The organism is Ruegeria sp. R8_1 (genome assembly GCF_017743815.1).
Taxonomy (GTDB): domain Bacteria; phylum Pseudomonadota; class Alphaproteobacteria; order Rhodobacterales; family Rhodobacteraceae; genus Ruegeria; species Ruegeria lacuscaerulensis_A.
In genome coordinates this window covers 1-55,698 of sequence record NZ_JAGHRL010000004.1, presented here as the reverse complement: position 1 = coordinate 55,698, position 55,698 = coordinate 1, and the positions used below count along the sequence as shown (strand labels likewise).

Here is a 55,698-nt window from a genome sequence, read left to right as displayed (position 1 = left end):
GCGGTTGGCGCGGTCACCGTCCTGTGTCTGGACATAGTTGGTCAGGCCATAAGGCGTGTCATTGGCAATCTCGACAGCTTCTTCTTCGGTGTCGAAGGGGATCATGGTCAGGACCGGGCCAAAGATTTCCTCGCGCGCGATGGTCATCTGGTTGGTGGCGTCGGCAAAGACGGTGGGGCGCACGTAGTAGCCCTTGTTCAGACCCTCGGGCCGCCCGGTGCCACCGGCGACCAAACGCGCACCTTCGTCGATGCCCTTCTGGATCAGGTCTTGTATCTTAGTCCACTGCAGTTCGTTCACCACGGGGCCGATATGGCGACCTTCTTCCAGCGCGGGGCCGACAGCGACTTTGCCGGCCACCTCGGCTGCGGTTTCAACGGCTTGGTCATAGATCGGGCGCTGCACCAACATACGGCTTGGCGCATTACAGCTTTGGCCGGTGTTGTTCATCATGTGCAATACGCCACGTTTGACCGCTTTTTCATCGGCGTCCGCAAAGACAACGTTTGCGCCTTTGCCGCCCAGTTCCAGATGTACTTTCTTCAGTGTATCTGCCGCATTCTTGGAAATCGCAGTTCCCGCGCGGGTCGAACCTGTAAAGCTGATCATATCCACGTCCGGGTGCGCCGACAGCTGAGACCCCACACCCACACCATCGCCGTTCACCAAATTGAACACGCCTGCAGGAAAGCCTGCCGCGTCCATCATCTCGGCGAAGATCATCGCGTTCAGGGGGCTTTGCTCGGACGGTTTCAGCACCATCGTACAGCCTGCAATCGCCGCCGCGCCAACTTTCAGGGTAATCTGGTTCATCGGCCAGTTCCATGGCGTGATCAATGCGGCAACACCCACCGCCTCGTAGATGATCCGGTCATTGGGCGCATGATCGCCCAGCGGGCGTTCAAATTGGAATGCTTTTGCGGCGCGAATAAAGTTCTTAAGATGGTAAACCCCTGCGCCTGATTGCTGCGTACGGGCCATGTCGATTGGCGCGCCCATTTCCATAGACATCGCCTGCGCGAGGTCTTCAGCACGTGATGCGTAGATCTCGACCAGTTTCTCGACCAGAGCGATGCGGTCTTCTACCGGGGTTGCCATCCAGCCCGGCAGGGCCGCCTTTGCCGCCGCTACAGCAGCGTCCGTATCCGGTTGTGATCCAAGGGAAATGACCGCACAGGGCTCTTCGGTCGAGGGGTTGATGACTTCGAAATCACTGGTCGCCGCAGGAGATACCCATTCGCCATTGATGTAGAAGTTACGCTTTTCGATCATGCTGCAACCCTTTTGCAATTGGCCCGACCGGTTGGTCGGTTTTTCGCCGCAACCTTGTCACCATGGTAGACGCCGGGCAAGTGACAATTCCGTTCGGGCTTCAAATCGAAATGCGTGAATTTAAACTCGATCCGGAAACAGCAGTTTAACTTATGGGCAAATTGATTAAGTTCTCATCAGGCTTACCAGTATCAGAAGGAGAGGCCCCATGGGTTTGCGTATCAATGACACCGTCCCGAATTTCACTGCAGAAACGGATCAGGGCACCATTCAGTTTCATGACTGGATTGGCGATAGCTGGGCGATTCTGTTCTCGCACCCCAAGGATTTTACCCCTGTCTGCACCACCGAGTTTTCCGCCGTTGCGCAGTTGAATGACGAATGGGCGGCGCGAAACACCAAGGTTCTCGGCGTCTCGGTCGATGGCGTAGAAGACCACAAGAAATGGAAAAAGGACATCGAGGCTTACGGTAACGCCAATCCCGGTTTCCCGATCATCGCCGATGACGGCCTTGCGGTTTCAAAAGCCTTCGACATGCTGCCCGCCGAAGCGTATCTGCCCGACGGTCGTACCCCTGCAGACAGCGCCACGGTGCGCTCTGTCTTTATCATTGGCCCCGACAAGCAATTGAAGCTGTCGATGACCTATCCGATGACAGTGGGCCGAAACTTTGCGGAAATCCTGCGCGCGCTGGACGGTCTGCAAATGAGCAGCAAGGGCGTTGCAACCCCGGCCAACTGGGTACCGGGCGAAGATGTGATTATCCCGCCTGCAGTTTCCAACGAAGAAGCCAAAGAGAAATTCGGCGAGTTCGAAACGATCTTCCCCTATCTGCGCAAAACCAAAGCGCCAAGCTAATACAAAGCGCCAAGCGAATACACAGAGCGGGGCGTAACGCCCCGCTTTTTTAAACTGCGCGTGTCAGGCGCTAACCCGCTGAGGGTGTTGCATCAGTTTTGCCCTGTAAGCCGCGCGTTTGAACTCGCGTGTCAGCTTATCGCTGACCGGGGGTCGGAACTGAATAGTCGAGCCGCCAATCTCACCGGCGATTTCCTGATTGCCGCTGCCTTGTAACGAATGGATCGGCTGCCCTGTCAGCCAATGCATCTGTAGAAAGGTATCAACCGGGCGGTCGATTTGATGTGTCACCGCAAGCAAACGTTCCGCAGCCCGACGCCCGACCAGTTGGCAGACGCATTGCAAGCCAATGACTTTGGGCAAAATAAGCCTTAGATCGTTTCGTCTTGCCAGCACCTGCGTCGCAGTTTCCCGTTGTTTGACGGGGATACGTATATAATGGTCCGGAGTCGCAATCGGTTTGACCAGCTCTAGCGCCTGTTGCATGCGTTTTGGGTCGATGCGCAGGTCGTCCTCGGTCGTGATCGCCATGTCTATTTTTTCGTCCACCATCTTCTGCCAAATCCGTCGATGGCTTTGAAACACTCCGATTTCAGCAGGGCGCAGGCGAAACGGGTATTCGGGGCGGAACAGGTTGCCGGGGAACAGCTGGACATCGCTGATTTGTTGCGGATCGCGACCATCCACAGCCTCGATCAATTCAGCATTTGGAAGATCTTCACACAGCTTCTTGGCGTTGGCCTGCCGGGCGGTGCTGGAGGACATATGAATGACAAATGAACGCATGCTCCCGTGCATAGAGCACAGGAACATGCGGGGGAAGAGAAACCGGAGAGAAACTCTTCCCCTATGCTATCAAAACTGCTGACGGACGCCGAAATTTACGCTGAACGCATCGATATCGTCTTCGACTGTTCCGGTCAGGGCACCGTTTGGCGCGAAACGGTCGGACGAGACGTCGAAGGCGCGCGAATAGCGGGTATCCAGCGTCAGCGCAGTGTTCGCACTGACGTCATAAGATACACCTGCGATGATTTGGGCTGCAAAGGTCGTGTCGCTGTCGTCCAGCTCAACACCCGGACCATAGGCGAAATCCAGGTCGGTATAGGTCGCACCCAGGCCCAGGCCAACGTACGGGGTGAAGGCCCCGGCCTGCTTGAAGTCGACCAGAACGTTCGCAAACAAAGAAGTCTGGGTCACATCGCCCGAAACATTGCCTTCGGCGGCCGGGCCGTTGCCAGAGAAGTTCACGCCATCCACATCGTTGTCACGATAAGACAGTTCCAGTTCGATCCGGGTGCCGATGGTGTCGTTGCTCCATTGCGGGATCTCTTTGCCGACGGCCACACCCAGGCCGAAACCACCGTCGAAATCGGTGTCGACATTTTCTGGGCCGCCATTGACGGTGCCGCTGAAGTCGCTGTCCTGCAGTTGGCTGTAACCAGCGAAGCCCTGAATATACAGGCCGTCTGCCAGACTCTGTGCCGACAATGCCGATGCGCTGATCGTCAGTGCCGCCGAGGCGAGAAGAATACGCTTAACCATGTCCATGTCCTTTGTTCCAAATGGTTATGAGCGCACATGTGGGCGAACGCTTCGGCAATAGGAAGGCATGGAGGCTTCACTTCGATTCACAGGTATTTGGGGCTGTGTGAGCGAATAATCGCAACCCGTGTTGTCATACGTTTTGCGGGGCTGATAATTCCACCGGTTGCATTGCTGCTTTCTGAATTGCGCGTACAGGTTGAACGGGCCGCAGTCGGTCATAAACGATGTGAAATACATAGGTATAGACGGAGTATGTGATCGTCAGGCCGAGGTTGAAGGCCAGCGCGGTTTTTAACGAATGCCCTCCGACATACATCATCAACGGGCACGTGATGATCACCGCTGTTACCTCGTGCAGCACGGCGTGAATAATGCGCATCCGATGCGGCCGGGCGCAGGCCAAACGGCAGGTTTGGTTCCTTTCCAGCAGGTCGAACAAGGTGTTGAAGACCGGAGACCATATCAGAATGACGATGGACAGCAGCGTGATCAACGCAAATCCATGCGCCATAGAAGATCCCGCGATATAAGCGTAAACCGGTGAGACAAAGGCAATGCCTATAAGCTCAAAACTGCCGGTTTGAATGACGCGCTCTTTGAACGTCCTCAGTGTCATGACCCATCCCTTCACACACGTGATGACCTTGCTAATTCGGTCTTTTGTCCGAACCTGTCTTGTAGGTCGGCAGGAAATTGTTTCCCTAGGGTAAACTGTCATGCTGAGAGCTCTTTGACTGTGAACTTGGACACAGATCTTTGAGGCGTTCCAGATGATTAGCACCTTGGTTCGGAGTTCTGGGGCAAATGTGCTAGGATACCGGCGTCGGGGCAGATGAAGACAGGTATCGGGCTTTCATTTCAGGAGGGTCACGATGGCATTTACAGATTGGTACGTTGAGGGCGCGGCATTCGGAAACTGCAATTGCGGTTACGCCTGTCCCTGCCAGTTCGAAGAACTACCCACCCATGGGAATTGCCGAGGGTTCGAAGTGCTCGAGGTGTCCAAAGGGCATTTCGGCGAGATCGACCTGACGGGCACCAAGGCGGCACTGATCTATGCCTGGCCCGGCCCGATTTTCGAGGGAGGCGGGGAAATGCAGGTGATCATCGATCCGAGTGCGACAGATGCACAGCGGAATGCTCTGGAAAAGGTGTTCCACGGGGAAGAAACCGACGAAATGGCCACCCATTGGTTCGTGTTCCGTGCTATGTGCAAAACCGTGCATGATACCCTGTATCTGCCGATAGACTTTGATATCGACATCGAAGGGCGCAAGGCCAATGTCACAGTAGGCGACGTGTTGCGATCAACCGGGCGCCCGATTCAGGCCCCGCATGGTGGCGGAGAGCACCGGGTGCGCATTGATATTCCCGGTGGGATCGAATTCACCATCGCCGAGATCGGCAGCGCCTCGACCACGGCGAATGCTGCGATCACGCTGGACCTGAAAGATAGCTTTGGCCAGTGGCATGTGCTGAAACACGGGCCGTCCGGGGTCGCCCACTAGGACATTCCGACCGTTTCCGCCCCCTGTTTCACTGAGCCGTTAACGCGCTGCTTCAATGCGGTAAAAGCGTTTCGCCGTGTTGTGAAAGACATCGGTATGACTGGCGACCGGGACGATGGCCTCATGCCGGGATACGGTCTCGTGATATGTCGCGCTTAGGCTGTCGACCGGGAAATTCGACCCGAACATGCAGCGGTCAGATCCGAATTGGGACAGGCAGGTCTTTATGATGGGCGAAACGCTGTTGGCGCTCCAGCTGTGATCAAACATCCCCAAACCGGACAGCTTGCAATAAACCTGCGGCAAACAGGACAACGACGTCATGGCATCGGACCACTGGCGCAAGCCTTCATCCGTTCGATCATGCGGTGATCCGGCATGGCACAAGGCCACCTGCGTCTCGGGGGATTGGGCAAGAACTGCAGCGGTCTGTTGCATCAATTCGGGCAGAAGTTGCAGGTCAAAGGACAGGCCACGCGCCCCCAATTGTTGAAGGCCGGATAGGAATTTGGGGTCCTCAAGCAGCGCATTGGTGCCGGTGACTGCGTCCTCGCCGGGCGCGCGGCCTATGATCTGCCGAACACCACGCAGGGACGGCAAGGTTTGAAGACGATCGAGTTGTTCACTCAGATCATCAGCCGTCAGATCGCAGAAGGCCACCTGTACCAGAGGCCAGTCCGGAAACTGGTCGGCCACGGTTTGAACCCAACGCGCTTCGGCCCACGGGTCTGCTGCTCCTACCTGGATATGTACCGACGCGCCAAAGCCCTGTGCTTCGGCATCCGCGCGGAATTCTGGCAGCAGATAATCCCGTTGGATGGACGCGGGGTCACCGAAAAATCGAACAACGCCTTTTTCGGCCAGCCACGGATATGTCACAGCAGACAGGTCCCAAAGGTGGTGATGTGCATCTATCTTCATGGCGTTTCTATCCCTGTGCTGCGTTCCAGAATGTCGACGCCTTGCCCTTTCCAGAAATGCAGCAGGTCAATGAAAATCCAGTTCTCAGCCAACTTGTCACCATCACGGCGATAAATATCGATCACCCGAAATTCGCTGGTCTGGCCGGTGGCCGGCATCCCCATGAAACCGCCGGTTGGAATGGCCGTAAAGTTGGGCCAGCCAAAAAAGCCGCCGTAATGTCCCTCGGCCAGCCGGCAAATATGATTGGTCTTGGAGCGATTCGTGAAAGCGGCGCGGAACGGGCCGGAGTGCTGCTTGGCATAGCGTTCGATCGTATAGGTCGCACCGATACCTTCGGGGCCCCACCAGAGCATATCGTCGTGCCAGCTTTGGGCCAGTTCATCCTCAAGCGGCAGCCCGCTGTTCCATTGGCCCAGATCTGCAATCATCGCATTGATCACGGCCAGAGTTTTCCGCCCCTCTTCGATGGGCTGTTCAGTCATCAGCAGCCCGTCATGCGTTCTTGGACCTGGCTGCACCACATGCATGGCGGTCTGCGGTGGGAAGGGGTTCTGCCCGGCCTGCACCATCAGATGCGGAATGTCGAAATACATAGCTGTTTCGACAATCTGCCCCTCGGCGATCCGATAAAAGGCACAATATCGCAGGAAAGTCAGCTTGCCTGTCGGGCGGATGCCCAACCACGGGTGGTCAAACAACCCCATAAGATGCCCCATTGAGACGACCCAGATATCGGCCTCGTCCCGCAATGAGTTCTGTCCGGCAAACAGAATGTCCTCGCGTATTTGAAGATGGGCTAAACTGTGTTTGAGCGGCTGCCAGAATCGGTCCCCTACTTGCGCGGGACCGCTAAGCTGATTGAATGGATGAAAGCCACGCCACAGCAGATCTGGTGCGCAAAATTGGCCCAGAACCTGCGCAATTTGATCCTCACCTGCGCCTTCCAACTCCTTGTGAAAGGCAATGATTAATTTTTTTGCTGTCTGGAAGTGTTCGGAATTTACCATGTTTCTCAGCGTTTTATCAGGTTCATCCGCCAGGGATGAGTCGGGTTTCAGCTTCATTTTTGCATACGTATGCAAAAAAGTCTTGCCCGATTTGATACATGCGAATTACAGTTTTGCAAACGTATGCAAAGCGAATCCTTGTTGGGGGCACCATGGCGGAAATCAAATTGCGCAACGTCGGCAAACGCTGGGGTACCTTCGTGGGGGTCCACAATTTTGACCTGACGATCGCAGATCGCGAGTTTCTGGTGCTGTTAGGCCCGTCGGGCTGCGGCAAGACCACCACGATGCGCATGATCGCCGGGCTTGAGGATGTGACCGAGGGCGAGATTCTGATCGACGGCAAGGTCGTCAACGATCTGGAGCCCAAGGACCGTGATGTTGCGATGGTGTTCCAAAGCTATGCGCTTTATCCCAACATGAACGTCTATGAAAACATCCGCTTTCCGCTGAAGGTGCGCGGCATCGATCCCGATACGCATGATGACAAGGTACGCCGCGCCAGCGCGATGGTCGAACTGGACGATTTCCTGCATCGCAAACCCGCCGAATTGTCCGGCGGTCAGCGGCAGCGTGTGGCGCTGGCCCGCGCCATTGTGCGCGAGCCCAACGTGTTTCTGATGGACGAGCCGCTGTCGAACCTCGATGCCAAGCTGCGGGTTTCGACCCGAGCGCAGATCAAGAACCTCAGCCACGAACTGGCGGTGACGACGATCTATGTGACCCATGACCAGATCGAAGCGATGACACTGGCCGACCGCGTTGTGGTGATGAAACAGGGCGTGGTGCAGCAGGTCGGCAGCCCGACCGAGATTTACGACCGTCCGGCCAATACCTTTGTGGCCAGCTTTATCGGCTCACCGGCCATGAACCTGATGGACGGCGAGGTCGCGGGCGGGGTGTTCCGCGCGGAACATGTGGAGATACCGGTGGACGCGCCGGACGGCCCTATGACGCTGGGCTTCCGGGCCGAGGATGCCAGCCTTTCCGAAGGCTCGGGTCAGATTACCGCGCCGATCTACACGCTCGAATTGCTGGGCGACGCGACCATGATTTCGGTCCGGGTTGGCGGGGCTTTGGTGTCGGTCAAGGCCGATAAATCTTTCCGCGCCGAGATTGGGGACAACGTCTCATTCTCAGTGCCAACGGAAATCTGTCACCTCTTCGAAGCTGGAAGCGGTGCGCGGATCGGGGGCTAACCCCAAAAACAGCCCATACGGGCATAACAGCGGTCCGGACGTCGACGACGGACCCATCCTGACAGGGAGAAACGCATGAAACTCAAGACGATCCTAATGGCAGGCGCCATGGCCATCGCGGCAAGCGGTGCATCTGCGGCCTGTTCTTACGAAAACGAAGTACCGTTAAAATCGCTGACGGCAGGGTTTGAGGCCTGGAAAGCCGTCACCGATGCGATGGCCGAATGCGGCAATTTCAGCGCGTCGTTGGATCAGGAATTTCGCGAGAAGCAGCCCGAAGCTTTTGCGGCCAACCCGTCGCTGTATCAGATCGGCGGCGTGGCGAATGAAACCATGATCCCGCTGCTGAACGCGGGTTCCATCCGTCCGCTGGATGATCTGGTTGCAAAATACGGTCAGGACTTGCTGCCCAACCAGTTGATCAAGGTGGATGGCAAGGTGATGGCGATCGCCATGATGGTGAACGCGCAGCACCTTATGTACCGCAATGACGTTCTGGCCGATCTGGGCATCGAAGAGCCCGCCACCTATGACGACGTTCTCGCCGCCGCTGCCAAGATCAAAGAGGCCGGCGTGATGGAATACCCCATCGGTGGCACGTTCAAGACAGGTTGGAACCTCGCCCAGGAATTCGTCAACATGTATATGGGCGAAGGCGGCACGTTCATCGGCGAAGGCAACATGCCCTCGATCAACAATGAAAAGGGTGTCAAAGCGCTTGAGACGATGAAGGCCATGACCGAGTTCATGGATCCCGAATACCTCGTGTCCGATTCCACCTATGTTCAGCAGCAGTTCCAACAGGGCAAGATCGCCATGGCGAACCTGTGGGCCAGCCGTGCCGCTGCGATGAATGACGAGGCCGAGAGCCAAGTGGTGGGCAAGGTCACTATGGCGTCGGCCCCAATGGGGTCCGAGCGTCCCTCGACCACGATTTGGTGGGACGGCATCGTTCTGGCTTCGAACATGAGCGATGAGGAGGCCGATGCGGCCTTCCGTCTGGTCATGGAAGGCATCGACGGTGACATGGTCAGCGCCAACAATGACACCGCCGTGTGGCTGAATCCGGCCTACAAGCCCGGTGATCTGGCCGCAGGGGCCGCAGCCTCGGCGCAAAACGGTGCGGGGGCCTACCCGGCCAGCGCCGCAATGGGTGTTCTGCACAGCGCATTGGGCAATGGTCTGGCCGATTACCTGACCGGTGCCAAGGATGCGCAGACCGCGCTTGCCGATATCGAGGCGGATTACATCACCGCAGCGAAAGAGGCTGGTCTGATCAGCAACTGATCCTCCCCGGGGAGGGCCCTGTGCCCTCCCTAAATCCCAACTCGAGAACCATGAGAAAGGCAGAGCCATGAATTTCCGGACATTTGCCGCCTTTGTTGGCCCCTCTGTCTTTATGATGCTTCTCTTTATCGCTTTCCCGTTGGTCAGCGTGTTCAAGCAGAGCTTTTACATTACCCAACCGGTCTATGAGACGGTCGAGGTCGAAACCTGCACCCCCGGTTTCCTGACCCAGACCTGCGTGACCGAGCAGAAATCGCAGCCCAAGCTTGACGAGCATGGCGAGGTGATCATCCAGACCGAATATGTCGGCCTGCAAAGCTATCGCAATGTGCTGGAGCCGGAACGCGCGTGGCGCGCGATCACCGAGGGCAACTGGTCGGTCCTGTCCACCATCAACTTCTGGAAGGCGCTGCGGTTCACGCTGACGTTCACGCTGATCACGCTGCCGCTGGTCATCGGGTTCGGGCTGGGCATTGCGGTTCTGATCAACGGGGCGGCGCGGTCGATCCGCGGGCCGGTGATCTTTATCTCGCTCTTGCCGTTCATCATCACGCCGGTGATCGGGGCGCTGTCGATCAACTGGCTGTTCCGTGGGGACGGCATCCTGACGGCGCTGCTGGAATGGTGGCTGAATCGCGACATAGCTCTGTTTGCGCAGGCGTGGTCGATAGAAATCCTGATGATGTTCTACCGCGTCTGGCACGTGGCCCCGTTTGCGGCCGTGGTGTTCTATGCCGGGCTGCAGACCGTCAATCAGGACAGTCTGGAAAGCGCCGTGATCGACGGGGCAACCCGCTGGCAGCGCATGAAGTACATCGTCATTCCGCATCTGATGCCGCTGATTATCTTCGTGTCGATGATCCACCTGATGGACGCCTACCGCGTGTTCGAAGAGATCGTCGGTTTCTCAAGCCAAGCCTACGTCATCTCGCTGCAATGGCTGACCTTCGACTTCCTCGTGCCGGATCAGGCGGGCAACCGGTCGATCAGCCGGGCCTCGGCCAGCGCGATGCTGACCATGATCGGGATCGTCATCCTTCTGATCCTGCCGCTGCGCCGCACCTGGCGCGACCATAAAGGAGGCCACTGATATGTCCTCGCGCGCGCTTCGCCAACCTCTCAGCCTGCGGCTGACCTCGAACATTTTCCTGGCCTTCTGGTGCCTTGTCGCCGCTTTCCCGATCGTCTGGATCGCGATCATGAGCGTCAAATCCCCCGTTGACGCCTATGACAGCAATGCGCTGAACGTGATCTTTGGCCCCGCGACACTGGCCACCGGAAACGGGCTGTCGGTTCTGGATATCATCCTTGGCATCGCGGTGATCTGGGGCGCGGCCATGGTCGTGACCAAAGTGCTGCCCGCCAAGGTCAAGGAATACACCGCGCCGGGTCAGGCGTGGTTCGGCTGGGTGGTCGGCGTTCTGGCCACGCTGATTGCCTTTTTGCTGGTGTTCTTTGTGGTCCTGCCGGCGGTTCTGAATGTGCTGAACCCGCTGTTCGGCCCCTTGGGTCGCGACGTGCTGGGCGTGACAACCGAACATTACAAGACCGTTTGGGTCGATCGGGGCTTTTCCAACAACTTCAAGAACTCGCTGATCGTGACCGCCGGGGTGGTGACCGTCTCGCTGACCGTTGGCACGCTAGCGGGTTATGGGCTGGCGCGGTCGGGATCAACGCTGGCCTTCTGGATCCTGCTGATCGCGCTGATCTTCCGCGCGCTGCCGCATTCCGTTCTGGTGGCGGGCTATCTGCCGGTCTTCATCAACTCGGCCGAATGGCTGGCGCCCATTCTGGGTGAGAACGCGCCGACGCTTTATGGCAAGCCTTTCGCGGTGATTGCGGTTCTGGTGGCGATCAATCAGCCCTTCACCATCTGGATGCTGCGCTCGTTCTTTCAGAACATCCCCGCCGAACTGGACGAGGCCGCGCGGGTTGACGGCTGCAACCACTTTCAGGCCTTCCGCCGGGTGATCATGCCGGTGATGTGGCCGGGGGTGATCACGACCGGTCTGTTCAGCTTCCTTCTGGCCTATAACGACTTTCTGGTGACCTCGCTGCTGCTGGATGCACAGAATCAGACGATGGTCCCTGCCATTGCGGGCATGTTCAACCGCGAAACAACGACGACCGATCAGGTGGTCGCCGTGGCCGCTGCGGTGTCGATCATCGCCCCGCTGTTCTTCCTTGTGATGATCTTCCAACGCCAAATCGTCAGCGGCCTGACCGCCGGCGCAGTAAAAGGATAAAGAAATGAAGGGTTCCCGCCCGGAACAAGCCGTTCTGACCCGTGATACGGACATGTCCAAAACGGATGAAACGCGCCGTGTGATCGAGACGATGGTCGATGGTCTGAACGACCACCGCATCGACGATATCGGCGAGTTCTTTTCCCAAGGCTTCCGCTGGATGGGCAATCAGGGCTGCGGCACCAAAACCGGCCTGAAAGAGTTTCAGGACAACTGGCAGCGCCCGTTTCAGGCGGCGTTTTCCGACAAGACCTGCATTGATGAGGCGCGTCTTTACATGGGCGAATGGGCCGCCGCCTTTGGCCGGCAAGAGGCCACCCATTCCGGCGAATTCCTGGGCATCGCCCCCACCGGCAAGCGGGTTGAAATCCGCTACATGGATTTCTGGAAAGTGGTCGATGGCAAGATCGTCGACAACTGGGTGAATGTGGATTTCGCCCATGTGGCCGCGCAGCTGGGGGTCGATCTGTTCAACGGCGAGGGCTGGGAAGCCTACGACCGGGGTGAGAAAACCGCCCCGCGCCCCGACAAGTAAGGATCAGGATTATGGCAATCGAGTATCTCAAACGCGGCAAATCCGACGCTGACCGGGCCGAGGATGACGCCAAGACCCGCGCCGTGGTCGAGGCCACGCTGAAAGACATCGAAACCCGTGGTGACGCCGCCGTGCGTGACCTGAGCGAGAAGTTCGACAATTATTCGCCCGCCTCGTTCCGCCTGTCGCCAGATCAGATCGACGAGCTGATCGGCCAACTGACCGAGCGCGAGCTGGACGATATCAAATTCGCGCAGGAACAGGTGCGCAACTTTGCGCAGGCGCAGCGGGACTCGATGCTGGATATCGAGGTCGAGACCCTGCCCGGCGTCATTCTGGGCCACAAGAACATCCCGGTGCAATCGGTTGGCTGTTATGTGCCCGGCGGCAAGTTCCCGATGGTGGCCTCGGCCCATATGTCGGTGGCGACGGCCAGCGTGGCGGGCGTGCCGCGCATCATCGCCTGCACGCCTCCGTTTCAGGGCAAGCCCAACCCGGCGGTGATCGCCGCGATGCATCTGGGCGGGGCGCATGAGATTTACGTGATGGGCGGCATTCAGGCCATCGGCGCGATGGCGCTGGGGACGGAAACCATTGACCCGGTTCACATGCTGGTCGGCCCCGGCAACGCCTTTGTGGCCGAAGCCAAGCGTCAGCTGTTTGGCCGTGTCGGCATCGACCTCTTCGCCGGTCCGACCGAGACCATGGTGATCGCAGATGAGACCGCCGCAGATGCCGAGCTTTGCGCCACCGACCTGCTGGGTCAGGCCGAGCATGGCTATAACAGCCCCTGCGTGTTGCTGACCAATTCGCGCAAACTGGCCGAGGATACTCTGGCCGAGGTCGACCGCTTGCTGGGTATCCTGCCCACCGCCGACACCGCCAAAGTATCCTGGGAAGAATATGGCGAGGTGATCGTCTGTGACACCTATGATGAGATGCTGCAGGTCGCCGATGACATTGCCTCGGAACATGTGCAAGTGATGACCGACCGCGACGACTGGTTCCTTGAGAACATGACCTGCTATGGCGCGTTGTTCCTTGGACCGCGCACCAATGTGTCGAACGGCGACAAGGTGATTGGCACCAACCACACGCTGCCGACGAAAAAGGCGGGCCGCTATACCGGTGGGCTCTGGGTGGGTAAATACTTGAAAACCCACAGCTATCAGAAGGTTCTGACCGATGAGGCGGCGACGCTGATCGGTGAATACGGCTCGCGCCTGTGTATGCTCGAAGGCTTTGTGGGCCATGCCGAGCAATGCAACGTCCGCGTCCGCCGCTATGGCGGGATCAACGTTCCTTATGGCGAGGCGGCCCCCTATCGGGACGCCGCCGAATGAGCGACCCCCATACACAGCACAAGACCCTGATCGCGCCGATCAGGGCGGCTATGTATGATTTTACCGAAACGGGTGTGCGGCAGGCGCTGGCCAAGGTCAGCGCCCCGGATACCCTGTTCCGCCTGTGCCACCCGTTTGGCGACAGCACCGGCAGCGATGCATTTTACGAGACCGCCTATAAGGCCCTGCTGGACGCATGGCCTGACTTGGAGCGGCGCGATTATATCGTCATGGCCGGACCGGATGAACACGGCGCCGATTGGGTCGGTTGCGGCGGCTACTATACCGGCACGTTCACCGGGCCGTGGTTGGATATCCCGCCGACCGGTCATCAGGTGACGATGCGGTTCCATGAATTCTATCGCATCAGCGACGGCCAGATCGTCGAGATGCAGGCGCTGTGGGACATCCCAGAAGTGATGATGCAGGCCAACGCCTGGCCCATGGCCCCCAGTCTTGGCCGCGAATGGCATGTGCCGGGCCCCGCGACGCAGGATGGTCTGGTGCCGGGGCCCTATGATGCCGCCAAAGGCCAGCAAACCTGCCAGCACATCATCGACATGCTGGATCACCTCAAGAAACACCCATCAGAAGGTGGGCCAGAGGTGATGGAGATGGAGAAATTCTGGCACCCCCGCATGAACTGGTACGGGCCCTCGGGCATCGGCACCGGGCGCGGCATGGCCGGGTTTCGCAACTGGCACCAGATTCCGTTTTTGAATGGGATGCCGGATCGCGGGCAATATGTGGATGACATCACCTATCACTTCTTTGGAGATGGCGATTACGCCGCCGTCACCGGCTGGCCGAACATGATCCAGACGGTGACCCATGACGGCTGGATGGGGATTGCGCCCTCGGGCAAACGGATCACCATGCGCAGCCTTGATTTCTGGCGGGTCGAGAAGGGTAAGATCCGGGAAAACTGGGTTCTTGTCGATCTTCTGGACGCCTATCGCCAGCTGGGTGTTGACGTGTTCGCCCGTCTGCGGGAATTCAACAAGGCCCGGAACATGGGCCGCATTGCAATACCGGATGGAATGAATTGATGACTGACCTGCCCCGCACCCCCTCGTTTTCCCTGACCGGCAAAACCGCGCTGGTCACCGGTGCCTCGTCAGGCATTGGGCAGGGCTGCGCCGTGGCACTGGCCGAGGCCGGGGCGCATGTGGTCTGTGCCGCGCGCGGGGCGGATCGGCTGGCTGAGACAGTCGCGGCACTGCAGGCGCAGGGCTGGTCGGCCGAGGCTGCCGTGGTGGATCAGGGCGACTTGCAGGCGCTGAAACAGCTGTTCGAAGGCCGTGCTTTTGACGTGGTGGTCAATTCCGCCGGAACCGCCCGCCACAGCCCGGCTGTCGAGACCACGCCGGAAGATTTCGACGCAGTTACCAGCGTCAATCTGCGCTCGGCCTATTTTCTGTCGTCCTATGCGGCCAAGGCGCTGCTGGCGGCGAACAGGCCGGGGTCGATCATCCATATCTCAAGCCAGATGGGCCATGTGGGCGGCGTGGACCGGGCGCTCTATTGCGCCACCAAACACGGGCTTGAGGGCATGGTCAAAGCGATGGCGATCGAATGGGGCAAACAGCGTATCCGCATCAACACGGTCTGCCCAACCTTCATCCGCACGCCGCTGACACAATCCACCTTCGACAACCCCGAACGCGCCGCGTGGATTATGGACAAGATCAAGCTGGATCGCGTGGGCGAGGTCGAAGACATCATGGGTGCCGTAACCTATCTGGCCTCGGACGCTTCGGCGCTGGTGACGGGCACCTCGATGTTAATTGACGGGGGGTGGACGGCGGACTGATGCGCTATGACGACAAGGATATCAGCATTCAACGCCGTCTACGGGATGCGATCCTTGATGCTATCGTCGAAGAAGGCAAAACGATGATCTATCGACCCTCTGCCGGGATGGCGAATGAAGAACCGCATCACTTTTGGGGGCGTTTTGGCCCGATCTTGGACGAATACGGATTGAAACAGATCGACAAAGACTCTGTTCGGGATGATGCGCAGCAACGGATCGGTAAACTGAACGAACCCGATGCCGATACGGTGCATCAGCTATTTGTTCAGTTTCTGGGCGAGCGCCCCGGAAGCCAACTGCCGGACACCCGGGGTGACTTTCAAGTACCGGACAGTCTGCGTGGGGTCATGGATGCCTGTTGCGATTTGACCTTTGCGGTTCCTACGATCTCGCGCGGTTTTCGTTGGACCGAGCGGGTTGCCCCCGTCATGCGTGACGCAAAACGTTGGGACCATGAAGGTGTGTCCAAGCAGGACGAAAGCCAGGCTATGGTTTCCGAATTTCGTGCGCAACGTGAACAGCGCGGTCGTGAGTTTGAAAAAACGGCACCGATCCATGCCATAGACGGTCTGCGGGACATAGCAAAAGCCGAAGGCCCAATGGCAGCATTGCAATCCCTGAATCAATACCACGATGGCAATGCATGGCTGAGCATTCACGACCCGACCGTACCGCGTGGTGTGCCGACGATGGGGCTAGATGCTGGGATGATATTGCTGGCTGCATTGTTGAGAGAGAAACCTGATGGCTGAAAAGGTCACATCCCTGCAGGTTGCGCAACTGGCCGGTGTCAGCCAGTCAGCGGTCAGCCGGGTTTTCACACCCGGTGCATCCGTCAGCAAAAAGACCGAAGACAAGGTGCGCAAGGCAGCTGCTGAGCTGGGTTACAGGCCCAATGTTCTGGCCCGCGCCATGGTCTCGGGCAAAAGCCGCATCATCGGTCTGGTGGTGGGGTATCTCGAGAATTACTTCTACCCCGAGGCGCTTGAGAAGCTCTCCAACGCTTTGCAGGAACAGGGCTATCACGTGCTGATCTTTATGGCCTCACGCTCGGCCGGGAATATTGACGACGTGATGGAGGAAATTCTGGATTATCAGGTGGATGGGGTCGTTCTTGCCTCGGTTCCAATGTCGTCGGATATCGCTATGCGTTGTCAGCAGGCCGGCGTTCCGGTGGTGCTGTTCAACCGCACGCAGGATCTTGACGGGATCACCACGGTGGCCTCGGACAACTATGCGGGCGGGCGCAAAGTGGCCGAGTTTCTGCTGGCCGGAGGGCATAAGCGCATTGCTTATGTTGCGGGCTGGCAGGGCGCCTCGACCCAGCGCGACCGCGAGGCAGGGTTCCGCGCGGCCTTGACCGAAGGTGGGCAGGATGTTTTTGCCCATGAGGTCGGAGATTTCCATACGGAAAACGCCCGTGCCGCCGCCCGCCGGATGTTTGATGTTGCCCCCGAAAAACGACCCGACGCGGTATTTGTAGCCAATGATCACATGGCTTTGGCGGTGATGGACGTGATCCGCTTTGAACTGGGCCTGCGCGTGCCCGAGGATGTCTCGGTCATCGGTTACGACGACGTGCCGCCCGCCGGGTGGCCGGCCTATAACCTGACGACAATCCGCCAGCGCGCCAATCTTATGGTGGCTGAAACCGTCACCGCACTGCTTGACCATATCGATACCCCGGCCACGGCCAAACCGCGGAAAGTGGCCATTGACGGGCCGCTGATCGTGCGGACCTCGGCGCGGTTGCCGAAGGGGTGGGAACCACAAAGGACTGAGACATGAAGGGTTTTGATCCGAAATTCCGGGATTTCCCGGACTACATCATCGGCATCACCAAAGAGATCTGGGAGGATCGCGGCATCGCGACCCTGCACGAGTATTACGGCAAGGATATCGTGGTGCGGATGCCGGGCAGTGTCTCGACCGGCAATCAGGGTGTCATCGGCGCGACCATGGCGACACTGGCCGAATTCCCCGACCGTACCCTTCTGGGCGAGGATGTGATCTGGTCCGGCACGCCCGAGGATGGGATGCTGTCGAGCCACCGCATCATGTCCACCGCCACGCATCTGGGCGATGGCGCGTTCGGCAAGGCGACCGGGTCCAAGCTGCGCTATCGCATCCTGGCTGACTGCCACGCGCGCAACAATGCCATCGATGATGAGTGGCTGATCCGCGACAATGGCGCGATCGTCCGGCAAATGGGGTGGGAGCCCAAGGCGTTTGCCCGCGACCTGATCGCGCGCGAAGGCGGGGCGGAGGCATGCGTCAAACCCCTGTCCCCGGACAATGATCTGCCGGGCCCCTATTCGGGGCGCGGCAATAACAATGAATGGGGCCAGCGCCATGCTGACCTGCTGACCCGGATGATGGGCGCGGATATGGGGGCGGTTGAACGCGACTATGATCGTGCCGTGCAAAGTGAATATCCCGGCGGAGCCACCGGCCATGGGCGCGACGCGGTGGACCGGTTCTGGATGTCTCTGCGTGCCGCGCTGCCCAATGCGACGTTTACCATTCATCACCAGATCGGACGCGAGGATGCCAACATGCCGCCCCGCTCGGCCATCCGTTGGAGCTTGCATGGGAAACATGATGGCTGGGGGGCGTTTGGCTCTCCCACCGGGGCGGACCTTTATGTGATGGGCATCAGCCACGCCGAATGGGGCGAACTGATCGGCGGCGATATCCGCCTGCGCCGCGAATGGACCCTGTTCGATGAAACGGCGATCTGGAAGCAGCTTCTTCTGGCGACCGGAGACCTGTGATGCCAACCTGCCTCAAACCCAGCGAACAGGCGCGGCGGTATCACTGCCACCGCGCTGCGCTGCGGGCGCGCCGGCTGAACAATCACCCTCCTGGGGCGACGGGCTAAACCCCATCGCAACACACCCCCCACTAGGAGATCACCATGAGCACCATCCAAGACCGCATCGTCCGCTATGGCGAACTGCAGCCCTGCAAAACCGCCTTTATCGACGCCCATACGCCGGGTAGTGACCAGAAAGAGAACTTTACCATCATAGGCGGCGGCGTCTCTGAAAGCCCCGATCAGCATGTCCATATCACCGACAAGATCGGCTTTAATATCGGTGCGGCAGGCCAGCCTCCGAAATGCCGCAACTCACTGCACAGCCACACTACGGCGGAGGTGTTCTTTGTCGCCAAAGGCCGCTGGCGGTTCTTCTGGGGACGCTATGGCACGGCGGGAGAGTTCATCGCCGAGGAGGGCGACATCTTCAACATTCCCACCGGTATCTTTCGCGGATTCGAAAATGTGGGTCAGGATTACGGGATGATCATGTCCATCCTGGGCGGCGACGATGCCGGAGGCGGTGTCACTTGGGCCCCGCAAGTGATCGAGGATGCGCAGGCTCATGGTTTGATGCTGGGTGACAATGGCGTGCTGTACGACAGCAAGAAAGGGCAAGAGCTGCCCCACAACGTGCGCCCTATGCCTTTGCTGACCGAGGAAGAGCTGAAGGCCTATCCCGAGGTGCCGGTCGAAGATGTGGTCGGCAAATACGTTGCGCGGTATTGGGACTTGATGGCCCTGTCGGCCAACAAACCGGCAGTGGTGATAGGCGAGAACGGATGGATCAAGGACAAACCCGGTTTCGAAGTCGATTTTCTGGGCCGAGGATCGTGTGTGCCGGACGCGGTCACAAGCGACAAACCCGTGGTTCTGATGCCGGCCAGTGGGCATTGGCGGATTGCTGTAGATGACCATGAGACGACATTGTCCGTGGGCGACACCGCTCTGGTTCTGCCGGGCGAATCCTATAGTGTTGTGCCATCCATGACCGGGCAGGCTGGCCTGTACCGGATTACCGCAACCAATGATCCGGCCGGAGCAACCTGGACAGGATGACCGCAGACCCGCAGGATACCCATGCTGTCTACGAGCGGCAGGCGACAGAGTATGACAAACGTCGCTCCAAAGCTCTGTTCGAAGCGCGCTGGTTGGCGCGCTTCACGGCCAGTCTTAAACCGGGTGATCACGTGTTGGATCTGGGGTGCGGAACAGGTGACCCAATCGCCCGTTGGTTCATGGCCGAAGGGTTTGACGTCACGGGCGTCGACTTTTCCAAGGCCATGCTGGCCATCGCCCGCGACCGGTGGCCAGACGGAGACTGGCTGCATTCCGATATGCGGGATTTCGATCTGGGTCGTCAGTTCGATGGTATTATCGCATGGAACAGCTTTTTTCATCTGACGGCCGCAGAGCAAAAAGCCTGTATCGCCCGCATGGCGCGCCACTTGCGATCTGGTGGGATGCTGATGTTGACGGTCGGTCCGCGCGCGGGCGAGGCAAGCGGTACAGTTGGCGCAGAAATGGTCTACCACGCGTCTCTTTCGCCTGCCGGATATGCCGGGTGCCTTGAGGACAACGGGCTTCAGATGACCGGATTTCTGGCCGAGGACCCGGAAACGCAAAGCCACACAGTGTTGATGGCGCGTAAACTATAAGGAGGCCAAAGATGCCTGTAAAAACCACGCATGTCGGGTCTTTGCCACGTAAGCAAGAGGTCGTGGACTTTATCTTTGCCCGTGAAAATGGCGAACCCTACGACGCAGCAGCCTTTGATGCTTGCATGGCAGGCGCCGTCGACGAGACCGTCCGCCTACAAGCCGACGCTGGTATAGACGTTGTAAGCGACGGAGAGACGTCGAAGATTTCCTATGCGACTTATGTCAAAGATCGCTATACTGGGTTTTCCGGAGACAGTCCGCGCAATGCGCCGGCGGATCTCAAGATGTTCCCAAGCTTTCTGCAGCGGCTGGCCGATGATGGCGGTACCCCGAAATATGCGCGACCCATGTGCACGGGCGAGGTCCGCTCGAAGGGGCAAGGTGAATTGCAGAAAGACATCGCCAACCTCAAGGCGGCCATGGCGCGGCACGATGTTGGTCAGGGTTTCATGAATGCTGCGTCACCGGGTGTGATCTCGCTGTTTCTGCAAAATGATTTCTACCCAACGCGCGAGGCTTATCTGGCCGCATTGGCAGATTCCATGAAAGAGGAATACGAAACCATTGTCGCGGCGGGTTTGGACATTCAGCTGGATTGCCCCGACCTTGCCCTGTCGCGCCACATGTTGTTCACGGACCTGTCGGATGACGAATTTCTCAGGATCGCGGATATGCATGTCGAGGCCCTGAACCATGCGCTGCAAAACGTGCCGCAGGACCGGGTGCGGGTGCATATCTGCTGGGGTAACTACGAAGGCCCGCATTGTTGCGATATCGCGATGGACAAGGTGTTCAGCACCCTGATGGCAACAAAATCGCGCTATGTCCTATTCGAGACGTCGAACCCGCGCCATGCGCATGAGTGGACTGTGTTCCGTGATCGTAAAGCCGAGATCCCCGACGACAAGGTTCTGGTCCCCGGAGTGGTCGACACCACCACCAATTTCATTGAACACCCCGAGCTTGTGGCGCAACGGATTGAACGCTTTACCGGTATTGTCGGCGAGGATCGGGTTATCGCAGGCAGCGATTGCGGCTTTGGAACTTTTGCGGGATTCGGCGCGATTGATCCGCAGATCGCCTATGCCAAGCTAGAGGCGCTGGCCCAGGGGGCAGAGCTGGCCCGCGCATGACACCGTTGATTCTGTTACCGGGCATGATGTGCGATGCGCGGCTTTTCGGCCCGCAGATTGACGCGCTGTCCGGCAAGGTACCGATGATGACCTTTCCCCTGTGTCAGCACGACAGCGTGCAGGAACTGGCAGCGGATATCCTGCGCAACGCGCCACCCGTATTTGCATTGGCGGGTTTGTCGATGGGCGGGATTGTTGCCATGGAGGTTCTGCGTCAGGCCCCCGAGCGTATTGAACGCCTGGCCTTGCTGGACACGAACCCGATGGCCGAGCTTCCCGATGTCAAAGCCCGCCGTGCTCCGCAGATGGACGCGGTGCGCGAAGGGCGGCTGTGGCATGTGATGCGTGACGAAATGAAACCCAACTATCTAGCAGACGGGCCGCGTCAGGGGGCTGTTCTGGATTTGTGCATGGAGATGGCAACTGACCTGGGCCCTCAAGTCTTTCTGCGTCAATCTCAAGCCTTGATGGACCGTCCCGATCAACGTGCAACCTTGGCTGCCTATACCGGACCCGCTCTGGTTCTTTGCGGTCGAGAGGACGGGCTGTGCCCGGTCGAGCGCCACCAGTTGATGCACGATCTACTGCCAAACAGCGTACTGCACGTCATTGATGGGGCTGGTCACCTGCCCACATTGGAGAAACCAAACGAAACAACGGCGGCTTTGGCGCGCTGGTTGGAGGACATATGACACCATCTCTTTTGTCGCTGTTGCGCAAAGTGGATACACCCACTGTCTGCAACGCCATAGAAGTCGCTCAGGGCAAGCGAGGGTTTGACAGATTTACGCGCGGCACCATGATGTGTTCGGCCCCGAATGAACCTGCAATCGTGGGCTATGCGCGCACGGCCAAAATTGCAGCAGTTGCTCCCCCGACCGAGGAGCCCGACGTTATCCGTGCCAGACGCATGGACTATTACAAATACATGGCTGAAGGCCCCGCGCCCTCGGTCGCTGTGATAGAAGATGTGGATTACCCCAACTGCATCGGCGCCTATTGGGGCGAGATTAACACCACCATTCACAAAGGGTTTGGCATGTCAGGGGCGCTGACCAACGGCGTAATGCGCGATCTTGGTGATCTGCCAGACGGATTCCCGGTTGTTGCAGGCTCAGTTGGTCCAAGCCATGGTTTCGTCCATGTACGCGATCTGGACACGCCGGTCTCGGTATTTGGCATGACGGTAGATCCGGGTGATTTGATCCACGCGGATCGACACGGTGCGTTGGTCATTCCCGAGAATATCGTCGATCAGCTGGAAGGAGCGATCCAAAAGCTGCTGACGACAGAGCGTATCATTCTGGACGCCGCCACCCAGCCGGGTTTTGATTTCGACGCGTTCGAAGCCGCATGGACGGCCTTCGAAAAAGCAAGGGTCTGAACCCGGACTGCCGTGTTCTAAAGCTGCGAACCGATCGGTAAAATGGCCAGAACGCCCGAGACTATGTGATCCCATGCCGAACCTGTCGGCTCGGCGTCAAATCGCAGGACAGTGCCGTCCTGTTGCCGGGTTGTCCAAACCAGTTTGCCTGCCTCTTCAAGCGTCACGTTGTACGTGTACGCGGGCAGCGCCTCGTCCAGCGCGCCCATTGTCCGAACCGCCAAGTCGGGCGAATCGATCAGGATGCCCATCTCGGTGTTGATGTTGACGGATCTGGGATCCCAATTGAACGACCCGACGAACACATAGCGATCATCGATAGTGAACGCCTTGGAATGCAGACCCGAACGGGATTGTGCCCAGTTAACGCCTCGTTGTTGAACCTCATAGGCATCCGGGCGCAGCTCGTACAGCTCGACGCCGGCGCGCAACAGGGCGCGGCGCTTTTTGGCGTAATGGGCATAGACCGGCGCCACGTCGTTCGACGCCAGCGAATTGGTGACGACCTTGATGTCGACGCCGCGATTTTCCAGCTCGGACATCCATGCAACCCCTTTGTTTCGAGGTACAAAATACGCCGAGATGATGTTGACCTCGTTTTGAGCGGTCTCAAAATAGGGCAGCAATTGCGAAGCAAGAACCTGTTCGGGATCATCCGCGCCGGCTGCTTTGGATGGAGGGTCGGCGTATAGCCGGGCCTGAACCCAATCAACAGACAATGCGTTGTCGGCAAAGGTCTCTTGCGCTGACCTGCGCAGGGCGTTGCCATAAGGCGTATCGCGCGCCTCGTCGACAAGGTCATTCAGCCGGTCGCGTGCCTCGTCCAGTGAAACGCCCTTGGGTTCATCAATCACCACAGCGGCTGGAACGGCGAATTCACTGTTCCAGTAGGTATCGAAACTGTCCGAGACCTGACGGACCACTGGGCCAGTGGCCAGCACATCCAGATCCGCATAGTTCATTTCCTCGCGGGCCAGAAAATACTCGGCACCGATATTGCGCCCACCTACAATGGTGAATGTATTGTCTGCGGTCATCGACTTGTTATGCATCCGTCGGTTGATGCGTTTAAAGTCGGTCAGACCGGCGATCAGCAGGCTTTGATCTCGCCAGAACGGGTTGAACAGCCTGATCTCGATATTCTCATGCAGATCAAGGGCGGCAGTCATCGCATCGTATCCGGACGTGTCCATATCGTCCAACAACAGGCGCACGCGGACACCCCTGTCCGCAGCCCGCAACAGGCTTGCAGCAAACAGATGCCCGGTCGGATCGTCGTGTAGAAGATAGTATTGCGCATCAATCGTTTGCTCTGCCGCCGCCGCCATCAGCAGCCGAATGACCAGCGCCTGTTCCCCATCGCTGACAAGTCGTACGCCCGATCGCCCGTCGCCGGGATCGCCCAACCTGCTGGCCGCGCGGTAAAGCTGGCTTGTCGGTTCGGCGGCGACGGATCGCGTCACCGTCTTTTCATAGGTCCGGGACGTGGGCGCGCATGCAGCAAGGGCCAGCATGCAGCAGACATGAACCGTGACGATCCATGACTTCATGAGTTTTTTCCGATCTTCATACTGATAGTGACACTCTAAACGGGCCGGTTTTCAAGGTTGTTGTTTTGAATCCCTGCAAATTGCCTGCGGCTGCGGTTCGATTGCAGATGCCGTTAGGTCCGTTCCTCAGGGATCTTTGTCATATTTGTGATTGTTGAACTCATCGGGTTCTGATCATCTGCGATCTGAAAAAACCTATGCTCAGCCGATGGAAAGACGCGGATATGAAATTGGAATTCCACCATATCAACTTTGTCTCGCAAGATGTGGATCGCCTCCACGATTTTTACACGGGCGTTCTTGGGTTGGATGACATCCCGATCCAGAATTTCCCACGATCCGAGGATACGAAGGACCGTGGCTATAGCGGCAAGATCCGCTTTGCGACCGATGGGCAGATGCAGATGCACCTGGCCGAGAAAGACCTCGGTGTCGCCTTTAAGCATGGCGAAACGATAAACCCGGTCGAACGCGGCCACATCGCTTTTAGAACCGATGATATTGCGGCCTTCATGCAGCTGCTGGACGACAACGGCATTCCCTATTCGGATTATGGAACTGCCTTTGCCAAAGAATGGCATCAGGTGTTCTTTCACGACCCCGAAGGCAACGTCATCGAAGTCCATCAGGCGGTCTGAGTTTGGGTCTTAGGATGTGGCCTCCTCGAACCGGTGCCGAGTGGCGTCGAGATGGGATTGCATCGCTGCGCGGGCTTTACGGTGGTCGCGCTCCAGAACCGCCTGAATGATCTGCAGGTGATCTGAGGTCGCGGTCAGGTGGTGGTGCATCTGATCTTCCAGCGGCCAAAGGTAGTGGTGGTTGAAGATCATCGAGATCGCGTCCTGAAACCCCACGATCAGCCTGTTGTCGGCATGCGCGTTCAGAAACCGATGAAACTTGGTGTCCAGGGCGGGGAAATCCAAGTCAGCGAAATCGGAATGCGCCGAAATCTCGAGATGATCCTGTTTCAACCTGATGAGCCCGCCCCAGAACGGGTCATTCTCGGGGATCTGGCAGAGCTTCTCGACTGCTCTGCTTTCGAACATCACGCGGACCTCATGCAGCTCTAGCGCGTATTTTCTGGTGACGCCTTCCAAAACCCATCGGCGGTGGTGGTCCTTGCGGACGAACCCGAACCGGCTGAGCCCGATCAGAAATTCGCGCATGGTCTGGACCGAAACGTTGAGCTGTCGCGCCAGAAGCCTCTCGTTCAGCAGTGCGCCCGGACCGATATCCTCGCTTCGGATCATCTGCATGAACGTGGCCTCCAAGGCATCGCGCATGTCCATGGTTTCGCTGGCGGCGAAATAATCCCGCCGCTGAGGGACCCGAAGCAGTTGCCGGTCTGGCCCGGCCTGCGTCAATATCCCGACTTTTTCCAACCTGTTCAGTATTGCGCGTGCGGTTGTTCTGCTGACATCCAATTGTCGCGCGATCGCCGAGATGTTCTGGATGCTGGGATTGGCGACCAAAGCGTCCAGCATGGCATTATAGGCGGCTTTGAAAACGCGATCCGGGCGTGCCATGGCCATGTTCCTGATGTTTAATAAGATGTTTTTAATAGGGTTAAAGACATTTGAGCGCAAGTTGCCGACGGAATATGATCCGGGCAACCTGCGCTGAACATCAGCCACGCATTTGGTGCGGTGGCGAGCGCGGGGCGCAATGACATCACTGATTCAGGACACCCGAAAATGACGTCGAACACTTATGTGCCCAGCGCGACACGCTATGCGGAGATGACCTATAATTATTGCGGCAACAGCGGTCTGAAACTGCCCGCGATCTCGCTGGGGCTGTGGCATAATTTTGGTGCTGACCGGCCTCATCAGTTGAAACAACAACTTTGTCGAACGGCATTTGATCTGGGGATCACGCATTTTGATCTGGCCAACAATTATGGCCCGCCTGCGGGCAGCGCTGAAGAGGCGTTTGGTAAAATCCTGAAAAATGATTTTGCCGGTTACAGGGATGAATTGGTGATCTCGTCCAAAGCCGGATATGACATGTGGCCAGGCCCTTACGGCGAATGGGGTAGCCGGAAATACCTGATTGCGTCCTGTGACCAAAGTCTTCGGCGGATGGGTCTTGATTATGTGGATATCTTCTATTCACATCGGTTTGATCCGAATACGCCGCTCGAGGAAACCATGGGCGCGCTGGATCAGATCGTGCGCTCTGGCAAGGCGCTTTATGTGGGGATTTCGTCCTATAATTCCCAACGCACGCGCGAGGCTGCGGCGATCCTGAAGGACCTTGGCACGCCCTGCATCATTCATCAGCCCAGCTACAACATGATCAACCGGTGGGTTGAGACGGACGGGCTGAAGGCCACGCTGCAAGAGCTGGGGATCGGGTCGATCGCATTCACCCCTCTGGCGCAGGGGATGTTGACCGGCAAGTATCTGAGCGGCGTGCCCGAAGGCAGCCGAGCAACCGAAGACAAATCACTGAACCCCGATCTGCTGACCGAAAGCACGATCGAGAACCTGCGCAATCTGGATGCGATTGCCAAAAGGCGCGGTCAGACGTTGGCGCAGATGGCAATTGCCTGGGTGTTGCGCGATGGCGGGATCACCACGGCGTTGATCGGTGCATCCCGCAGTGAACAGATCGTCGACTGTGTCGGGGCGCTGAAAAATATCGACTTCACGGCCGATGAACTGGCTGAAATCGACCGCTATTCGCAGAATGGCGAGGTCAACCTTTGGGCTCAATCCTCGGACAGCTAAGTCCAAACGCCGGATCAGAAAAGGACTGAACATGGACAAACCCGTTATCGGATTCATTGGCGTTGGGCTGATGGGTCATGGCATGGCCAAAAACATCGTGGAAAAAGGATACCCCCTTGTGGTGATGGGGCATCGCAACCGACAACCCGTCGAGGATCTTGTGCAGCGTGGTGCGACCGAAGTCGCCTCGGCGCGTGAAATGGCCGAGGCCTGCGACATCATCCATTTGTGCGTCTCGGGCAGCCCGCAGGTCGAACAGCTGATCCGCGGCGAAAACGGTATCCTGGCCTCGGGCAAACAAGGGTTGGTGGTTGTTGATTGTTCGACATCGGATCCCGTGTCGACCTTGCAACTTGTGCAAGAGCTGCGGGCTGGGGGCATGGATCTTGCAGACGCACCTTTGGGTCGAACTCCGAAAGAGGCCGAGGCCGGAACGCTGGATACAATGGTCGGCGCATCGCCCGAAACCTTGGCGCGCATCAAACCGGTACTGGAATGCTGGGCCGGTCTGGTTGTGCATATGGGTGAGGTCGGGATGGGTCACAAGATGAAGCTGGTCAACAACTTCGTCGCTATGGGCTATGCTGTTCTGTATTCCGAGGCGCTGGCCGTTGCCCGTAAGGCCGGGCTGACCGTAGAACAGGTGGATTCTGTTCTGCGTCCAAGCCGCCTGTCCAACGGGTTCTACGATACATTCATGAAATGGACGCTCGAGGGGGATGAAAACGCCCATCGCTTTGCCATCACGAACGCGCATAAAGACATGCGATATGTCGCGAACCTGGCCAATAGTATCGGCGCGGTCACGCCGGTACAGGCAACTTTGCGTAACGCGTTTGCGGCGATGGAGGCTGCAGGTCGCGGTGACGACTATGTACCCATGCTGGCTGATTTTATTGCGGAAACCAATGGTCTGACCACGGACAAGTCCAAAGCTTAGGACTGCACGCGCGGTTGTGGCGCATTCCACCTGTCAGGCAACGCCCTTATCCCGGTTCTCAACGGGATAGGGGACAAATATGGACAGCAACCCCCAACAGGAAGATGGATCACTGAAGCGGCCTCTGGCTGTTGCATTTGTGATTGGCATCGCTTTGGCGATCATTCTGTCTGTTTTTCTGTATATGTCCCGCGAAACCGGGAACCGGATAGGTGACATGCGAATGGCATGGCAGGACTATTCGGTCGAGACCACACCGCGTGGCTACTGGATATCGGACATTCGCGAAGACTTTGGCTATGGCGGATTGATCCACAACTTCAAGAACTATGTGCTGCGCAATGACCCCGATTTGGGTCCACGCCTGCGACGGCAGTCCCAAAGCCTGCTGGATACCATCGCGGCCTATCGCGCCTCGGACCCATCCCCCACTGAATTGGAAGCGTTAGCGCAGATCGAAGCCGTGGCCCTGGAATACACTGGCAATATCCCTTTGATCGAGGAGGGTATCGCCGCAGGCCTGAGCGCAGAGCAGATCGATGCGTTGGTGCGTGTGGATGACCGTGACGCCCTGGCGGCATTGGCGACCCTCGAAACCTTGTGGGTGCAAGAACGCGACCGCAGTCTGTCCAGTATGGTGCGCGCGTTCTCGGACGGAGAACGTCTGGTCCGAAACTTCTCGTTTCTGCTGGTGGGGTTGATCGTTTTGGTTGGCGTGATCGCGATCCTGACCACTTTGCTGATCGCCAATATCTTGCGCACCAACCGTCGCCTGAAGGCCGAACTTGCCTTGCGTGAACAAGTGGAACTGGCCGAGCGCAAACTGGCGCGGGCGGTTGAACAAAGCCCGGCCTCGATCATCATCACCGACACCGACCTGAGGATTGAATACGCCAACCGCAAGTTCTTTGACCTCAGTGGCTATGGCCCGGACGAGGTCTATGGTCATTCGCCCAAAATGCTGCAATCGGGGCATTCAGGGCAGGGGGTCTATAGCGACCTGAAGGCCAAGCTGAAAAACGGCCAAAGCTGGTACGGTGTGTTTCGCAACTTGCGCAAAGACGGGACGCATTACTGGGTTTCGACCGCGATTTTCCCGCTGGTCGATCAGAATGGTAGCATCACCCATTATATTGGTATCGGCGAGGACATGACCGAATCCCGCCGTACGCGCGAGCAATTCGCGCAGGTCCAGAAGATGGAGGCTGTGGGCATTCTCGCCGGTTCGGTCGCGCACGACTTCAACAACGTGCTGATGAGCGTGATCGGAAATGCCGATCTGATCGAGTTGGACGCCGAGGATAACAAGGACATTCAGACCTCGGTCAACCATATTCGTATCGCGGCACGTCGCGCCCAGGCGCTGGTGCGCAAGATGCTGACCTTTGCCCGCCAGCGGCCTCGAAATCCGCAACGCGGTGACATGGTCAAAGCCACGCAAGAGGCGCTGGACCTGATCAAGGTCGCCGCGCCTCCCAGCGTCAAGACCCGCTTTGACATCGACATTGAACAGGCTTTTGCTGAATTTGACGGCACCTTGTTTTTTCAGACCCTGCTGAACTTGTGCCACAACGCGTTCGAAGCAATCGGCGATCACCCGGGCGAGGTTGTGTTGCGCATCAGTCAGGCCGAGGATGAATCCCTTGACGATCTGCCGGACGATGCGATTGGGGTGATCCGACTGGATGTGACCGATGACGGGCCGGGGATGACGCCCGAGGTGCAAGAGAAGATATTCGAACCCTTCTTTTCTACCAAACCGGTCGGGAAAGGCACCGGTCTGGGTATGGCGATCGTCCGCAACAGCGTCGAGGAATGCCGCGGGCGGGTCGAACTTTCCTCGACGCCGGGCAAGGGGACCCTGTTCAGCCTGTTCTATCCCATGATGCCGATTCTGAGTGCGCAACAGCAGCAAGAGGCCCGCGCCGTCACCGGGGACGAACACATCCTGCTGGTCGATGACGACGAGAATATTCTCTATGTCACGCGCCGGTTGCTCACGCGCTATGGCTACCGGGTCGAGGCCTATTCCGAGCCGATGCGCGCGCTGGATGCCTTTAGGGCGGCCCCGGGCAGCTATGACGTGATCGTGTCGGATTTGATGATGCCGGGGTTGATGGGAACGGATCTTATCGCCTCTGCTCGTGCTGTCCGGCCGAATGTTCCGACGATTCTGGTCAGCAGTTATTTCGATGACGCAGAAAGCCCGGCCGAAGGCGATACAACGGTCCGGGTGCAGAAACCCTTTGATGTTCAAAGTCTTGCGCGGATTATCCGATCTCTTGTCCCCTGACGCCTGTTACATTTCTTAACATCTTTTCACGTCTTTTTACTGCGTTCAAATCAGCACGACACAACTGCCCCCTAAGGTTCGCCGTGCCGGTCCTCGGCCAAACCGAGTGATCGGAATAGCGATAAAGGGGCTTTTAGATGATGACCAAAGCCAGAACATGGTTCTCGGCGCTGTCGACAGTTTCGCTGCTGACGATGAGCGCTGCGTTCCCGGTTCACCAGGCCCAGGCGGATGAGCCGGGCCCGGTAGAAGCCATAGAGTTCGACCCAGCCAAGGCGGCCCTTGGCAAACGACTTTTCTTTGATCCGCGACTGTCCGGCGACGCTGCGCTGTCCTGTTCCAGTTGCCACCAGCCGGAAAACGGGTTCACCGACGGGCAGGCCCTGTCGGACGCCTATACGGGCAACCTGCATTTCCGCAACGTGCCCACGCTGATCAACAGCGCCAAGCGCGAGGCATGGTTCCATGACGGGCGCATAGGCACCAACCTGAATGACGTGACCCGCGAAAGCATCACCGAGACCTATTCCATGAACATGGACATGCGTCTGATGCAGGAACGCATCAAGCAGGACCCGGTCTATGTCGAGATGTTCGAAGCCGCCGGATTTGGTGAGCCTTCGAACGGTGGCGTTCGCAACGCGATCCCGGAATATCTGAAAACGCTGATCTCGCGCGGCGCGCCATTTGACACCGGAGAGATGTCGGACGAAGCCAAGGCGGGCTATGAGCTGTTCAACGCCAGCGGCTGTAATTCGTGCCACTCGGGCGAACGGTTCACCGATGACCTGCCGCACAATATCGGTGTTGGCGACAACCCCGACATTTGGGCGGATCCGACCCGACACATCACCTTCGTGACGATGATGAAATTCCTCGGCGTCGAGAACTACATGAACCTGCGCGCCGATCCCGGTGCCTATATCCGCACCCACACTGCCAACACGTTCGGCACCTTCATGACCCCCACACTGCGCGAGCTGACCTATACCGCGCCGTATATGCACAACGGCACGATGGAAACGCTCGAAGATGTGGTGGCCTTCTACAATGCCGGTGGCGGTGACGATGAAAACAAGGATCCGCGCATCAAACCGCTGAACCTTTCCGAGACCGAGCAAGCACAGCTGGTGGCCTTCCTCAAGGCGCTGTCCGGTGAGCCTCTGACCGGCCCCGACTTCGTCGCCGAGGAAATCGATACGGACTATGCGCCGATCGAAAACTGGCGTGAAACGACAAACTGAGGAGTGGACCCATGAAAGACCTTAAGTCTTACCTTTCAGGCACAATCGCCACCGCTGCCTTGTTTGCCGCCATCGGTTCGCAAGCGTTCGCTGCGGACAGTATCGCGATTGAGGCCGGTATCGGCGGCGCAGACCCCGACCCGGACGCGCCGCTGGTGGCGCTGGGCGAGCCGCCCATCCCGCTGGATAACCCACAGACCGAGGCCAAGATCGAACTGGGCAAAATGCTGTTCTTCGATCCGCGTCTGGGCGGGAACGAGACAACGCCCTGTTCGGCCTGTCACCTGCCCGATGTGGGCTGGGACGTCGAAGCGCCGATCTCGTTCGGTTATCCCGGCACGACTCACTGGCGCAACAGCCAGACCATCGTGAACTCGGCTTACTACGGCAAACTGTTCTGGGCGGGATCAAGTAAAAGCCTTGAAAGCCAGGCCAAATCCGCTGCAGGCGGTGCAGTCGCCGGCAACGGCGAAGCCGACATGATGGAAGCGCGTCTGGCCTTTGTGCCCGAATATGTCGAACGCTTTAACGACGTCTTCGGCGATCAGTGGCCGCGTATCAGCAACGCATGGCGCGCCATCGCCGCGTTTGAACGCACCATCGTTCAGACCGACACACCCTTCGACAATTATCTGCGCGGGGATGATGCGGCGCTAACCGACGAACAGAAACGCGGGCTGGAGCTGTTCACTGGCAAGGCGCAGTGTTCCGAATGCCACAACGGCGCGCTGCTGTCGGACGAGAAATACTACAACACCGGCGTTCCGCCCTATAGCGGCTGGGAAGATGACGGTCTGGCGCAAGTGACCTTCCGGTATGAGCTCTATTCCAAAGGCTCGACCGAGGATTTCTATCGCCACACCAAAGACGACCCCGGCTTCTATTTCCGCACCAAGGAAAAGGCCGATCTGGGCAAGTTCCGCACGCCGAGCCTGCGCTACACTCTCTACACCGAACCCTACATGCATAACGGCATGTTGGAGACGCTTGAGGACGTAGTTGAATTCTACAACCAGGGCGGCGGCGAGAATGAATTCGCAGCAACCAAATCCGATCTGATCCAGCCGCTTGGCCTGAACGATCAGGAAAAGGCGGATCTGGTGGCCTTCCTGAAATCCCTGTCCGGTGACGAGATCTTGGTCGAAGAACCTGATCTGCCGGATTACCAGCCGCTTTCTGCGGTTGCAGCAGAGGAGTAAGCGTCATGAAAGATCATAACGCAACCGGATGCAGCTGTTCGGGCGAGGCCAAAAAGGCCTGCACCGTGAACCGCCGCCAGTTCCTGTTCGCCTCGGGTGCCACAACCTTTGCCGTGATGGTGGCCATGCCCACCCGCCACGGTCAGGCAGAACAGGTGCCCGCATTGGTATCCACCTATCCGCGTAAGCTGATCGGCAAGCTCTCTGAGTTAGAGCAGGATGTCCCGGTCGAGTTCTACTACCCGGATGAGGGCGACTATTCGGACTCGATTCTGGTCAAGACCGGCGTGGAAAGCGGCGGCGGCATTGGTCCGCAAAAGGATGTTGTGGCCTTCAACCTCACCTGCACCCATCAGGGCGGGTCGATGTATGACAGCTACAAGCCGGAACATAAGGTGCTGGGCCCATGTCCGCTGCACCTGTCCACCTATGACGTGACACGGCACGGCATCCTCGTCTCGGGGCAAGCCTATCAGTCGCTGCCGCAGGTTCTTTTGGAACTGGACGGCGATGACATCTACGCCGTTGGCATGTTCGGCCTGATCTACGGCCGCTACGACAACCTCATTGCATAAGGGAAACGGAATCATGGCAACCCCGTATTACGTACCCGAAACCAACGTCCCGCTGCCGCCCAAAGGCGCAGAGGTCATCTCGACCGCCTGCGACTACTGCATCGTGGCCTGTGGTTACAAAGTCTACCGCTGGCCCGTGACGGCCAAACCCGGTGGCCCCACCGCAGACGAAAACGCATTTGGCGAGGATTTCCCTGTTGCACCCTTGGGTGCCTGGGTCGCGCCGAACCAGCACAATATCGTTCTGCACAAAGGTCAGCCGCACCACGTGGTGATCATTCCTGACAAGGACACGCAATACGTCAACACCGACGGCGACAGCTCCTTGCGGGGCGGATGTATTGCGCAGAAATGCTATAACCCGCAGACACCGACACGCGACCGTCTGAAGACACCGCTGATGCGGATCTATGGCACGCTGATGCCGGTTCCGTGGGATCTGGCGCTGGATGTGGCGGCTGAAGTGGGTAACCACGTCATCGCCAAGCACGGCACCAATGCCTATGGCGTGAAAACCTTCAGCTATCAGTATATCGAGAACACCTATGCGATCTCGAAATACGCGCTGCGCCATATCAACACCGCCAATTTCACCTTCCACGACACGCCGTCCGACGTGACCTCGACCCCCGGTTTCCGGGATGCGGGTTTCGACAATTTCGGCCCGTCGTATGAGGATTGGCGCGATGCGGAAACCCTTCTGGTCTGCGGCACCGACCCGTATGAGACTAAGACCATCCTCTATACCCAGTGGATGATGAAGGGGATGCAGAACGGTCAGAAGGAAATCTATCTGATCCCGCGCCGGTCTGCCGGTGTGGCCCATGCTGAGAAAATGGGTGGCCTGCATATCGACGTTCTGCCCGGTACCGACCTGCTGGTTGTCAACGCCATCGCCCGCGTCATCGTGGAAAATGGCTGGGAAGACAGCGACTGGATCAAGAAATGGGTCAACAACAAGTGGGAAAGCTCGTCCGGCTTCGGTCAGGGTACTCGGAACACGCCATGGCAGTGGCGCACGACCTGGGGCAAGTTCCAGACCAAAGGCTTTGAAGACTGGAAAGAGTGGCTGCTGTCGCAAGACGAGTTCTCGCCCGAGAACGCGGCCGCAATGGCCGAAATCGACGTGCAGAAAATCTATACTGCCGCCGAATGGCTGGCCAAACCCAAGGCGGATGGCACCCGGCCCAAAACCTCGGTCATGATCGAGAAAGGGTTTTACTGGTCCAACAACACCGGCAACACACAGGCGATTTCCGCGCTGGGCATCATCTGTGGCTGTGGCGGTCGTCCGGGTCAGGTCATTGGCCGGGCCGGTGGTCACCAGCGGGGCGGCGTGAAGGGCGGGAAATATCCGCGCAACAAATCGCCCGAGAAGCTGCCCGGTCGCCGTCGCCGCGCCATGGATACCGACCGGTATCTGATCGCAGGTCATACCCGTATGGCCCACGTGATCGGCACCACATGGATCCAGTCCATGTGCGGCAGCCAGCAACTGGCCGACAAGTTCGAGGAACTGACCGTCCGCAACCCGCACCAGATTGCCTCTTTCGACAAGCAAGAGATGATCGATACGCTGAAGGCCCGCGCCGACAGCGGCGGTATGGTGGTGATCAACCAGGACATCTATCTGCAAGACCCGATCGGCAACCGCTACGCCGACATCGTGTTCCCCGCAGCGACCTGGGGTGAAGAGGACTTCCTGCGCGCCAACGGCGAACGCCGTCTGCGTCTGTATCAGAAGTTCTATGATGCGCCGGGCGCGGCCAAGCCCGACTGGTGGATCATCGCGCAGCTGGCACAGCGGATGGGCTTTGACGGGTTCGACTGGCAGAACTCGAACGAGGTCGCGGAAGAGGCCGTGCGCTTTACCCGCGGGTCGCGCAAGGACTTCCACGCGGTGCATCGTCTGGCCAAAGCTGAGGGCAAAACCCTTCACCAGAAGGTCCGTGAGTTTGGCACTGATGGCGTTCAATGCCCGGTCATGCTGGATGCCGATGGGGTCACGCTGATTGAAACCAAGCGTCTGCACGACACAACCCGCGAACTGCCCGATACCGGTGCAGCTGGTGCGGATGTGTTCAACAAGAAGCTGACGCATTTCAACAGCCAGACCGGCAAGTGCAACATCCAGAAGTCTCCGTGGGGTCTGTTCTCGGACTATTGGGAATGGCTCAGCCCGAACAAGGAAGAAGGCGAGTTGTGGGCGACCTCCGGTCGGATCAACGAACGCTGGCAGTCTGGCTTTGACGACCGTCGCCGCCCGTATATCGTGCAGCGCTGGCCGGAAAACTGGGTTGAGATTCACCCCGACGATGCAGCCGAGCGTGGCATCGAAAGCGGCGACTATGTGATGGTCTATTCGGAACGTGTTCCGGGCAACAAGACCACGCTGCTGGGTGTGGAAGGCGACGACTTCCAGTTCTCGAAACTGATGGAGAACGGGCATATCGAACTGACCAAAGCGGCGATCACCGCCGTGGCCATGGTCACGCCCGCCATCAAGAAAAGCGTGGTTTACATGGACTTCCTGCACATGCAGCAGCCTGCGAACGCGCTTGAGGGCCGGATCGTCGACTGGATCAGTGGCAACTACAACTACAAGATGGGCGTTGCCAAGCTGCGGAAACTGGGGCCGAGCCCCTACAAGACCTCGTTCCGTACGATGTCCTTCGCGCCGCGCGACATCGCCTGACGGCTTTCCGAGGGGCGGTCGCCATGCCGCCCCTCGGGTCTGGTCCCACTGCAGAAGGGACCATGGGCCGGGCGTCCCCGGCCCAACTGGAAGGCAGGCTTCGGTTGGGAAACCTGCCTTCCACTTTCACCCAACCCCGCCCAACCGCAAAACATGGCAGACCCGATATGAACATGCATTCCGATACCGCCCTGCGTGATGAGGCCACCAGCCTGTTCTCTGACTACGCAAAATCCGAATATGACGTGATCCGCCTGCGCGCCATTCAGGCCCTGAGTGCCATTGGCGCCGCCAATAGCCCGGCCTTGGTCGAAGCGCTGTTGGATGACGACGAAGACGTCCGGCAGGACGCCGCCCAAGCGCTGGGCGCGCTGGGCGTTCAGGACGCAGCACCGCAACTGCTGGAAAACCTGATCCACGATCCGTGTGGCGAGGTCAAACTGGCCTGCGTCACGGCTCTGGCCGAGTTGAAATCCGAAGACGCTGCCCCCTATCTGCGCACCCTCGTCACCGGGCGCGGCGAGGACATCACATGGGACGAGGACGAGCTGCACCAGGACGAATGGGACGATTGGCTGGACACCCAGATCGCCTCGATCAAAGCGCTGGGCCGGATGGGCGATGTGGCGGCGATTGAACCCATCGTCATGGCCCTGATGGACGAAGACGGGCAGGAGCTGGGCGATGTGGCTTGCGAGGCGCTGGGCCGGATTGGTGAGGCTTCGGTGCCGACGCTGGGCGTTTTCACCCAATCCTCGAACCGCCGCTTGCGCCACCGCGCGTTACGTACCTTGGCTTCAATTGGTGGAGCGGAGGCCGAAGCCATCCTGCGCAAAGCCACCACCGACAAGGACGGGGCCGTGCGCTTGATTGCATATGAAGCACTGATGCCGGGTGATGCTGCGCTGGTCGAGCAGGCGCTGACGGACGCGGTCGAAGACATCCGCATCGCGGCGCTGAACCAGGCCGGGTTCTCGGAACCCGAACTGCTGGATCGTATGATGCGCGATCCCGGTGCCAAAGTGCAACTGGCGCTGTTGGATCGCCTGGATCGCACCACGCCGATTGCCGATCAGGACGATCTGCGCTGGCAAGTGCTGGATTTCCTCGCCACCGGTCAACAGCCCGAAGTGTCCGCGCAGGCGCTGGGCCTGCTGGCGGCGCTGGCTCCGGAATTGGTGGCGGATCGGCTCAATGCGCTTTTCTCGGTCGATGCCGATGATCTGAAGGCCGAGCGCCTGCAATGGGCAATCGTCGATGCACTGGCGACCTCGCCCCTGCGTGAGGCGGCAGAATGGCTGCAACGCGCCTGCCGCGCGCCGTTCCGGTCAGTGCGGTTGAAGGCCGTTGCGTCGCTGGCGATGATCGTCACGGATGCCGACCGTCCGCATGTGAACCAGCAACAAGGGCGCGAGTTGCTGTTGTCCTTTGCTCTGGCCCCGATGCCTGTGGCCGCAGACGAGGAACCTGAAGAGACCCCGCAAACCGACATCGCCGCGCTGGAAGAGGCCGGGTTGGACGTCTCCGAGGGCGGCGAGAATGGCCCCACCTCAAGCCTCGGAGCAATTCTTGGCCATGACGCCATTGCCGCCGAGATGACACAGGAAGCGCAAGAGGATGAGGTCCAACCCCTCACCCCCCGCGAACAGGCGCTGCTGGCCAAGGCAACCCGTCATCCTAAGCGCCGCCGCGTCGCACTGGACGACGATGCCGATGCGCTGCAGCGTGAAACCCGCATGTCCGCCATCCGCCTGTTGGGCGAGGTCAAGGGAATGCAGGTCATGCTGGCGCAGATTGCGCAAGACCCGGAAACCGAAATCGCGCAGCAGGCGTTTGCCGCGCTGGGTGTGGCCGTCGCGCGCCATGGTGCGGAGTTGGATCAAGAGCAGCTGGTCGATTTGATCACCAAGGGGTTGTCGCACACGGACTCCGCGCTTTCTCTGCAAGCATTGAAGCTGCTGCAACAGGCGGATCTGCCACCGCAGGACGCGCTGCGGGGTAAGCTGCGTGCGATGGTGAAAACCGGCGATACGCCGTTCCGCATCGACGCCATGCATATCCTGACCCGATGGGACGGCACGCCTGACGTGGCGCGCAGCCTGTTGGATGATGTCTCGGCCCCTGTCCGTCAGGCAGCCATGCGGCTGCTGTCGGAAACCGCGCCGGATCAGGCAGGGGCGGCCATCGTACCCTTCCTGCTGGCCAACCCCGAACAGCGGATAGTGACCTATGTCAAGGACAGCGCCCCCGCGATCGTGTCCATTGGCCGCGAACTGCTGGCCGAACTGCGCGACGAAGACCGCCGCGCGCAATGGCCGGTGATGATAAACGCATTGGCTGACCTGTTGGGGGAACCTGCACGGGCAGCCTGACTGCCCGGAGGGACAGATGAGCATTTCGCTGAAACTGGCTGCAGCGATACTGGCGGGCGCAATGACTATTGCTCCCGCCCTTTATGCCGATGACCTTCCCGAGGTTGCCGTCGTTCACCAGATCATTGACCTGAATGCAGACACCCCGGCTCATGCGTTTCGATTCGAACCCAAGTTCCTGCAAGTGCCCGCTGGTTCCACGGTGCGGTTCAAGGGCTCGACCGGGCGGCACACGGTGACATCCATCCGTCCGATGACCCCCGAGGACGCACGCAGTTTCGAAATTCGCGGCAAGCCCGAGCTGGATCTGACCTTCGAGCATGAGGGTGTCTATGGCATTCGCTGCCGCGTTCATGGCCGGCACGGCATGGTTATGCTGCTGGTGGTGGGCGACCCCAACGCAAATCTCGAAGACGCCCGCGCCCACCTGCCCAATCTGGGTGAGGCGGAACGCGCGGAGTTTGAGGAACTCTTTACATATCTGGAGGCTCAAAATGGCTGATGGCTGCGCCTGCGATCGGCAGGCTCATATGTTTCTGACGGTTTCCCAGGCCCTGACCAAGGGCCTGTCGGTGGCCGACCCGATCACCGAAACGGAAACCCTGCCGCTGATTGACGCTATTGGGCGGGTGCTGGCCGAGGATTGCACCAGCAAGGTGGATATGCCCGCTTTTGATAACTCGGCCATGGATGGCTATGCTGTGCGCACTGCCGATTTGGGCGATGGTCCGCTGTTTGAACTGCCCGTCGCGGGACGGATCGCTGCCGGGGATAGCGGCGCGCATGACGCCCCTGCGGGCAGTGCGCTGCGGATATTCACCGGCGCGCCGGTCCCGCCGGATTTCGACGCCATTTTGATGCAGGAAGATTGTGATGCCACCGCCCAAGGCATTCGGTTCTCGCGCCGCCCCAAGCCAGGCCAGCACATCCGCCGTGTGGGCGAAGACCTGAAGGCTGGCGCCCCGATCCTGCGCCGTGGTTGTGAGATCACCGCGCGCGAGGCCGCCGCGCTGGCATCGTCCGGCTATGGCGAGGTCACGGTTTATCGCAAGCTGAAAGTCACGATCTTTTCCACCGGTAGCGAGCTGCAACAACCCGGCGAGGCGTTGGGACCGGGACAGATCTACAACTCGAACCGCTATATGCTGCGGGCGCTGCTGGACAAGCCGTGGATCGCCCTGACCGACAAAGGCCCGGTCGAGGACAACCCCGCCAAGCTGGAACAGGTGCTGCGAGAGGCTTGCGACAGCTCTGATCTGATCATTACCACGGGCGGCGTATCGGTCGGAGATGAAGACCACATGCCGCGTCTGTTCGAGGCCATCGGCGGCAAGCCGGATGTGATGAAAGTGGCGATGAAACCGGGCAAGCCGATAATGTTCGGGCGGCGTGGGGATGCGCTTTATGTTGGGCTGCCGGGCAATCCGGTTTCGGCCTATGTCACATGGCAGATTGTCGGATCGCACATGATGGCGCGGCGCGCCGGTTTGCATCACGCGGCTCAGACCCCGGAACAGGCGGTTCTGGCCGAGCCACTGAGCCGCCGGGCCGGTCGTCAGGAATACCGCCCCGTTGTGATCGAGGGGGCAGAGCCTGACGGAACACCGCGTCTGCGCCTGATGGCGGCGTCCTACAGCGGACGTGTTGCGCTGTTGGCCCAGTCGGATGGGCTGGCGGTGATCCCTGCGGAAACCGAAGCCTTGCCGCAGGGCCATAGCTTGTCTTTCCTGCGGTTCTGATGTCGGGGCAGAGCTCGTTCTTGCAAGTGTCGGGGGGCTGCGGCTACAACAGTTCCGCGCCAGCCCACTACGCCCGCCCGGACTCGAATATGGTTCAAGAACATATCCTTGTGGTCGACGACGACCCGCAGATCACGTCTTTTCTGCAGCGCTACCTTGAAAAGCAGGGCTGCGCAGTCACGTGCGTGGCCGATGGCGATGCGATGGATGCTGTTCTGGCGCGGGCCGAAGTTGATCTGATCCTGCTGGATATCGGGTTGCCCGGCCGCAGCGGGTTCGACATCACGCGCGAGTTGCGGATGAACTCGAACATTCCAATTATTGTGGTCTCCGGCCGGGATGAGATTTTCGACCGGGTCGTCGGGCTGGAATTTGGGGCGGATGACTATATCACCAAACCGTTCGAGGCGCGCGAGGTTCTGGCCCGCATCCGTACCGTGCTGCGTCGGTCAAAACCCGACGACAAACCCACCAGCGGGGCCGAGTCCCAAACGATCACCTTCGGGGACTGGGTGCTGAACGTGAACGAGCGGACCCTGACCGCGTCCGGCGCGCCCGAGGTCACACCACTGACCACTACCGAATTCGAGGTGCTGTTGGCCTTTGTCACCAATCCTCATGTGGTGTTCTCGCGCGATCAGTTGCTGGACAAGGCGCGCGGGCGCGACATCGTCGTCGGAGACCGGACCATCGACGTCCATATCATGCGTCTGCGAAAGAAAATCGAAGCTGATCCCGCCGCGCCGGCCTTTATCAAGACCGTTCACGGGATCGGCTATTGCTTTGCCGCAAATGTCCGGAAAACCAGCGCCTAGTGCAGGTTTTTATACATGAACGTTGTGGGTTCCAGCCGGTCATCGAACGGGTTGCGGCAATAGTTCGGAATCTCGCCGGCGATCTGGAAGCCAAGGCTTTGATACAGTCGCAGCGACGGGTCTGAACTGCGCGTGTCCAGAACCAACACATTGCGCCCGAGTTGAGCAGCGCGCTCTTCCAAGGCGGCCATCAAAGCGCGCCCTAGTCCTTGGCGGCGGGCATTCGGATGCACCAGCAGTTTAGCGACATCGGCCCGGTGCGGTTGGTTCGGCATTTTGGCCGGGATCAGTTGAACCGTCCCCAAGACATGCTGGGCGTTGCGGACCGCAAATAGATCCAGCTCGTTCCCGGCAACACCGGACCATACATGGTTTAGCCAATAGGCGCGTGCTTGTTCAGGCGGAAAGGGCAGGATGAATCCTACGCTGGCACCGTCATGCACACAGGCGTGCAGTATACCCGTCAAATCGTCCAATGCACCGTCCAGATCCGATGAGGTCAAACGTTCGATCATATCAGCACCAACAAGTAACGCGCACCGCGCTTGGATGAGGTTTCAAACCGGGTCGAACCGGAAAGGTGATAGCGCAGGCAATCCCCGGCCGTCAGGTCGTGCGCCGCGCCGTCCACTGTCAGCGTCAAAGCGCCGTCCAGCATGATCAGATGGTGTTCCTGTCCTGGCTTCGGGGGTGCGTCATAGGTGATAACTGTCGAAGTCGGCAGGTGCCCCTCCATGACCTCACCGCTCAAACCGGTGGCCGGGGGCGAAACCGACCGGCGCGTGAACCCGGTTTCAGGGTCGCGCCATTCAGGTTGACGTTCCAAGGGAACCCGTGGTGCAAAGCTGTCTTCCACCATCATCAACAGGCGCGACATGGGCAAGCCGTAGGCGGCACACAACCGGCCGAGCGTTTCAGCGGTCGGGCTCACGCCCCCTTTTTCGAGCCGGGATAAAGTGGCGCGGCTGACAGAGCTGCGTTCTGCCAATTGGTCCAAGGACCAACCGCGCATCAGGCGCAGCTCGTTTAATCGGTTAGCAAGGCGGTTCGAGAGATCATCCAGCATTTATCAAATATGAGAATCATTTCCTTTTATGAGATTATTTATGAATTTTATTATAATACAACAAAAAAGAGCGCGGAAAACCGCGCCCTTTCCGTTGTCTGGTCTAGAGGATTATTGCCAGCCAACTTCGTTGAAGATTTTTTGCGCTTCGGGGATGTTCTTGGCAACTTCGGACAGGTTCACCGTATCCGCTTTGAACTCACCCAGCGAAGCGACGTTGTCGGCCAGTGCGACACCTTCGACCGCGGGAAATTCATCATTGCCGTTCGAGAAGTAAACCTGTGCCTGCTCGCCTGCGAGGTATTCAAGGAACTTCACTGCGTTCTCTTTGTTCGGCGCATTGGCTGCGATACCGGCACCTGACAGGTTCATATGGGCGCCTTCCGCGTCTTGTGCGGGAAACTGAATGCCAATCATGTCGATATCCGCGCTCAGGCCCTTCACGTCTTTACGCAGTGCGCGGGCGAAGTAGTAAGAGTTGGAAACGGCGATCTCGCATTCACCCGAGACAATCCCGCGCAGCTGATCGGTGTCACCGCCCTGGGGGTCGCGTGCCATGTTGGCGACAACGCCTTCGGCCCAGGTTTTCGCCGCTTCGGCACCATGGTTGGTGATGATCGCAGCAAGCAGCGTTTGGTTATAGGTGTTGCTGGACGACCGGATGCAGACCAGACCTTTGTATTCCGGCTTGGCCAGATCCAGATAGTTTGCCGGCGGGTTCGCGACGTCGGCTTTGTCAAAGAAGATGATCCGCGCGCGTTGTGAGAAACCGTACCACTGGTTGTCTTCGTCCTGCAGGTTGGCAGGGATACGCTCTTCCAGAACGGCGCTGTCGATCGCTTGCAGGATGCCTGCGTTCTTGGCGCGGGCAAGGCGAGAAGTGTCGACGGTCAATAGAATGTCGGCAGGTGAGTTCGCGCCTTCGGCTTCCATTCGGGCGATCAGCTCATCAGCCTTGCCTTCGATCCGGTTGATGGTGATGCCAGTGGCCTCTTCAAAATCCGAATAAAGGCGTTCGTCGGTGTCATAATGGCGCGAGGAATAGAGGTTCAGCTCGCCCTCAGCCGCGGCAGAGGTCGCAATAAGGGCCGTCAGAGCGGCAGCAATACAAGTGGAGGATTTCAGCATCATGTGTCCCAACTTTGAATGTCGTGGCGGGCAATAACCCGACTGATTTGGTCAATTAAACGATTCTGGCGGGGATGCAAGAAAAACTGACAAAATTAGTTGGTCAAAATGGCCGCTGCTGGAAAGGTGCAACGCACTGACCTTGACGTGGGGAACATCCGGAAGGCGTTAAGGGTGTCTACGTTGCAAAACAGCGGCCAGAATAATAGCCCATCCGAGTATACCCTGCCCATGTGCGCTGAGGTTTTGCTGGTGCGAAAAAAGCAACATTTCAAAGGGGATAACGGCGTTTTTTGGTGGCCAGATGACCCATTGCAGCGGCAAATCCGGAATGATCATGCGATAATACATGTAGTAAACCTGCGGCGAGGCCCACACGAACACCCAGAAAAGGATCAGCGCCCCCAGAAACCTTGCCCATATCGGCAAACTTCTCAGGCAGCGCCGTGCCAAAAGCACCATCATCAGAAACAGAGTGAGGCTGATGAAGACAAGCCCGACCTGTCCCCAAGCGGACAGATCGAAAAAGGAATCCTGACTGTACATGTTCGCCCTCCGCAAAGCCGGGCAAAAAAGAAACCCGCCCACGCATGCAGGCGGATTTCAAACAGCGCAAGGCGAGAATTAGCTGAGTGGCGCGACGGCCAGAATCACGGTGAATTTCTCACAATAGATATACAGCTCGTTGTACTTGGAGACATCGATGCCCGAAGGGATCTTGAATGAGGCTTCGCCCTTTTTCACGGTCAGCTTGTCGTGAATCTTGGAGCCCTTCGCGTATTTCTCGCCGTTGCCAAAGCCGATTTTGATGTCCGGCGGGTTCTTGCTGGGGTCGAAGACATAATCGCTTTTGAGCGTGACGGTGTCGCCGGAAACGGAAACCGTTCCTTTCACCTTATAGCCGCTGCGGCCGGAAAGGCTGCCGGTGCGTTCCTTGCCTGCGGCAAATACAGAAGGTGTTCCCAGTGTCAGAGCGGCTGCCGAAGCAAGCCCAAGCTGTACGAATTGGCGGCGTTTGATTGTCATAGCGAATTCCCTATCTCATTCTGCGACTGCAGGATGCTGCGCAGACAAAGGGGGCGCTGCCAACTCACATCGCGTCGAGGGAATGTGAGTATCTGAAACATGCAAGCGACCAGCTAAGCGGGAAATCAACGCAACATGCGATTTGAAAACAAAAAAACCGCACCCAAACGGCGCGGTTTCCCTGAATTCGATTTGTGCAGTTCTTAGCCCTGGCGAGCTTTGAACTTGCGCTGCGTCTTGTTGATCACGTAGACGCGGCCTTTGCGACGCACAATGCGGCAATCACGGTGCCGGTTCTTGAGCGAGCGGAGCGAGTTCTTGACCTTCATGGGTCTGTCTCCAATCTGCGGCGCCTTCATCAAAGACGTGGCCAGCGCCTGGGTTAATCGGGTGTCCCGGAGCCCCGGGACAGTGAAATCATGGTGGGCGGTACAAGGATCGAACTTGTGACCCCTTCGATGTCAACGAAGTGCTCTACCGCTGAGCTAACCGCCCACTTTACCTTTGCGTGCCCTGCCCCATAACGAAATGGGGCGCGGAACCCCGCGCCGGTAGCGGGGTCTATAAAAGGAGTCGCAAAGGGGTTCAAGGGGTTTGGTATAACTATTTTCCGGTCTATGTTCAGACCGAACCAAGGAGCCACCATGCCGAACGCCGCCTATGTATTGGATATGCCTGCCAAGCGCACGTCTTGTGTGGTCTTTGCTTCCCCGCATAGCGGCCGGAACTACCCCAAGGAGCTGATGGAGCGGACCATTCTTAGCCGCGACGTGATTCGATCCTCTGAGGATGCGTTCGTGGATCAGTTGTTCGCACCCGCTTCGGATTTTGGAGCGCCGCTGATTTCTGCGACAAAGCCAAGGGCTTATCTGGATCTTAACCGCAGTGCCGAGGAGTTGGATCCGGCGCTTGTGGAAGGCGCGCGTCGGCAGGGGCACAATCCGCGCGTGTCCTCGGGGCTGGGCGTAATTCCCCGGGTGGTTGCGAATGGTCGCGCGATTTATCGCGGTAAGCTGACAATGGACGAGGCGCGGCTGCGCATCGACACCTGCTGGCGACCATATCACACGCGTCTCAAGGCATTGTTGGCCGAATCGCACAAGGCGTTCGGGCAGGCGATCCTTGTGGATTGCCATTCGATGCCGCACGAAGCTGTGGCCATGGCCGGCACCGCAAATTCACGCCCTCAGATTGTGTTAGGGGACAGGTTTGGCGCCGCAGCCTCTGGCGAAGTCGTGGACCGTATCGAAGCCGCGTTTGTGGCCGCTGGTCTGACAGTGGCGCGAAACGCACCCTTTGCTGGGGCGTATGTGACGCAGACCTATGGTCGACCCGCGCGCGATCAGCACGCGGTGCAGATCGAAATAGACCGTTCGCTTTACATGGATGAAACTCGGATTGAGCCAAACGGGAATTTCACCGCCTTTCGCGAGCTGTTGCGGCAGGTCATTGGCGAAATTGCGTTGATCGGTGAAGAGCCTCTGCGCCTTGCGGCCGAATAAAATCAGCGCAAAGAACGCCCCTTCAAGATAGCATCATGTCCGAATCTGCGACGGATTTCATCTGTGGCGCGTTCGGCCTGCGACCGCTGCGCTGCGCCGGGGTCCAGCAAGTCGCCCGTGATATCGGCCTGATCCTCGGGGCACAAATCCGACAGACCACATCCAAGCAAGCGATAGGGCCCCTGATCTCCGACCTGATCGAACAAACTGCGGGCCGTGCGGTAAATGCGATCGGCAATCTGCGTCGCGTCACGTAACGAGATACGGCGGGTGATAATCTTGTGATTGGCTTTCTTCAGCTTGAGGGTCACGACCCTGCCAGCCAGACTTTTGGCCTTGGCACGATCCGCCACCTTTTCGGACATGCGCCACAGATGACCATCAAGTATGTCCAGGCTGGCCGTGTCTTCGAAAAAGGTGGTCTCATTACTGATGGACTTCATCGGTTCATGGGTAGAAACGCGGCGCTTGTCCTGTCCTCGGGCCAGATGCCACAATCGATACCCCATCGCGCCGAATCTGGCTGTCAGGGCCTCCTGATCCCAGCGCAACAGGTCCGAGAATGTACGAATCCCTGCGCGCTCGAGCGATTCTTGTGCAGCTGGTCCGATTCCCCAGATCAGCCGGACGGGCTTGTCGTGCAGAAACGAAGCTGTCTCGGCCTCGCCGATTACGGAAAAGCCACGTGGTTTGTCGAGGTCGGATGCGACCTTGGCAAGGAACTTGTTATGTGAAAGCCCGATTGAACCAGTCACGCCCAGCTCATCTTTCATCCGTTTCACAAGGCGCGCCAGCATCACGGCGGGTGGTGCACTATGCAGTCGCTGGGTGCCGGACAGGTCCATGAACGCCTCGTCCAATGACAAAGGTTCGACGACTGGGGTCAACTCGTCCATCATTGCCCGAATCTGACGCGAGACTTCTGCATAAACCGACATGCGGGGTTTGATGACCACAGCATCGGGGCACAGTTGCAGGGCTTTGAACATGGGCATCGCTGAACGCACTCCGCGAATACGCGCCACATAGCAGGCCGTCGACACGACGCCGCGTTTCCCGCCGCCAATAATGACGGGTTTGTCGGCAAGTTCAGGGTTGTCGCGTTTCTCGACCGAAGCGTAGAACGCATCGCAGTCCATATGCGCGATGGTCAGATCAAACAGTTCAGGATGCGTCTTGATACGCGGACTACCGCAGGCAGAGCAGCGGCGGTCGTCCGTCACAGTGGTCAGGCAGTCTCGGCACAGACCGGGCATGCGGTTTTCCCGTCTCTCATTCGATCAATTTGCGGGGTTTGAATATACCACCCAATTGGTCAAGAAAAACCCCGCCGCGTGGTTGTTTGATGGAAAAGAAGACCCCCCGCGCGTTGCGGGGGGAGGTGACGGACCTCAGGAAGAGACGGTCCGCGGGGAGTATCACGGGACCAGATTCGCTGAAAATCAGTGGTTTCGATAGGATCGAGTTCACACAAGGAAAACAGGCAGTTTTCATGTGTGTTTTCGGGCACAGGGACGATTTGGCGCGGTTTTCATTAAAAGTTACGCTAGGTCAACTATTTGGCTGACAAAAACCGGGTTTTTCAGCGGTTTCTGACGTCCGCGATTAGTGCCGTGTCAAGGAATTTAACTCGGCAAGAACCGCCTCGGCGGCGGCTTTCGGGTCGTCAGATTGATAGATTGGGCGGCCGACCACGATGTGATCCGCACCGTCACCGATCGCGGTCGCTGGGGTGGCGACGCGTTTTTGATCGCCAAGCGCAGCACCTGCCGGACGCACACCTGGGGTCACAATCAGGCGACCTTTGGCCTGTGGCAAGGCCCGGATCAGCGCGGCCTCTTGCGGGCTGGCGATGACGCCATCTGCCCCGGCCTCAAACGCCTTTGCCGCGCGTTCGACGACCAGTTCCTGCACGTCGCCATCCTTCAACAGGCTGGCATCCAGATCATCGCGGTTCAGAGAGGTCAGAATGGTCACGGCGAGGATTTTCAGATCCTTGCCCGAGGCGCCCTCTTTCGCGGCGCGCACCACGTGGGGATCGCCATGAACAGTCAGGAAATCCAGATCGAACTGCGCCAGCCCACGTACCGCGTTTTCGACGGTATTGCCGATGTCGAACAGTTTCATATCCAGAAAGATGCGCTTGCCGTGATCCTGTTTCAGCTCATTGGCCAGTGCCAGCCCGCCGCCCGTAAGCATGCCCAAACCAATCTTGTAGAAAGAGACGCTGTCGCCCAGCCTTTCGGCCATGGCCAAACCCTGCAGGGCGTTGGGGACATCTAGGGCTACGATAAGGCGGTCGTCGGACATGGGGCGCTCCGTTTTTGGCAAACGTCTGCGTCCTAGCGGGTTTGCAAGGTTCTGTCCATGTGGGACGAGTAGGTGATTCAGGTCACGGCAGAATTTACCAGATGTGGTATAATGTGCGCGGATTGAAGGAATGGAATTCAAAGTGAAACAGTTTGCACCCGCCGTAATCATCGTATTGCTGACAGGATGTCAGGATATGCCATTGGAAACCGAGGCCGCTGACACTGTCGTAAGGACTCCCACTAACGACAACCTGCGGCTTTTGCGGGGCTATCGTTCGACCGATGATGATTGTCAAATCACAGGTGAGACTGCGTTTACAATTGATTTTCTGGATGATGCCGCTGATCTGGTATCCTGTCCAACAGGTGGTGAAGCGGCGCAATCTCTGGTCCAGATGTATGGCGCGCGAGAAGTGGCTGAAACCGGGGGATACACTGTCTATTCGGTTCCGCGCAGGTAGGGCGGAAATAGCGTTTCGACCTCTTGAACCGGGACAGATATTTCCCAGATTGAATGTGAGGCCCAGATCAGAAGCGTGCCGCCAAGCGGGCGCATCGACACAGGGCGCTTGGAAAAGGAGAAGACTATGGACTTGAACAAGTTCACCGAGCGGGCACGGGGTTTCGTGCAGGCGGCGCAGACTATTGCGATGCGGGAAGAGCATCAGCGTCTGACGCCCGAACATTTGCTGAAAGCATTGATGGATGACGATCAGGGACTGGCCAGCAACCTGATCACGCGGGCCGGTGGTGCGCCCAGCCGAGTCGTGAATGCGCTTGATGCCTCGATGGCGCGTATTCCAAAGGTCAAAGGCGACACAGGACAGGTCTATCTGGACGGCCAGACTGCCAAAGTCTTAGATGAGGCAGAGAAAATCGCGACCAAGGCAGGCGACAGCTTTGTCCCGGTCGAGCGCATTCTTATGGCGCTGTGCATGGTGAAATCGAAAGCCAAGGTGGCGTTGGAAGACGGTGCCGTCACCGCGCAGAAACTGAACGAGGCGATCAACGATATCCGCAAAGGCCGCACTGCCGACACCGCGTCGGCGGAAGAAGGCTATGACGCGCTCAAGAAATACGCGCGTGACCTGACCGAGGCGGCGGCTGAGGGCAAGATCGACCCGATCATTGGGCGGGATGAGGAAATCCGCCGCTCGATGCAGGTTCTGTCGCGACGGACCAAGAACAACCCGGTTCTGATCGGTGAGCCCGGCGTGGGTAAAACCGCGATTGCCGAGGGCATGGCCCTGCGCATCGTCAATGGCGACGTGCCGGAATCGCTGAAGGACAAAAAACTGCTTGCGCTCGACATGGGCGCGCTGATTGCCGGCGCGAAATACCGTGGTGAGTTCGAAGAACGCCTTAAGGCTGTGCTGACCGAAGTGACCGAGGCCGCTGGTGAGATCATCCTGTTCATTGATGAAATGCACACACTGGTCGGCGCTGGTAAATCCGACGGCGCAATGGATGCGGCCAACCTGATCAAGCCTGCGCTTGCCCGGGGTGAGCTGCATTGTATCGGCGCGACCACGTTGGATGAGTATCGTAAATACGTCGAAAAAGACGCGGCCCTCGCGCGTCGCTTCCAGCCCGTGATGGTGCAAGAGCCGACGGTCGAGGACACGATCAGCATCCTGCGCGGCATCAAGGAAAAGTATGAGCTGCACCATGGTGTGCGCATTTCCGACTCGGCGCTGGTGTCGGCCGCGACCTTGTCGCATCGCTATATCACCGACCGGTTCCTGCCCGACAAAGCCATCGACCTTGTCGATGAGGCCGCATCGCGATTGCGGATGGAGGTGGATTCGAAGCCCGAAGAACTCGACCAGTTGGATCGCCAGATCCTGCAGATGCAGATCGAGGAAGAGGCGCTGAAGCTGGAAGATGACGCGGCGTCGAAGGACCGTCTGGAAACCTTGCAAAAGGATCTGGCCGATCTGCAGGAGAAATCCGCCGAGATGACCGCCCAATGGCAGGCGGAACGCGATAAACTCGCAGGCGCACGTGATCTGAAAGAACTGCTTGAAAAGGCTCGTGCCGATCTTGAGATCGCCAAGCGCGAAGGTAATCTGGCAAAAGCCGGTGAGCTGTCTTATGGCGTGATCCCAGAACTTGAGAAAAAGCTGACCGACGCTGAGAATGCCGAAAGCAATGCGATGATGGCCGAAGAAACCGTGCGGCCCGCGCAGATCGCATCCGTTGTCGAACGCTGGACCGGAATCCCCACCGCCAAGATGCTGGAAGGTGAGCGCGAAAAGCTGCTGCGGATGGAAGACGATCTGCATTCCCGCGTGATCGGGCAGGATGCAGCCGTCACCGCCGTCGCCAACGCCGTGCGCCGTGCGCGGGCTGGTCTGAATGACGAGAACCGCCCCTTGGGTTCGTTCCTGTTCCTCGGGCCGACCGGTGTGGGTAAGACCGAGCTGACCAAGGCCGTGGCGAATTTCCTGTTCGATGATGACAACGCGATGGTGCGCATCGATATGTCCGAGTTCATGGAGAAACACGCGGTGGCCCGTCTGATCGGTGCCCCTCCGGGCTATGTGGGCTATGATGAAGGCGGTGTGCTGACCGAGGCCGTGCGGCGCAGGCCCTATCAGGTCGTGCTGTTTGACGAGGTCGAAAAAGCGCATCCGGATGTGTTCAACGTGCTGTTGCAGGTTCTGGACGATGGCGTTTTGACCGATGGTCAGGGCCGCACCGTCGACTTCAAGCAGACGCTGATCATCCTGACGTCGAACCTTGGATCTCAGGCGCTGAGTCAGTTGCCTGAAGGAGCCGACAGCGCGCAGGCGCGGCGCGATGTGATGGATGCGGTCCGGGCCCATTTCCGGCCCGAATTCCTCAACCGTCTGGACGAGACGATCATCTTTGACCGGCTCAAGCGGGCTGACATGGATGGCATCGTCGACATCCAGATGGCACGTCTGCAAAAACGGCTGGCTGCCCGCAAGATCGAGCTGGCGCTGGACGATGGTGCCAAGCAATGGCTGGCCGATGAAGGCTATGACCCGGTCTTTGGTGCCCGTCCGCTGAAACGTGTGATCCAACGCGCGCTTCAGAATCCGCTGGCCGAAGCATTGCTGGCTGGTGAGATCAAGGATGGTGAGACCGTCCCGGTTACTGCGGGCTCAGACGGCCTTATTATTGGAGACCGGTTGGGAACATCGGATCGTCCAAGGCCGGATGATGCGGTCGTGCACTGAGCTTTAAGCCTTAAAAGACCTACCCATTCGGTAGGTCTTTTTCGTTTGCGAAAGTATGTGTTTTGTTGCCCAGATAAACGATCGTGTTCTTTCGCGCCCGAGCGCCAAAGCTGCCCACGCAATAAACCTACGGATCTTTTCGGACAATCAGCCGTTTCGCACCACCTTGCGCCGCATCCACAAGTAAAGAAACCTGACCCAAGGTTTCCAGAAACGCAGAACCTTCGCGGAGTTTGCGGGTTCTCACGTCGAGAATGACGGCACCGTCGTCTTCGACCACGTCGCGAAAAAAACCTGCGTAGGTCTGCGCGGGATAGTGAAAGCCGCACGAGATAAAGCTCATCGCCAGATCAACTGTGCCGATTGATGAGAGTTCGTCTGAGCCGGGATTCAGGCAGGTGATGTCGCCGGCGCGGACGCCGTTCTCCATCAGGAACGATCGCGCCACAGACAAATTGGAATAGGCCGCACCGGTTTCCGCGTATCCGAAATGCCGTTCTGTAGTAGTTTCTAAATCAATCAGGTTCAGGTGACACTTGTGGTCCTGCCACAAAAACAGATCGAACATAGCATAACCACAGCCGATATCTGCAATCGATGACGGGGCGAGGCTTTGTATCGTATCCCGAAGTTCCAGATACTCTAAATAGATAATTGCGGCAGCGCGGCGCGCCAGATCGGTTCCGTGATCCCGCACAAGCGATAGGGCGGGTTCGGGATTTCCGGCGGCCCAGGCGCGGTTAATCCTGCCGGAGCGGGGTTGGTCATGAATGATCTCTGACCTTTGCATGATCAGATTGACCAAATCGTTTTGGGAAAACGCGTCGAAGGATAGTCCGGACACTTCAGGCAGGGCAGTTGCCTTCATCATCCGCTCGGTCGTGATCATATCGTGGTTTCTACATGTCTGGGATTGGAGTTGCAGTCGGCACATTGTGGCAGGTTTATTCGATGTTCAAGACCCGCTTATTGGCGGTGCCGAAAAGGATCGGGAATTCGATCCTTTTCGACCGTTATCATTCAAACCATCGCGAAAATGCGCGCGGGTCCGCCTGTGCCGCCTTTGTGCTTCGGCGCTCCGATGACCAGCGTTGCGCCCGAAGCGGGGACGCGGTCCAATCCAGCGATGTTTTCGATCCCGAAACGGCCCGTCGGCAGCCAGGCGTAGTGGGTGGCAAAGTCAGCCGACATTCCGTGATCCAGCGATAGTGTGTCTGAAGCCAACGACCGCGCGCCCGTTTCCTCGATCAGCATCTGAGCGGCTTCGACATGAAAGCCGGGGTAGTGCTGTGCCTGCCCGTCAAATCCGCGGTAGGCGTCACTGTCGACTTTGGCGGCCCAGCCAGAGTATAGGGCAACGCAGGCGCCGTCTGGAATATCTCCGTGGGTTGCCATCCACGCCTTCAGATCGTCCGGGGTCAGTAGAGTATCGGCATCTTCGGCCGCCCGCGCAGCGATATCGACAACACAAAGCGGTGCCACGAGATCTGTAACCGGGATTTCGTCCACCGCTGCCCCATCCGCCGAGAAATGCAATGGCGCATCAATATGAGTTCCGGTGTGCTCGTTCACAGTCATGCGTTGCAGGTTGAAGCCGTGGTCGCCAAAATTGAACAGTTGTTCGGACGCGTAGCCGGGCTCACCAAAATAGGTGGGAAAGTCAGGGCTGATCGTGTGGGTCATATCTTCGACCGTGCCGTGTCCGGCAGCCATCGCCATTGGCGCAGTTGCGCTGGTTGCTGCCACTGCAACGCCCGAGGCCGCGGCGGCTTTGAAGAAACTCCGCCTTGAAAGCATCCGGTCCTTGACCGCGTTCATCACACAGATGTCACACATTTGTCTTCTCCCTTTCGGCTGTCCCGGTTGTCGGGTTTCGAAGGATCCATACAAGACCCCTTCCGATCAGACTGCATTTTGCGAGAAGCAGTTGTAAAGATAGCGGTCGGAGAGGGTGCAGTGTTTCGGGGTACGATGCTTCAACTCACCGTGATCGGTTCTGTGCGTTTTGGTTAGCGGTGCATCTAACGAACAACTGATTTCAATGACGGCAAACGACAAGAGCCCGCCGAATGGCGGGCTCTTGAATACGTGCATGACCCAGAGGGGCCAAAGGATCGGAAATCTTAGGTGCCGCTCGGCAACGCATTCAGGTCTTGTGCGTTGTTCTCATCGAGATTGGTATCCTCACCAATTTCCTCGCAGGTCACGGGGAATGTCTCATTCGAGTCGCACCCAGAGATTGGGTAGGTCTCTTTTTCGGCGCATGCCGCGATGAACAGGGCCAGCGACAGGCCAGCTACCAGCTTCATTTTCATGTCTCGTCCTTTCCGATCATATCGTCGTCTTTTTTGTGGCGCTATCTGCGTGATCAGCCTTGGGGTGATCTCAACTCCGTCCCTTCACGCCTTGGGAAAACTTAAGCGGCTGGGCTGCGGGTTGGCTAGCGCCAATATCAAGGGTGACGCTAGGTTCTGTTGGGTTAAATGTACATTTCGTATGAAAAAGCGGCTACTTTTAGCCGAAGTCTATGAGTGATTAGACGTTTAGTATTGTATTGAGCCTTAGTTACGCCGCCTGATGGTTCGTTACAGCCTCGTCTCCCAATCGTGACGCATGTTGCCTTGGTCCTGTGCTAAGAGCGCACTAACTGACAATTAACAAAGAACGATCACGGAGACAGAGATGGCGCGTCGCTGGACCAATACACTGACACATGCGGATGTCACCCCAAGGGCGATGTTCATGAACCGGCGGCAGGTCATGGCCGGGCTCGCGGGTGTCGGCCTGGCGGGGATAGCGCAGAAAGGTACGGCCGAAGAGACGGCCGAGGGTCTGGTGCCCAACACCTGGGAAGAGATCACGTCCTACAACAATTACTACGAGTTCGGCACCCGCAAGGATGATCCTGCGAAATACGCCCACACGCTGGTCACCGAACCCTGGAGCGTTCAGATTGATGGTCTGGTGGACCGCCCCGGTGAATACGACTTCAAAGACATAATGTCCGAGATGACAGTCGAGGAGCGGATCTATCGGTTCCGGTGTGTCGAAGCCTGGTCGATGGTTGTTCCCTGGAACGGGTTCGAACTGGCTGATCTGCTGAATATGGCCGGTGTGCAGGAAGGTGCCAAATATGTGGCGTTTGAGACTGCCTATCGCCCGGATGAGATGCCCGGCGTTCAATTCCCGGTCCTGGACTGGCCCTACCGTGAAGGTTTGCGACTGGACGAGGCCATGCATCCGCTGACGATCATGGCGACGGGAATCTATGATCGTCCGATCCCGAACCAGAACGGCGCCCCATTGCGTTTGGTTGTTCCATGGAAGTACGGGTTCAAGTCGATCAAGTCGATCGTCCGGATCACCCTTACGGATGTGGAACCTCCGACAAGCTGGAACATGGCCAACCCGCGTGAATATGGCTTCTATAGCAATGTGAACCCGAATGTGGATCACCCGCGTTGGTCTCAGGCGTCCGAGCGTACCATCGGCGGCGGGCTGTTCTCGAAACGTATCCCGACGCTGATGTTCAACGGCTACGAGGACGATGTCGCCGGCCTTTACGAAGGCATGGATCTGTCGGAATACTACTAAGCGCATGCAGACCGTGAACCAGATACTCCGCCGGGTGCCTGTATGGGCCGTCTATCTGCTGGGCCTGATCCCGGCACCATGGCTGTTCTATCAGGGTCTGACCGGAGGGCTGGGTATTGATCCGATTGAGGCGCTGGAACATCGCTACGGCGAGCTGGCGTTGCAGTTGTTGATTGCTGTGCTTGCGGTATCTCCGTTGCGGCGGTTTGCGGGGCTGAACTTGATCAAGTTCCGGCGGGCTTTGGGGGTGCTGACCTTTGTCTATGTCAGTCTGCATCTGCTGGTATGGTTGGTCTTGGATGTGCAACTGCCCAGCCAAATCTGGGCCGACATCCTCAAACGTCCCTACATCACAGTGGGCATGGCCGGGTTCCTCCTGCTGCTGCCCTTGGCTGTGACTTCAAACAATCTGTCGGTGCGCCGTTTGGGTCCACGCTGGCGCGTCTTGCAACGTCTGGTCTATCCAGCCGCGATTTTGGGTGGACTGCATTACGTAATGCTGGCGAAGGGCTTCCAGATCGAGCCATTGATCTATCTGAGCGTGATTCTGGGCCTTCTGGCCCTGCGTCTGCCACTGTCGAACCCGTTCAGCCGATTCCGACAGGTCGATTCCGCCTGAGTCTGTGGGTAAGCCTGTGCAAAAACTGGGTTGCACGGTGAAACGCTGGTGTCGGGTTCTCGTTTTGGAGCGGGTTTTAGCGGTAAGTGGCTGAAAATAAGTTAAAAGTTTTAAATTCTGAGTTTTTTCGCATTTTTCAAATTTTCTGCTTGCGGCTTTGTTGGGTAAACCTTAGAACCCCCTTCACCGGCGCTGCTGAGGCGGTGCTGGGACGCGGCGGTAGCGGCGGAGACGCTCGGGAGAGACCGGGGGCATCTGAGGTTGTTGATTAGGCGGGCGCGCTGATTTGATTGGCGCAACGGTCTGATTTTTGGCTCTGGGTGTTATGTTCTTTGACATTGATGGATAACTGAAGAGATATGTGGGCGGTTTGGTTCGTTTCGACGGATTGGATGTCTGTATATCGCGCTCTTAGGTTCGATGTCTGCGCTCAAGTAGCGTAAGCGGTAGCGCCGATTATAGAGTGTCAGCTTCACTGTTTGAGTGGTTCACTGATTTCTTAGGAAATCTGTGTACATCAAACAGATGACTTTTGGTGCGTTCCTTGACCT

54 protein-coding genes and 1 tRNA gene (1 of these 55 only partly in view) are annotated in these 55,698 nt (G+C 58.3%); 35 read left to right on the top strand and 20 right to left on the bottom strand.

Annotated elements, in window-relative coordinates; translation table 11 throughout:
- Positions 1 to 1,272 carry the 5' portion of an aldehyde dehydrogenase family protein gene (locus J7380_RS10540; RefSeq protein ID WP_209195710.1) on the bottom strand. It extends 168 nt beyond the left edge of the window, so the window shows 1,272 of its 1,440 coding nt (coding positions 1-1,272); it begins with the start codon at positions 1,270 to 1,272; its stop codon lies off the left edge, out of view.
- Positions 1,273 to 1,480: 208 nt separating this feature from the next.
- On the opposite strand from J7380_RS10540, the gene J7380_RS10535 reads away from it, so the two are divergent.
- A complete protein-coding gene (locus J7380_RS10535; RefSeq protein WP_170355987.1) occupies positions 1,481 to 2,131 on the top strand; it encodes a peroxiredoxin in 651 nt (216 codons plus the stop codon).
- Positions 2,132 to 2,194: 63 nt separating this feature from the next.
- Here the strand turns inward: J7380_RS10535 and J7380_RS10530 are convergent, their stop codons facing one another.
- From J7380_RS10530 to J7380_RS10520, 3 genes are all read right to left on the bottom strand, one after another.
- Positions 2,195 to 2,917 carry a glycosyltransferase family 25 protein gene (locus J7380_RS10530; protein ID WP_209195709.1) on the bottom strand — a complete coding sequence of 241 codons (723 nt, stop codon included), beginning with the start codon at positions 2,915 to 2,917 and terminating at the stop codon, positions 2,195 to 2,197.
- A 69-nt stretch (positions 2,918 to 2,986) separates the two neighbouring features.
- The gene (locus J7380_RS10525; protein WP_209195708.1) at positions 2,987 to 3,676 is read right to left on the bottom strand and encodes an outer membrane beta-barrel protein; all 690 of its coding nucleotides are present in this window, start codon (positions 3,674 to 3,676) and stop codon (positions 2,987 to 2,989) included.
- Between the two features lie 133 nt (positions 3,677 to 3,809).
- Complete coding sequence (locus J7380_RS10520; protein WP_209195707.1) at positions 3,810 to 4,295, bottom strand: PACE efflux transporter; 486 nt, start codon at positions 4,293 to 4,295, stop codon at positions 3,810 to 3,812.
- 256 nt (positions 4,296 to 4,551) lie between these two features.
- On the opposite strand from J7380_RS10520, the gene J7380_RS10515 reads away from it, so the two are divergent.
- The gene (locus J7380_RS10515; RefSeq protein WP_209195706.1) at positions 4,552 to 5,187 is read left to right on the top strand and encodes a DUF1326 domain-containing protein; all 636 of its coding nucleotides are present in this window, start codon (positions 4,552 to 4,554) and stop codon (positions 5,185 to 5,187) included.
- 39 nt (positions 5,188 to 5,226) lie between these two features.
- Here J7380_RS10515 and J7380_RS10510 read toward each other — a convergent pair whose 3' ends face one another.
- Together J7380_RS10510 and J7380_RS10505 are read right to left on the bottom strand one after the other, a co-directional pair.
- Positions 5,227 to 6,108 (bottom strand): amidohydrolase family protein, encoded by an 882-nt coding sequence (locus tag J7380_RS10510; protein ID WP_209195705.1) that lies wholly within the window; start codon positions 6,106 to 6,108, stop codon positions 5,227 to 5,229.
- On the bottom strand, positions 6,105 to 7,118 hold the full coding sequence (locus tag J7380_RS10505; RefSeq protein WP_209196079.1) for an ester cyclase: 1,014 nt from the start codon (positions 7,116 to 7,118) through the stop codon (positions 6,105 to 6,107). Before J7380_RS10505 ends, J7380_RS10510 begins: the two co-directional genes overlap by 4 nt.
- A gap of 152 nt (positions 7,119 to 7,270) precedes the next feature.
- Between J7380_RS10505 and ugpC the strand changes: the two genes are divergently transcribed.
- The 16 genes from ugpC to J7380_RS10425 all read left to right on the top strand — a co-directional run bounded on the left by ugpC (position 7,271) and on the right by J7380_RS10425 (position 22,540).
- Complete coding sequence (gene ugpC, locus J7380_RS10500; RefSeq protein ID WP_209195704.1) at positions 7,271 to 8,317, top strand: sn-glycerol-3-phosphate ABC transporter ATP-binding protein UgpC; 1,047 nt, start codon at positions 7,271 to 7,273, stop codon at positions 8,315 to 8,317.
- A gap of 75 nt (positions 8,318 to 8,392) precedes the next feature.
- Complete coding sequence (locus tag J7380_RS10495) at positions 8,393 to 9,604, top strand: extracellular solute-binding protein (RefSeq protein ID WP_209195703.1); 1,212 nt, start codon at positions 8,393 to 8,395, stop codon at positions 9,602 to 9,604.
- Between the two features lie 67 nt (positions 9,605 to 9,671).
- Positions 9,672 to 10,694 carry a sugar ABC transporter permease gene (locus J7380_RS10490; RefSeq protein ID WP_209195702.1) on the top strand — a complete coding sequence of 341 codons (1,023 nt, stop codon included), beginning with the start codon at positions 9,672 to 9,674 and terminating at the stop codon, positions 10,692 to 10,694.
- Position 10,695: 1 nt separating this feature from the next.
- The gene (locus tag J7380_RS10485; protein WP_209195701.1) at positions 10,696 to 11,850 is read left to right on the top strand and encodes a carbohydrate ABC transporter permease; all 1,155 of its coding nucleotides are present in this window, start codon (positions 10,696 to 10,698) and stop codon (positions 11,848 to 11,850) included.
- A gap of 4 nt (positions 11,851 to 11,854) precedes the next feature.
- A complete protein-coding gene (locus J7380_RS10480; RefSeq protein ID WP_209195700.1) occupies positions 11,855 to 12,385 on the top strand; it encodes an ester cyclase in 531 nt (176 codons plus the stop codon).
- An 11-nt stretch (positions 12,386 to 12,396) separates the two neighbouring features.
- Positions 12,397 to 13,728, top strand: a complete 1,332-nt coding sequence (gene hisD / locus J7380_RS10475) for a histidinol dehydrogenase (RefSeq protein WP_209195699.1) — start codon at positions 12,397 to 12,399, stop codon at positions 13,726 to 13,728.
- A complete protein-coding gene (locus J7380_RS10470) occupies positions 13,725 to 14,777 on the top strand; it encodes an ester cyclase (RefSeq protein WP_209195698.1) in 1,053 nt (350 codons plus the stop codon). The genes hisD and J7380_RS10470 overlap by 4 nt, the downstream gene beginning before the upstream one ends.
- A complete protein-coding gene (locus J7380_RS10465) occupies positions 14,777 to 15,541 on the top strand; it encodes an SDR family oxidoreductase (RefSeq protein WP_209195697.1) in 765 nt (254 codons plus the stop codon). Before J7380_RS10470 ends, J7380_RS10465 begins: the two co-directional genes overlap by 1 nt.
- Complete coding sequence (locus tag J7380_RS10460; RefSeq protein ID WP_209195696.1) at positions 15,541 to 16,296, top strand: hypothetical protein; 756 nt, start codon at positions 15,541 to 15,543, stop codon at positions 16,294 to 16,296. Before J7380_RS10465 ends, J7380_RS10460 begins: the two co-directional genes overlap by 1 nt.
- Complete coding sequence (locus tag J7380_RS10455) at positions 16,289 to 17,332, top strand: LacI family DNA-binding transcriptional regulator (RefSeq protein WP_209195695.1); 1,044 nt, start codon at positions 16,289 to 16,291, stop codon at positions 17,330 to 17,332. Before J7380_RS10460 ends, J7380_RS10455 begins: the two co-directional genes overlap by 8 nt.
- On the top strand, positions 17,329 to 18,318 hold the full coding sequence (locus tag J7380_RS10450; protein ID WP_209195694.1) for a nuclear transport factor 2 family protein: 990 nt from the start codon (positions 17,329 to 17,331) through the stop codon (positions 18,316 to 18,318). The genes J7380_RS10455 and J7380_RS10450 overlap by 4 nt, the downstream gene beginning before the upstream one ends.
- A 143-nt stretch (positions 18,319 to 18,461) precedes the next feature.
- The gene (locus J7380_RS10445; RefSeq protein ID WP_209195693.1) at positions 18,462 to 19,421 is read left to right on the top strand and encodes a cupin; all 960 of its coding nucleotides are present in this window, start codon (positions 18,462 to 18,464) and stop codon (positions 19,419 to 19,421) included.
- Positions 19,418 to 20,020, top strand: coding sequence for a class I SAM-dependent methyltransferase (locus tag J7380_RS10440; protein WP_170755251.1), 603 nt, complete (start codon positions 19,418 to 19,420; stop codon positions 20,018 to 20,020). Before J7380_RS10445 ends, J7380_RS10440 begins: the two co-directional genes overlap by 4 nt.
- Positions 20,021 to 20,031: 11 nt before the next feature.
- Positions 20,032 to 21,156, top strand: coding sequence for a cobalamin-independent methionine synthase II family protein (locus J7380_RS10435; protein WP_209195692.1), 1,125 nt, complete (start codon positions 20,032 to 20,034; stop codon positions 21,154 to 21,156).
- A complete protein-coding gene (locus J7380_RS10430) occupies positions 21,153 to 21,848 on the top strand; it encodes an alpha/beta hydrolase (protein ID WP_209195691.1) in 696 nt (231 codons plus the stop codon). The genes J7380_RS10435 and J7380_RS10430 overlap by 4 nt, the downstream gene beginning before the upstream one ends.
- Positions 21,845 to 22,540: an RraA family protein gene (locus J7380_RS10425; RefSeq protein WP_209195690.1), complete on the top strand. Its 696-nt coding sequence runs from the start codon at positions 21,845 to 21,847 to the stop codon at positions 22,538 to 22,540. Before J7380_RS10430 ends, J7380_RS10425 begins: the two co-directional genes overlap by 4 nt.
- Before the next feature lie 17 nt (positions 22,541 to 22,557).
- Here the strand turns inward: J7380_RS10425 and J7380_RS10420 are convergent, their stop codons facing one another.
- Positions 22,558 to 24,090, bottom strand: a complete 1,533-nt coding sequence (locus tag J7380_RS10420; RefSeq protein ID WP_209195689.1) for a phospholipase D family protein — start codon at positions 24,088 to 24,090, stop codon at positions 22,558 to 22,560.
- 224 nt (positions 24,091 to 24,314) lie between these two features.
- On the opposite strand from J7380_RS10420, the gene J7380_RS10415 reads away from it, so the two are divergent.
- Complete coding sequence (locus J7380_RS10415; RefSeq protein WP_209195688.1) at positions 24,315 to 24,728, top strand: VOC family protein; 414 nt, start codon at positions 24,315 to 24,317, stop codon at positions 24,726 to 24,728.
- A 9-nt stretch (positions 24,729 to 24,737) separates the two neighbouring features.
- On the opposite strand, the gene J7380_RS10410 is transcribed toward J7380_RS10415, so the two are convergent.
- Positions 24,738 to 25,616 carry an FCD domain-containing protein gene (locus tag J7380_RS10410; RefSeq protein WP_209195687.1) on the bottom strand — a complete coding sequence of 293 codons (879 nt, stop codon included), beginning with the start codon at positions 25,614 to 25,616 and terminating at the stop codon, positions 24,738 to 24,740.
- A gap of 168 nt (positions 25,617 to 25,784) precedes the next feature.
- On the opposite strand from J7380_RS10410, the gene mgrA reads away from it, so the two are divergent.
- The 11 genes from mgrA to J7380_RS10355 all read left to right on the top strand — a co-directional run bounded on the left by mgrA (position 25,785) and on the right by J7380_RS10355 (position 40,694).
- The gene (gene mgrA / locus J7380_RS10405) at positions 25,785 to 26,822 is read left to right on the top strand and encodes an L-glyceraldehyde 3-phosphate reductase (RefSeq protein WP_209195686.1); all 1,038 of its coding nucleotides are present in this window, start codon (positions 25,785 to 25,787) and stop codon (positions 26,820 to 26,822) included.
- A complete protein-coding gene (locus J7380_RS10400) occupies positions 26,749 to 27,762 on the top strand; it encodes an NAD(P)-dependent oxidoreductase (protein ID WP_348539094.1) in 1,014 nt (337 codons plus the stop codon). Before mgrA ends, J7380_RS10400 begins: the two co-directional genes overlap by 74 nt.
- 79 nt (positions 27,763 to 27,841) lie before the next feature.
- Positions 27,842 to 30,055, top strand: coding sequence for an ATP-binding protein (locus tag J7380_RS10395; RefSeq protein ID WP_209195684.1), 2,214 nt, complete (start codon positions 27,842 to 27,844; stop codon positions 30,053 to 30,055).
- 137 nt (positions 30,056 to 30,192) lie between these two features.
- Positions 30,193 to 31,299, top strand: coding sequence for a cytochrome c peroxidase (locus tag J7380_RS10390; protein ID WP_247742506.1), 1,107 nt, complete (start codon positions 30,193 to 30,195; stop codon positions 31,297 to 31,299).
- 11 nt (positions 31,300 to 31,310) lie between these two features.
- The gene (locus tag J7380_RS10385; RefSeq protein ID WP_209195683.1) at positions 31,311 to 32,498 is read left to right on the top strand and encodes a cytochrome c peroxidase; all 1,188 of its coding nucleotides are present in this window, start codon (positions 31,311 to 31,313) and stop codon (positions 32,496 to 32,498) included.
- A 5-nt stretch (positions 32,499 to 32,503) separates the two neighbouring features.
- Positions 32,504 to 33,073 (top strand): arsenate reductase (azurin) small subunit, encoded by a 570-nt coding sequence (locus tag J7380_RS10380; protein ID WP_170724694.1) that lies wholly within the window; start codon positions 32,504 to 32,506, stop codon positions 33,071 to 33,073.
- Positions 33,074 to 33,086: 13 nt separating this feature from the next.
- Positions 33,087 to 35,768: an arsenate reductase (azurin) large subunit gene (locus J7380_RS10375; RefSeq protein ID WP_209195682.1), complete on the top strand. Its 2,682-nt coding sequence runs from the start codon at positions 33,087 to 33,089 to the stop codon at positions 35,766 to 35,768.
- Between the two features lie 167 nt (positions 35,769 to 35,935).
- Positions 35,936 to 38,140 carry a HEAT repeat domain-containing protein gene (locus J7380_RS10370; protein WP_209195681.1) on the top strand — a complete coding sequence of 735 codons (2,205 nt, stop codon included), beginning with the start codon at positions 35,936 to 35,938 and terminating at the stop codon, positions 38,138 to 38,140.
- Positions 38,141 to 38,156: 16 nt separating this feature from the next.
- The gene (locus J7380_RS10365) at positions 38,157 to 38,642 is read left to right on the top strand and encodes a plastocyanin/azurin family copper-binding protein (protein ID WP_209195680.1); all 486 of its coding nucleotides are present in this window, start codon (positions 38,157 to 38,159) and stop codon (positions 38,640 to 38,642) included.
- Positions 38,635 to 39,879 carry a gephyrin-like molybdotransferase Glp gene (glp, locus tag J7380_RS10360; RefSeq protein ID WP_209195679.1) on the top strand — a complete coding sequence of 415 codons (1,245 nt, stop codon included), beginning with the start codon at positions 38,635 to 38,637 and terminating at the stop codon, positions 39,877 to 39,879. Before J7380_RS10365 ends, glp begins: the two co-directional genes overlap by 8 nt.
- 89 nt (positions 39,880 to 39,968) lie before the next feature.
- On the top strand, positions 39,969 to 40,694 hold the full coding sequence (locus J7380_RS10355; RefSeq protein WP_209195678.1) for a response regulator: 726 nt from the start codon (positions 39,969 to 39,971) through the stop codon (positions 40,692 to 40,694).
- Here J7380_RS10355 and J7380_RS10350 read toward each other — a convergent pair.
- From J7380_RS10350 to J7380_RS10320, 7 genes are all read right to left on the bottom strand, one after another.
- Entirely contained in the window at positions 40,691 to 41,209 is a 519-nt protein-coding gene (locus J7380_RS10350; RefSeq protein WP_209195677.1) for an N-acetyltransferase, read from the bottom strand. The genes J7380_RS10355 and J7380_RS10350 overlap by 4 nt on opposite strands.
- Positions 41,206 to 41,760, bottom strand: coding sequence for a helix-turn-helix transcriptional regulator (locus tag J7380_RS10345; protein WP_209195676.1), 555 nt, complete (start codon positions 41,758 to 41,760; stop codon positions 41,206 to 41,208). Before J7380_RS10345 ends, J7380_RS10350 begins: the two co-directional genes overlap by 4 nt.
- Positions 41,761 to 41,871: 111 nt before the next feature.
- Complete coding sequence (locus tag J7380_RS10340) at positions 41,872 to 42,888, bottom strand: extracellular solute-binding protein (protein WP_209196077.1); 1,017 nt, start codon at positions 42,886 to 42,888, stop codon at positions 41,872 to 41,874.
- A gap of 168 nt (positions 42,889 to 43,056) precedes the next feature.
- A complete protein-coding gene (locus J7380_RS10335) occupies positions 43,057 to 43,434 on the bottom strand; it encodes a hypothetical protein (RefSeq protein WP_209195675.1) in 378 nt (125 codons plus the stop codon).
- 78 nt (positions 43,435 to 43,512) lie between these two features.
- Positions 43,513 to 43,914: a DM13 domain-containing protein gene (locus J7380_RS10330; protein WP_170356035.1), complete on the bottom strand. Its 402-nt coding sequence runs from the start codon at positions 43,912 to 43,914 to the stop codon at positions 43,513 to 43,515.
- Positions 43,915 to 44,117: 203 nt separating this feature from the next.
- Complete coding sequence (gene ykgO, locus J7380_RS10325) at positions 44,118 to 44,243, bottom strand: type B 50S ribosomal protein L36 (RefSeq protein WP_008755722.1); 126 nt, start codon at positions 44,241 to 44,243, stop codon at positions 44,118 to 44,120.
- A gap of 91 nt (positions 44,244 to 44,334) precedes the next feature.
- A tRNA-Val gene (locus J7380_RS10320) sits at positions 44,335 to 44,409 on the bottom strand.
- Between the two features lie 149 nt (positions 44,410 to 44,558).
- On the opposite strand from J7380_RS10320, the gene J7380_RS10315 reads away from it, so the two are divergent.
- The gene (locus tag J7380_RS10315) at positions 44,559 to 45,416 is read left to right on the top strand and encodes an N-formylglutamate amidohydrolase (protein WP_209195674.1); all 858 of its coding nucleotides are present in this window, start codon (positions 44,559 to 44,561) and stop codon (positions 45,414 to 45,416) included.
- A gap of 2 nt (positions 45,417 to 45,418) precedes the next feature.
- Here the strand turns inward: J7380_RS10315 and J7380_RS10310 are convergent, their stop codons facing one another.
- On the bottom strand, positions 45,419 to 46,672 hold the full coding sequence (locus J7380_RS10310; protein WP_209195673.1) for a DNA polymerase IV: 1,254 nt from the start codon (positions 46,670 to 46,672) through the stop codon (positions 45,419 to 45,421).
- A gap of 349 nt (positions 46,673 to 47,021) precedes the next feature.
- Positions 47,022 to 47,726 (bottom strand): orotidine-5'-phosphate decarboxylase, encoded by a 705-nt coding sequence (gene pyrF, locus J7380_RS10305; RefSeq protein ID WP_209195672.1) that lies wholly within the window; start codon positions 47,724 to 47,726, stop codon positions 47,022 to 47,024.
- 130 nt (positions 47,727 to 47,856) lie between these two features.
- On the opposite strand from pyrF, the gene J7380_RS10300 reads away from it, so the two are divergent.
- Both J7380_RS10300 and clpB read left to right on the top strand, forming a co-directional pair.
- The gene (locus tag J7380_RS10300; protein ID WP_209195671.1) at positions 47,857 to 48,189 is read left to right on the top strand and encodes a hypothetical protein; all 333 of its coding nucleotides are present in this window, start codon (positions 47,857 to 47,859) and stop codon (positions 48,187 to 48,189) included.
- 126 nt (positions 48,190 to 48,315) lie between these two features.
- Complete coding sequence (gene clpB / locus J7380_RS10295; RefSeq protein WP_209195670.1) at positions 48,316 to 50,934, top strand: ATP-dependent chaperone ClpB; 2,619 nt, start codon at positions 48,316 to 48,318, stop codon at positions 50,932 to 50,934.
- A 127-nt stretch (positions 50,935 to 51,061) separates the two neighbouring features.
- On the opposite strand, the gene J7380_RS10290 is transcribed toward clpB, so the two are convergent.
- From J7380_RS10290 to J7380_RS10280, 3 genes are all read right to left on the bottom strand, one after another.
- Positions 51,062 to 51,823, bottom strand: coding sequence for a hypothetical protein (locus J7380_RS10290; RefSeq protein ID WP_209195669.1), 762 nt, complete (start codon positions 51,821 to 51,823; stop codon positions 51,062 to 51,064).
- Positions 51,824 to 51,954: 131 nt separating this feature from the next.
- Complete coding sequence (locus J7380_RS10285; protein ID WP_209195668.1) at positions 51,955 to 52,770, bottom strand: cyclase family protein; 816 nt, start codon at positions 52,768 to 52,770, stop codon at positions 51,955 to 51,957.
- A gap of 287 nt (positions 52,771 to 53,057) precedes the next feature.
- Positions 53,058 to 53,249, bottom strand: a complete 192-nt coding sequence (locus tag J7380_RS10280; protein WP_209195667.1) for a hypothetical protein — start codon at positions 53,247 to 53,249, stop codon at positions 53,058 to 53,060.
- Positions 53,250 to 53,616: 367 nt separating this feature from the next.
- On the opposite strand from J7380_RS10280, the gene msrP reads away from it, so the two are divergent.
- Both msrP and msrQ read left to right on the top strand, forming a co-directional pair.
- On the top strand, positions 53,617 to 54,528 hold the full coding sequence (gene msrP / locus J7380_RS10275) for a protein-methionine-sulfoxide reductase catalytic subunit MsrP (protein WP_209195666.1): 912 nt from the start codon (positions 53,617 to 53,619) through the stop codon (positions 54,526 to 54,528).
- 4 nt (positions 54,529 to 54,532) lie between these two features.
- Positions 54,533 to 55,147, top strand: a complete 615-nt coding sequence (gene msrQ / locus J7380_RS10270) for a protein-methionine-sulfoxide reductase heme-binding subunit MsrQ (protein WP_209195665.1) — start codon at positions 54,533 to 54,535, stop codon at positions 55,145 to 55,147.
- The last annotated feature ends 551 nt before the right edge of the window (positions 55,148 to 55,698 follow it).

What these genes read in the sequence shown, in the direction of transcription:
- J7380_RS10520 (WP_209195707.1), bottom strand. Translation starts at nt 4,295, where the DNA reads ATGACACTGAGGACGTTCAAAGAGCGCGTCATTCAAACCGGCAGTTTT.
- J7380_RS10415 (WP_209195688.1), top strand. Translation starts at nt 24,315, where the DNA reads ATGAAATTGGAATTCCACCATATCAACTTTGTCTCGCAAGATGTGGAT.
- J7380_RS10530 (WP_209195709.1), bottom strand. Translation starts at nt 2,917, where the DNA reads ATGCGTTCATTTGTCATTCATATGTCCTCCAGCACCGCCCGGCAGGCC.
- pyrF (WP_209195672.1), bottom strand. Translation starts at nt 47,726, where the DNA reads ATGTCCGACGACCGCCTTATCGTAGCCCTAGATGTCCCCAACGCCCTG.
- J7380_RS10285 (WP_209195668.1), bottom strand. Translation starts at nt 52,770, where the DNA reads ATGTGTGACATCTGTGTGATGAACGCGGTCAAGGACCGGATGCTTTCA.
- J7380_RS10445 (WP_209195693.1), top strand. Translation starts at nt 18,462, where the DNA reads ATGAGCACCATCCAAGACCGCATCGTCCGCTATGGCGAACTGCAGCCC.
- J7380_RS10400 (WP_348539094.1), top strand. Translation starts at nt 26,749, where the DNA reads ATGAACTGGCTGAAATCGACCGCTATTCGCAGAATGGCGAGGTCAACC.
- J7380_RS10480 (WP_209195700.1), top strand. Translation starts at nt 11,855, where the DNA reads ATGAAGGGTTCCCGCCCGGAACAAGCCGTTCTGACCCGTGATACGGAC.
- J7380_RS10495 (WP_209195703.1), top strand. Translation starts at nt 8,393, where the DNA reads ATGAAACTCAAGACGATCCTAATGGCAGGCGCCATGGCCATCGCGGCA.
- J7380_RS10315 (WP_209195674.1), top strand. Translation starts at nt 44,559, where the DNA reads ATGCCGAACGCCGCCTATGTATTGGATATGCCTGCCAAGCGCACGTCT.
- J7380_RS10450 (WP_209195694.1), top strand. Translation starts at nt 17,329, where the DNA reads ATGAAGGGTTTTGATCCGAAATTCCGGGATTTCCCGGACTACATCATC.
- msrP (WP_209195666.1), top strand. Translation starts at nt 53,617, where the DNA reads ATGGCGCGTCGCTGGACCAATACACTGACACATGCGGATGTCACCCCA.
- J7380_RS10390 (WP_247742506.1), top strand. Translation starts at nt 30,193, where the DNA reads ATGATGACCAAAGCCAGAACATGGTTCTCGGCGCTGTCGACAGTTTCG.
- J7380_RS10355 (WP_209195678.1), top strand. Translation starts at nt 39,969, where the DNA reads ATGGTTCAAGAACATATCCTTGTGGTCGACGACGACCCGCAGATCACG.
- J7380_RS10395 (WP_209195684.1), top strand. Translation starts at nt 27,842, where the DNA reads ATGGACAGCAACCCCCAACAGGAAGATGGATCACTGAAGCGGCCTCTG.
- J7380_RS10505 (WP_209196079.1), bottom strand. Translation starts at nt 7,118, where the DNA reads ATGGTAAATTCCGAACACTTCCAGACAGCAAAAAAATTAATCATTGCC.
- J7380_RS10435 (WP_209195692.1), top strand. Translation starts at nt 20,032, where the DNA reads ATGCCTGTAAAAACCACGCATGTCGGGTCTTTGCCACGTAAGCAAGAG.
- J7380_RS10370 (WP_209195681.1), top strand. Translation starts at nt 35,936, where the DNA reads ATGAACATGCATTCCGATACCGCCCTGCGTGATGAGGCCACCAGCCTG.
- msrQ (WP_209195665.1), top strand. Translation starts at nt 54,533, where the DNA reads ATGCAGACCGTGAACCAGATACTCCGCCGGGTGCCTGTATGGGCCGTC.
- J7380_RS10465 (WP_209195697.1), top strand. Translation starts at nt 14,777, where the DNA reads ATGACTGACCTGCCCCGCACCCCCTCGTTTTCCCTGACCGGCAAAACC.
- J7380_RS10515 (WP_209195706.1), top strand. Translation starts at nt 4,552, where the DNA reads ATGGCATTTACAGATTGGTACGTTGAGGGCGCGGCATTCGGAAACTGC.
- J7380_RS10380 (WP_170724694.1), top strand. Translation starts at nt 32,504, where the DNA reads ATGAAAGATCATAACGCAACCGGATGCAGCTGTTCGGGCGAGGCCAAA.
- J7380_RS10365 (WP_209195680.1), top strand. Translation starts at nt 38,157, where the DNA reads ATGAGCATTTCGCTGAAACTGGCTGCAGCGATACTGGCGGGCGCAATG.
- J7380_RS10375 (WP_209195682.1), top strand. Translation starts at nt 33,087, where the DNA reads ATGGCAACCCCGTATTACGTACCCGAAACCAACGTCCCGCTGCCGCCC.
- J7380_RS10460 (WP_209195696.1), top strand. Translation starts at nt 15,541, where the DNA reads ATGCGCTATGACGACAAGGATATCAGCATTCAACGCCGTCTACGGGAT.
- J7380_RS10455 (WP_209195695.1), top strand. Translation starts at nt 16,289, where the DNA reads ATGGCTGAAAAGGTCACATCCCTGCAGGTTGCGCAACTGGCCGGTGTC.
- J7380_RS10350 (WP_209195677.1), bottom strand. Translation starts at nt 41,209, where the DNA reads ATGATCGAACGTTTGACCTCATCGGATCTGGACGGTGCATTGGACGAT.
- J7380_RS10345 (WP_209195676.1), bottom strand. Translation starts at nt 41,760, where the DNA reads ATGCTGGATGATCTCTCGAACCGCCTTGCTAACCGATTAAACGAGCTG.
- mgrA (WP_209195686.1), top strand. Translation starts at nt 25,785, where the DNA reads ATGACGTCGAACACTTATGTGCCCAGCGCGACACGCTATGCGGAGATG.
- J7380_RS10470 (WP_209195698.1), top strand. Translation starts at nt 13,725, where the DNA reads ATGAGCGACCCCCATACACAGCACAAGACCCTGATCGCGCCGATCAGG.
- J7380_RS10485 (WP_209195701.1), top strand. Translation starts at nt 10,696, where the DNA reads ATGTCCTCGCGCGCGCTTCGCCAACCTCTCAGCCTGCGGCTGACCTCG.
- J7380_RS10290 (WP_209195669.1), bottom strand. Translation starts at nt 51,823, where the DNA reads ATGATCACGACCGAGCGGATGATGAAGGCAACTGCCCTGCCTGAAGTG.
- ugpC (WP_209195704.1), top strand. Translation starts at nt 7,271, where the DNA reads ATGGCGGAAATCAAATTGCGCAACGTCGGCAAACGCTGGGGTACCTTC.
- J7380_RS10420 (WP_209195689.1), bottom strand. Translation starts at nt 24,090, where the DNA reads ATGAAGTCATGGATCGTCACGGTTCATGTCTGCTGCATGCTGGCCCTT.
- J7380_RS10330 (WP_170356035.1), bottom strand. Translation starts at nt 43,914, where the DNA reads ATGACAATCAAACGCCGCCAATTCGTACAGCTTGGGCTTGCTTCGGCA.
- J7380_RS10430 (WP_209195691.1), top strand. Translation starts at nt 21,153, where the DNA reads ATGACACCGTTGATTCTGTTACCGGGCATGATGTGCGATGCGCGGCTT.
- J7380_RS10280 (WP_209195667.1), bottom strand. Translation starts at nt 53,249, where the DNA reads ATGAAAATGAAGCTGGTAGCTGGCCTGTCGCTGGCCCTGTTCATCGCG.
- J7380_RS10525 (WP_209195708.1), bottom strand. Translation starts at nt 3,676, where the DNA reads ATGGTTAAGCGTATTCTTCTCGCCTCGGCGGCACTGACGATCAGCGCA.
- J7380_RS10535 (WP_170355987.1), top strand. Translation starts at nt 1,481, where the DNA reads ATGGGTTTGCGTATCAATGACACCGTCCCGAATTTCACTGCAGAAACG.
- J7380_RS10300 (WP_209195671.1), top strand. Translation starts at nt 47,857, where the DNA reads ATGGAATTCAAAGTGAAACAGTTTGCACCCGCCGTAATCATCGTATTG.
- J7380_RS10340 (WP_209196077.1), bottom strand. Translation starts at nt 42,888, where the DNA reads ATGCTGAAATCCTCCACTTGTATTGCTGCCGCTCTGACGGCCCTTATT.
- J7380_RS10490 (WP_209195702.1), top strand. Translation starts at nt 9,672, where the DNA reads ATGAATTTCCGGACATTTGCCGCCTTTGTTGGCCCCTCTGTCTTTATG.
- J7380_RS10510 (WP_209195705.1), bottom strand. Translation starts at nt 6,108, where the DNA reads ATGAAGATAGATGCACATCACCACCTTTGGGACCTGTCTGCTGTGACA.
- hisD (WP_209195699.1), top strand. Translation starts at nt 12,397, where the DNA reads ATGGCAATCGAGTATCTCAAACGCGGCAAATCCGACGCTGACCGGGCC.
- J7380_RS10440 (WP_170755251.1), top strand. Translation starts at nt 19,418, where the DNA reads ATGACCGCAGACCCGCAGGATACCCATGCTGTCTACGAGCGGCAGGCG.
- J7380_RS10310 (WP_209195673.1), bottom strand. Translation starts at nt 46,672, where the DNA reads ATGCCCGGTCTGTGCCGAGACTGCCTGACCACTGTGACGGACGACCGC.
- J7380_RS10385 (WP_209195683.1), top strand. Translation starts at nt 31,311, where the DNA reads ATGAAAGACCTTAAGTCTTACCTTTCAGGCACAATCGCCACCGCTGCC.
- J7380_RS10335 (WP_209195675.1), bottom strand. Translation starts at nt 43,434, where the DNA reads ATGTACAGTCAGGATTCCTTTTTCGATCTGTCCGCTTGGGGACAGGTC.
- glp (WP_209195679.1), top strand. Translation starts at nt 38,635, where the DNA reads ATGGCTGATGGCTGCGCCTGCGATCGGCAGGCTCATATGTTTCTGACG.
- J7380_RS10425 (WP_209195690.1), top strand. Translation starts at nt 21,845, where the DNA reads ATGACACCATCTCTTTTGTCGCTGTTGCGCAAAGTGGATACACCCACT.
- ykgO (WP_008755722.1), bottom strand. Translation starts at nt 44,243, where the DNA reads ATGAAGGTCAAGAACTCGCTCCGCTCGCTCAAGAACCGGCACCGTGAT.
- clpB (WP_209195670.1), top strand. Translation starts at nt 48,316, where the DNA reads ATGGACTTGAACAAGTTCACCGAGCGGGCACGGGGTTTCGTGCAGGCG.
- J7380_RS10410 (WP_209195687.1), bottom strand. Translation starts at nt 25,616, where the DNA reads ATGGCACGCCCGGATCGCGTTTTCAAAGCCGCCTATAATGCCATGCTG.